A 54,638-nucleotide genomic window follows, 5' to 3' on the forward strand; every position below is an offset into this window, starting at 1 on the left:
GCCAAGATCCAGCGCTCCCGAATCGAGTGGCGAACCACCCCCAGCCATCGGGTATGGTTTACGTCGTTGCCACGGAGCACCGCCTCACAGCGGCTCTCCCGGCAGCAAACCCAGGCGGTGTGCCCGAGCGGCCAAAGGGAGCAGACTGTAAATCTGCCGGCTCAGCCTTCCCAGGTTCGAATCCTGGCGCCGCCACAGGTGAGAAGGGGCCCGTGACCAGCGTAAAAGCTGGTCACGGGCCCCTTCGTCATGTCCCGGCGCTCAGCCCTCGGCCAGCGCCCGCACCGCGTCCTCCACCGGTACTTCACCGCCGATCAGCTCCAGCGTCCGGCCGATGGTGGCCGGCTCGTCGAGCAGGGCCACCAGGGCGGCCGCCACATCGTCCCGGGTCACCTCGCTGCGGCCGGTCGTGTCGGCCAGCGCCACCAGGCCCGTGCCGGGGTCGTTGGTCAGCCGGCCCGGCCGCAGGATCGTCCAGTCCAGCCCGGCGCGGGCCCGTACGTCCGCGTCCGCGGCGCCCTTCGCCCGCAGGTACGCGGCGAAGACCGGGTCGGTGCCCTCGGGGGGCTCAAGGTCCGCGCCCATGGACGAGACGACGAGGAAGCGCCGCACCCCGGCCGCCTCGGCCGCGTCCGCGAAGACCGCCGCCGCGGCGCGGTCCACCGTGTCCTTGCGTTCGATGCCACTGCCCGGCCCCGCGCCCGCCGCGAAGACGGCCGCGTCGGCGCCCTCCATGTGCCGGGCGACATCCTCCACAGACGCCGACTCCAGGTCGCAGACCACCGGTTCGGCTCCCGCGGCCAGCACGTCACCGGCCTGTTCCGGCCGGCGGATGATGCCCGCGACCTCGTCCCCGCGCTTGGCGAGCAACCGCTCCAGCCGCAGCGCGATCTGACCATGTCCACCTGCGATGACAATGCGCATGATCCCGACCGTACGCCGAAGCGCCGCCGCGAAGTGCGGGACCGGCCGGGACGGGGTGCCTTCTCGCCGCCGCGGCTCAGCGCTGCGACTGCCGCGGCAGCTCCAGCGCCACCTCCGCCGCCGAGTCGCAGTACTCCCGCACCGCGCTGGTACGGGCGACCACCCGCCCGCGGTGGATCACGATCCGGCTGTACGCCAGCGAGAGCACCCCGGCGATCCGCTCGCCCCGCACCGCCAGCAGCTCCGCGGGAAAGCCCGCCTCGACCCGTACCTCCGGCAGCCCCAGGGTCGCCCGCGCCGCCGAACTCACACTCTCGTAGGCCGCCTCCGGCGTCGCCTCACCCAGGGAGGCCAGCAGATACGCCGCCTCCAACGGGTCACCGCGCCCCACCGGATTCGCCACGTCCCGCAGCGCCCCGCTGCCCGCCGCCACCTGGACGCCGGCCGCCCGCAGCAGCCGTACGGGCGCCGGGCGCGAGACCCGCGAGCCGTACCGCTCCAGGCCCGCGCAGTCGCCCTGCGGCAGACAGACGACGGCGACCCCGGCGGCCGCCAGCTGCTCGGCGACCCGCGCCGCCACGCTCCGCGGCATCCGCGCCATCCCGGCACACGGGCCGAGCGCGACGCCCGGCCGCAGCCCGCCGGACATCGCCGCGAACCGCGCCAGCCGCGCCGGATCGTCCCCATCGGTGTGCAGGTCCACCGGGCAGCCGTGCTCCCCGGCCAGCTCCAGGACCGTCTCGACGTACCCGGCCGGATCGGGGTCGAGGTCCGGACAGCCGCCGATGACCGAGGCGCCCATCTTCACTGCGTCCCGCAGCATCGCCAGCCCGTCCGCCCCGGCCACCCCGGTCAGCACCCGCGGCACCGCGACCGCCGCCAGATCGGCCAGCCCGCGCAGCGACCGGCGCGCCTGGAGCACCGCCTCCAGCGAGCGCAGCCCCTGGACGTCGCCGATCCTGACGTGGCTGCGGGAGGCGGTGGCGCCGTGCCCCAGCTGGAGCAGCGCGGCCTCGGTCGTCCGGCGCTGCACATCTTCGGGCGAACGGGAGGCGGGGCCGTCGGAGTCGGCCGTCAGGGCGGTGTCGCAGTGTGCGTGGGGTTCGGCGGGGGCGGGGAGCAGGAGGTAGCCGGCGAGGTCGACGCGGGCGCCCTGCGGGGCGAGGCTGCCGGCCGTCCCGACGGCCTCGATGCGTCCGCCGCCGAGCCGTACGTCCACCGTCCGCCCGTCGGCGAGCCGTGCGCCGCACAACACCAGCGCACCGCTTTCCGACCTGGCGAACCGGCCGGGCCCGACGGGCTTTCCCGGCTGCGGCTGCGGCGAACTGCTGTCGGACATCGCGCTCCTCGAAGGCACCGGCGTGCAAGATCACGCAGCGTTCTTCCGAGCCTAGGCCGCTGCCGGGAGAGCGTTGCGCAGGCGCGAAATAGTCGTACCGGTGTGGTGCGCGGGGCCCCAGTGGCACGGCCCCGATACGGATTTCACGTTTGGCGGCGGGCCGTGTAATGTCTTCATCGCTCGCCCCAATAGCTCAGTCGGCAGAGCGTCTCCATGGTAAGGAGAAGGTCTACGGTTCGATTCCGTATTGGGGCTCTGATGTGTGAGGTTCCCGCCTTCGGGCGGGGTCCCCTCGCATCACAGCGGTGTAGCTCAGTCGGTAGAGCAAGCGGCTCATAATCGCTGTGTCACCGGTTCAAGTCCGGTCACCGCTACTGACAGTAGCCGATTGTGGGGTCGGTCCTCCGATCGGCTACTCTTTTATGCGTTAATCCGACCACCCGTCCGTCCAAGGAGCACTCACGTGGCTGCCACCGACGTCCGCCCGAAGATCACGCTGGCCTGCGTGGAGTGCAAGGAGCGGAACTACATCACCAAGAAGAACCGGCGTAACGACCCGGACCGTCTTGAGATGAAGAAGCACTGCCCCCGTTGCAAGTCGCACACCGCGCACCGCGAGACGCGATAACACAGGCTCGTCCGTGAGGCCGTCCCCATTCGTGGGGGCGGCCTCACAGCGTTGTCACCATCAGTACAGGGAGGTTGCGAGCCCATGGCGCTCGACCAGTCTTTTGTCGGACGCACGTACCCGCCCACCGACCCGTACGAGGTCGGCCGGGAAAAGATCCGCGAATTCGCCGAGGCGATCGGCGACCCCAACCCCGTTTACACCGACGCGGAAGCGGCCAAGGCACTCGGGTACTCCGATGTGATCGCCCCGCCGACTTTTGTGTTCGCCATCACTTTCAAGGCCGCGGGACAGGTCATCGAGGACCCGCAACTGGGCCTGGACTACAGCCGGGTGGTGCACGGCGACCAGAAATTCGCCTACACCCGGCCGGTGCGCAGCGGGGACCGGCTGTCCGTCACCTCCACCATCGAGGCCGTCAAGACCATGGCCGGCAACGACATCATCGACATCCGCGGCGAGGTGCACGACGAGGCGGGCGAACACGTCGTGACCGCCTTCACCAAGCTGGTGTCCCGCGCCGCGAAGGAGGCCTGAGATGACCGCGAAGATTTCCTATGACGAGGTCGAGGTCGGCACGGAACTCCCGGCGCAGACCTTCCCGGTGAGCCGCGCCACGCTCGTCCGGTACGCGGGCGCCTCCGGTGACTTCAACCCGATCCACTGGAACGAGAAGTTCGCCAAGGAGGTCGGGCTGCCGGACGTCATCGCGCACGGCATGTTCACGATGGCCGAGGCGATCCGGGTGGTCACCGACTGGGCCGGGGACCCGGGCGCGGTCGCCGAATACGGGGTGCGCTTCACCAAGCCCGTCATCGTCCCCAACGACGAGACCGGCGCACTGATCGAGGTCAGCGCCAAGGTCGCCGCCAAGCTGGACGACGACGACCGTACGGTCCGGGTCGACCTCACCGCGATGAGCGCCGGCCAGAAGGTGCTGGGCATGTCCCGCGCCGTGGTCCGCCTCGCCTGAGCCGGGGCCGCCGGGGGCGTCCGGCCGAGCGCTGTCGGACCGCCCCCGTACCCTTGGGCGCGTGCAGGAACTCCACGACGCCCCCCTCGCCCCGCTGACCACCTTCCGCCTCGGCGGCCCGGCCACCCGCCTCGTCACGGCCACCACCGACGACGAGGTGATCGCGGCCGTCCGCGCGGCCGACGACAGCGGGACCCCGCTGCTGATCATCGGCGGCGGCAGCAATCTTGTGATCGGCGACAAGGGCTTCGACGGCACGGCCCTGCGCATCGCCACCCGCGGCTTCGCGCTCGACGGCACGGACCTCACGCTCGCCGCGGGCGAGAACTGGTCCGACGCGGTCGCCCGTACGGTCGAGGCCGGACTGGCCGGTGTGGAGTGCCTGGCCGGTATCCCCGGCTCCGCGGGCGCCACCCCGATCCAGAACGTGGGCGCGTACGGCCAGGAGGTCTCCGCCACGATCACCGAGGTCGTCGCCTACGACCGCCGCCTCGGCGAGACCGTCACGATCCCCAACGCGGAGTGCGGCTTCTCCTACCGCCACAGCCGCTTCAAGCAGCACCCCGACCGCTTCGTGGTGCTGCGGGTGCGCTTCGCCCTGGAGGACGCCGGGGGCCTCTCCGCGCCCCTGAAGTACCCCGAGACGGCCCGCGCCCTCGGCGTGGAGGCCGGCGACCGGGTCCCGGCCTCCGTCGCCCGGGAGACCGTGCTGGCGCTGCGCGCCGGCAAGGGCATGGTGCTGGACCCCGAGGACCACGACACCTGGTCGGCGGGCTCGTTCTTCACCAACCCGATCCTCACCGAGGCCGAGCACGCCGCCTTCCTCCGCCGCGTCCAGGACCGCCTCGGCGCCGACGTCGCCCCGCCCGCCTTCCCGGCCGGCGACGGCCTGGTGAAGACCTCCGCGGCCTGGCTCATCGACCGGGCCGGCTTCACCAAGGGCTACGGCAGCGGCCCCGCCCGCATCTCCACCAAGCACACCCTCGCGCTCACCAACCGCGGCAAAGCCACCACCGAGGACCTGCTCGCCCTGGCCCGCGAGGTCCGCGACGGCGTCCACGCGGCCTTCGGCGTCACGCTCGTCAACGAACCCGTCACGGTTGGCGTCAGCCTCTAGCGGGCTCCCGGCAGGCCCCCAGCAGGCCGCTGGCGGCCCCTGGGCGGCCGCTGGCGCCCCTACGCGGCCAGCCAGGCGTCGATCTCCGCCAGCAGCCGCTGCTGCTCGTCCTGCGGCGCGCAGGAGCCGCGGACCGACTGCCGGGCCAGTTCGGCCAGTTCGGCGTCGGTGAAGCCGTGCGCGGTGCGGGCGATCTCGTACTGCGCGGCCAGCCGCGCGCCGAACAGCAGCGGATCGTCCGCGCCCAGCGCCATCGGCACGCCCGCGTCGAAGAGCGCCCGCAGCGGCACGTCCTCCGGCTTCTCGTAGACCCCCAGCGCCACATTCGACGCGGGGCACACCTCGCAGGTCACCCCGCGCGAGGCCAGCCGGCTCAGCAGCACCGGATCCTCCGCGGCCCGTACGCCGTGCCCCACCCGGCCGGCGTGCAGATCGTCCAGACAGTCCCGGACGCTCGCCGGCCCCGACAGCTCACCGCCGTGCGGCGCCGCCAGCAGACCGCCCTCCCGGGCGATGGCGAAGGCGCGGTCGAAGTCCCGGGCGAAACCCCGGCGTTCGTCGTTGGACAGCCCGAAACCGATCACGCCGCGGTCGGCGTAGCGCACCGCGAGACGCGCCAGCGTACGGGCGTCCAAGGGGTGCTTCATCCGGTTCGCGGCCACCAGGACACGGATACCGAGCCCGGTGTCCCGGGAGGCGCTGTGCACCGCGTCCAGGATGATCTCCAGGGCCGGGATCAGCCCGCCCAGCCGCGGGGCGTACGAGGTCGGGTCGACCTGGATCTCCAGCCAGCGCGACCCGTCGTGGACATCCTCCTCGGCGGCCTCCCGCACCAGCCGCTGAATGTCCTCGGGCGTCCGCAGACACGACCGCGCGATGTCGTACAGCCGCTGGAAACGGAACCAGCCGCGCTCGTCCGTGGCCCTGAGCTGGGGAGGTTCACCGCTGCGCAGCGCCTCCGGCAGATGGACGCCGTACTTGTCGGCGAGGTCCAGCAGGGTCGCGGACCGCATCGACCCGGTGAAGTGCAGGTGCAGATGGGCCTTCGGCAGTCGGCGCAGGTCTCGGATGGCGGCTTCACCGCCGGCACGAACGCTCTCCATCCCAAGATCTTGCCGCATCCGGGCGGTGCGCCGGTAGGCCCTTCCCGAAGGGGTGTCCGGGGGAACGCGCGAACGGGCCCCGGAACATCGGGGCCCGTTCGCATCGATCGGTGGCTGGTGTCCTACTCGGCGGCCGGTGTCCTACTTGGCCTCGGCCAGCAGCTTCTGGATCCGCGACACGCCCTCGACCAGGTCCTCGTCGCCCAGCGCATACGAAAGCCGCAGGTAGCCGGGGGTGCCGAAGGCCTCACCCGGGACGACGGCGACCTCCGCCTCCTCCAGGATCAGCTCGGCCAGCTCGACGCTGGACTGCGGGCGCTTGCCGCGGATCTCCTTGCCCAGGAGCTCCTTGACCGACGGGTACGCGTAGAACGCGCCCTCCGGCTCCGGGCACAGCACCCCGTCGATCTCGTTGAGCATCCGCACGATGGTCTTGCGGCGCCGGTCGAAGGCGACCTTCATCTCCTCGACGGCCGTCAGATCGCCGGAGACCGCCGCGATCGCCGCGGCCTGCGCGACGTTGGAGACGTTGGACGTGGCGTGCGACTGGAGGTTCGTGGCGGCCTTGATGACGTCCTTGGGGCCGATCGCCCAGCCCACCCGCCAGCCGGTCATCGCGTAGGTCTTCGCCACCCCGTTGACGATGATGCACTTGTCGCGCAGCTCGGGCACGACCACCGGCAGCGACGAGAACGAAGCGTCGCCGTAGACCAGGTGCTCGTAGATCTCGTCGGTCAGCACCCACAGGCCGTGCTCGGCGGCCCAGCGGCCGACCGCCTCGACCTGCTCGCGGCTGTAGACCGCGCCGGTCGGGTTCGACGGCGAGACGAACAGCAGCACCTTGGTGCGGTCCGTGCGGGCCGCCTCCAGCTGCTCCACGGCCACGCGGTAGCCCGTGGTCTCGTCCGCGACGACATCGACCGGCACCCCGTCGGCCAGACGGATCGACTCGGGGTACGTGGTCCAGTACGGCGCCGGGACGATGACCTCGTCGCCCGGGTCGAGGATCGCTGCGAACGCCTCGTAGATCGCCTGCTTGCCGCCGTTCGTCACCAGGACGTTCGCGGGCTCGATCTCGTAGCCGGAGTCGCGCAGCGTCTTCGCGGCGATCGCGGTCTTCAGCTCGGGGAGACCGCCGGCCGGGGTGTAGCGGTGGAACTTCGGGTTGCGGCAGGCCTCGGTCGCCGCCTCGACGATGTAGCCGGGCGTCGGGAAGTCGGGCTCACCGGCGCCGAAGCCGATCACCGGGCGTCCGGCGGCCTTGAGGGCCTTCGCCTTGGCGTCCACGGCGAGGGTCGCGGACTCGGAAATCGCACCGACACGGGCCGAGACACGGCGGTCGGCAGGGGACGAAGCGGGAGGAGTGGCAGCGCTCATACCTGCATCGTCCCAGACCTCCGACAACCCCGGCACATGCATCGGCGGGCACCACCCGGGATGTTTCTGTTCGACGCCCGGCTCTGAAGCACGTACACTCGCTGACCGTTGGCTCCCGACAGGTCGCCGCGGTGCACGCACGTAGTGCAGTCGGCCGCATGCGGTAGGTTGGGGGAACCACAAAGGGTCGTAGCTCAATTGGTAGAGCACTGGTCTCCAAAACCAGCGGTTGGGGGTTCAAGTCCCTCCGGCCCTGCTACACGCACTTCGTCACCACAGTGCGTGCACGCGTACGTATGAAATGCACCGCCGTGCGGCTCAACCGGGCGCGGCACGGCCACGACCCGGATTCAGGTGAGGACGAGTGACGGACGCCCTGGGCTCCATCGACATGCCTGAGCGCGGTCGTTCCGAGGACGAAACCGCGGAATCCCAGAAGAAGCCCCGTCGCGGCGGCAAGCGCGGCAAGAAGGGCCCCTTCGCGCGGCTCGCGCTCTTTTACCGCCAGGTCGTGGCGGAACTCCGCAAGGTCGTCTGGCCCACGCGCAGCCAGTTGTCGACGTACACCACCGTAGTGATCGTCTTCGTTGTCATCATGATCGGTCTCGTAACCGTGATTGACTTGGGAATCAACCGAGTCGTCGGGTACGTCTTCGGCTGATCCCGCGGAGGGCGCCTCAGCGGGCGCCCCTTTCGCATGTTCAACCCCTTGAAGCCAGGAAGAAGCAGCCACCGTGTCTGACCCGAACCTGAACGACGCCGCCGACTCCGCCGAGACGGCAGCGGCCGACGTGGACGCGGCTGCCTCGGCCGAGGTCCAGGGCGACGACACCGAACTCGAGATCGTCCAGGCCGCCGACGAGACCGACGAGCTGGACGCCGAGGATGCCGCCGCCGGTGAGCCCGCCGAGGCCGCCGCGGTGCACGTGGAGGACGAGGACGAGGTCGTCGCTGAAGCCGCAGAGGAAGAGGAGCCGGTCGACCCGGTGGCCGCCCTCCGCGACGAGCTCCGCGGCCTCCCCGGTGAGTGGTACGTCATCCACACCTACGCGGGTTACGAGAACCGCGTGAAGACCAACCTCGAACAGCGTGCCGTTTCGCTGAACGTCGAGGACTACATCTTCCAGGCCGAGGTGCCGCAGGAAGAGGTCGCCCAGATCAAGAACGGCGAGCGCAAGACCATCCGCCAGAACAAGCTCCCGGGCTACGTTCTCGTGCGCATGGACCTGACGAACGAGTCCTGGGGCGTCGTCCGCAACACCCCGGGCGTCACGGGCTTCGTCGGCAACGCCTACGACCCCTACCCGCTGACGCTGGACGAGATCGTCAAGATGCTCGCCCCGGAGGCCGAGGAGAAGGCCGCCAAGGAGGCCGCCGCGGCCGAGGGCAAGCCGGCGCCGTCCCGCAAGGTCGAGGTCCAGGTGCTGGACTTCGAGGTGGGCGACTCCGTCACCGTCACCGACGGCCCGTTCGCGACGCTCCAGGCCACGATCAACGAGATCAACGCCGACTCGAAGAAGGTCAAGGGCCTCGTCGAGATCTTCGGCCGCGAGACCCCGGTCGAGCTGAGCTTCGACCAGATCCAGAAGAACTAGGTTCTTCCGGACCACCAGCCAAATCGACCAGGTCAGACGGGCTCACAGCCGGTCTGACCTGCTCGGTTTTTGGCCGCACGACTATACCCGTTATCGTTGTGCGGTATGCCTCCATCCGGATGACCGGGTGGATCGGCGAAACACCTCTCACTAGGACCCGGAGAGAGCATGCCTCCCAAGAAGAAGAAGGTCACGGGGCTTATCAAGCTCCAGATCAGCGCCGGCGCCGCAAACCCGGCCCCGCCGGTCGGCCCCGCGCTGGGCCAGCACGGCGTCAACATCATGGAGTTCTGCAAGGCCTACAACGCCGCGACCGAGTCGCAGCGTGGCATGGTCGTGCCGGTGGAGATCACGGTCTACGAGGACCGTTCCTTCACCTTCATCACCAAGACTCCGCCGGCCGCGAAGCTCATCCTGAAGGCCGCGGGCGTGGAGAAGGGCTCCGGCGAGCCGCACAAGACCAAGGTCGCCAAGATCACCGAGGCGCAGGTCCGCGAGATCGCCACCACCAAGATGCCCGACCTGAACGCCAACGACCTGGACGCCGCGTCGAAGATCATCGCCGGCACCGCCCGTTCCATGGGCATCACGGTCGAGGGCTGATCCCAGCCCTTCAGGCACCACACGTGGCAGGGCCAGGCGCTGGTCCGCACCACGACTCCACCCCACTGCATCAGGAGCAGAAGTGAAGCGCAGCAAGACTCTTCGCAACGCGGACGCGAAGATCGACCGGGAGCGTCTGTACGCCCCCCTCGAGGCCGTCCGTCTCGCCAAGGACACCACGTCCGTCAAGTTCGACGCGACCGTCGAGGTCGCCATGCGTCTGGGTGTCGACCCGCGCAAGGCCGACCAGATGGTCCGTGGCACCGTGAACCTCCCGCACGGCACCGGTAAGACCGCCCGGGTCCTGGTCTTCGCGACCGGTGACCGTGCTGCGGCCGCGGAAGCCGCCGGCGCCGACATCGTCGGCTCGGACGAACTGATCGACGAGGTCTCCAAGGGCCGTCTGGACTTCGACGCCGTCGTCGCCACCCCGGACCTCATGGGCAAGGTCGGCCGCCTCGGCCGCGTGCTCGGTCCGCGTGGTCTGATGCCGAACCCGAAGACCGGCACCGTCACCCCGGATGTCGCCAAGGCTGTCACCGACATCAAGGGCGGCAAGATCGAGTTCCGCGTGGACAAGCACGCGAACCTCCACTTCATCATCGGCAAGGTCTCCTTCGACGAGACCAAGCTGGTGGAGAACTACGCCGCGGCGCTCGAGGAGATCAACCGCCTCAAGCCGTCCGCCGCCAAGGGCCGCTACATCAAGAAGGCCACCATCACCACCACGATGGGCCCTGGCATCCCGCTGGACTCCAACCGCACCCGCAACCTCCTCGTCGAGGACGAGGCCGTCTGATCTTCCCGATCGGCGCCTCACAGCGTGTGAGCACTGTCGTCAGGCCCCGCTCTCCGGCAAGGAGGGCGGGGCCTGACGCATGCTGTGCCGCCCTCAGCGGGCGCGTTGGCCCCCGGGGCGAGGGCGGCCGCGGGACGCGCTCCAGCGGCCGGGAGCGCGGCCGGTGCCCTCTCTCGGTCGATTTGCCTGACGCAGGGCTCTCCCGTACCGTATGCGGAAGCCAAAGACCGCTGGTTGTCTCTGTGCGCCCGATCCCGGGTGTGCAGTGGCCGAAGGATCCGCTAGCTGCGGACGGCCTGCGCAGGTGTGTATGGATGAACTCCCGGGCGGATTTCTGCCTTGGTCGAGTACGCCCCGTGCGCCTGCGCCGGGGCGTTTGTTTTGCCCAGCCCCTTCTGCGCGGTCCTCATCACCCGGAAGGAGGCCGAGGCTCATGGCGACGTCTGACAAGATCGCAGCCGTTGAGGAGATCACTTCTAAGCTCCGTGACTCCAACGCAGCTGTTGTGACTTCTTACACCGGACTGACTGTGGCGCAGCTCAAGGAGCTGCGTCGTTCTCTCGGCGAGAACGCTCAGTACCGTGTGGTGAAGAACACGCTGACCAAGATCGCGGCCAAGGAGGCCGGGATTCAGCTGGACGAGCACCTCAAGGGCTCGACCGCTGTTGCCTTCGTGACCGGTGACCCGGTCACGGCGGCGAAGGGTCTTCGTGACTTCGCCAAGGAAAACCCCTCTCTCGTCATCAAGGGCGGTGTCCTTGAAGGCAAGGCGCTGTCCGCCGACGAGATCAAGAAGCTTGCGGACCTCGAGTCCCGTGAGGTTCTGCTCGCCAAGCTGGCGGGTGGCATGAAGGCGTCCATGGCCAAGGCCGCGGCGACCTTCCAGGCCCCCCTCACGAAGTTCGCCCGCACCGCGGACGCGCTTCGCAGCAAGGTCGAGCAGGGCGGTGCCGGTACGCCGGCTCCCGCCGAGGCTGCCGAGTAATCACTCGGACGCCCAGCGGGCCCGTAGTACGCCCGCCAGACATGTACATCCGGCACCAGCCGAATTAGTGGAAGGACCGCCACCATGGCGAAGCTCAGCCAGGAAGACCTGCTCGCGCAGTTCGAGGAGATGACCCTCATCGAGCTCTCCGAGTTCGTGAAGCTCTTCGAGGAGAAGTTCGACGTCGAGGCTGCCGCCCCGGTCGCCGTTGCCGCCGCCGGCGCCCCGGGTGCCCCGGCCGCCGCCGAGGCCGAGGAGCAGGACGAGTTCGACGTCATCCTCACCGGTGCGGGCGACAAGAAGATCCAGGTCATCAAGGTCGTGCGTGAGCTGACCTCCCTGGGCCTGAAGGAGGCCAAGGACCTCGTCGACGGCACCCCGAAGCCCGTCCTCGAGAAGGTCGCCAAGGACGCCGCCGAGAAGGCCGCCGAGTCCCTCAAGGGCGCCGGCGCCTCCGTCGAGGTCAAGTGACCCCACTGAGTCTCTGACTCACGTCCACAGCGCCTCTGGCGCGCCGGACACCAGCGAAGGGCGATCACCCATGCGGGTGGTCGCCCTTCGGCGTGCTCGTCACGGCTGCGTTGTCTCGCGCCTGCGTGCGAGTATGGTGATCATCGTTGCCCGGACGTGCCCCCATGTGACGATCTTCCAGAGGTGGGGGGCCTTGACGAACCGGACGCGGCGCGCAATTCTCGGGACGCGACGCAGAAGCGATCCAGGGTTCGAGGCATGGATCGCGGACGAAGAGGGAAGCATCGGTGTGCGCCACTGGCGCGGGGCTTTCGGCAGGCGCATGGCATTGAGAAGAACAAACGAGGGCTTCCTCCGGTGCGGAGGGCGTGACCTCCCGGAGGGAGAAGATCGGTATCACGGTGCTGAACCGGTCTCCGGAAACTCGCTCTGGACATCAGTGTGCCAAGTGGCTACACTGACCCTTTGCGCTGCCTGTTAGCTGCTCCCTGCCCGTCACCAGGGGCATACCCGAGCCCGAGCAAACCTGAATGAACCGCCCTGAACTGGGCTTTTCCTCAGTCTGCTCGATTCGGGACCGGTACGCGCGTAGTGAGTCCGAGCCCTCGGAAGGACCCCCTCTTGGCCGCCTCGCGCAACGCCTCGACTGCCAATACGAACAACGGCGACAGCACCGCCCCGCTGCGCATCTCTTTTGCGAAGATCAAGGAGCCCCTCGGGGTTCCGAACCTCCTTGCGCTGCAGACCGAAAGCTTCGACTGGCTGCTCGGCAATGCCGCATGGAAGGGTCGCGTCGAGGCTGCGCTGGAGAGTGGGCAGGAAGTCCCCACCAAGTCCGGTCTTGAGGAGATCTTCGAAGAGATCTCCCCGATCGAGGACTTCTCCGGGTCGATGTCGCTGACGTTCCGCGACCACCGCTTCGAGCCCCCGAAGAACTCCATCGACGAGTGCAAGGAGCGCGACTTCACGTACGCGGCTCCGCTCTTCGTCACCGCCGAGTTCACCAACAACGAGACCGGCGAGATCAAGTCCCAGACGGTCTTCATGGGCGACTTCCCGCTCATGACGAACAAGGGCACCTTCTGCATCAACGGCACCGAGCGTGTCGTCGTCTCGCAGCTGGTGCGCTCGCCGGGCGTGTACTTCGACAGCTCCATCGACAAGACGTCCGACAAGGACATCTTCTCCGCCAAGATCATCCCGTCCCGGGGTGCCTGGCTGGAGATGGAGATCGACAAGCGCGACATGGTCGGTGTGCGCATCGACCGTAAGCGCAAGCAGTCCGTGACCGTTCTGCTCAAGGCGCTCGGGTGGACCACCGAGCAGATCCTCGAGGAGTTCGGCGAGTACGAGTCCATGCGCGCCACCCTGGAGAAGGACCACACCCAGGGCCAGGACGACGCGCTGCTCGACATCTACCGCAAGCTGCGTCCGGGCGAGCCGCCGACCCGCGAGGCCGCGCAGACGCTGCTGGAGAACCTGTACTTCAACCCCAAGCGCTACGACCTCGCGAAGGTCGGCCGCTACAAGGTCAACAAGAAGCTCGGCGGCGACGAGCCGCTCGACGCCGGTGTGCTGACCACCGATGACGTCATCGCGACGATCAAGTACCTGGTCAAGCTGCACGCCGGCGAGACCGAGACGATGGGCGAGTCCGGCCGTTCGATCGTCGTCGAGACCGACGACATCGACCACTTCGGCAACCGTCGTCTGCGCAACGTCGGCGAGCTCATCCAGAACCAGGTCCGCACGGGTCTGGCTCGTATGGAGCGCGTCGTGCGTGAGCGCATGACGACCCAGGACGTCGAGGCGATCACGCCGCAGACCCTGATCAACATCCGGCCGGTCGTCGCCTCCATCAAGGAGTTCTTCGGCACCAGCCAGCTGTCCCAGTTCATGGACCAGACCAACCCGCTGTCGGGTCTGACCCACAAGCGCCGTCTCTCGGCGCTGGGCCCGGGTGGTCTCTCCCGTGAGCGGGCCGGCCTGGACGTCCGTGACGTGCACCCCTCGCACTACGGCCGCATGTGCCCGATTGAGACCCCTGAAGGTCCCAACATCGGTCTGATCGGCTCGCTGGCCTCCTACGGCCGGGTCAACGTCTTCGGCTTCATCGAGACGCCGTACCGCAAGGTCGTCGACGGCCAGGTCACCGAGGAGGTGGACTACCTCACCGCTGATGAGGAGGACCGCTTCCTGATCGCCCAGGCCAACGCGAAGCTGAGCGACGACATGCGCTTCGCCGAGCAGCGTGTCCTGGTCCGCCGTCGTGGCGGCGAGGTCGACCTGGTCCCCGCCGACGAGGTCGACTTCATGGACGTCTCGCCGCGCCAGATGGTGTCGGCCGCGACCGCCATGATTCCGTTCCTCGAGCACGACGACGCCAACCGCGCGCTCATGGGATCGAACATGATGCGCCAGGCCGTGCCGCTGATCAAGGCGGAGTCGCCGCTGGTCGGCACCGGCATGGAGTACCGCTGCGCGGTCGACGCCGGTGACGTCATCAAGGCCGAGAAGGACGGTGTGGTCCAGGAGGTCTCCGCGGACTACATCACCGTCGCCAACGACGACGGCACGTACACCACGTACCGCGTCGCCAAGTTCACCCGCTCCAACCAGGGCACCTCCTTCAACCAGAAGGTCGTCGTGGACGAGGGCGCGCGGGTCATCGAGGGCCAGGTCCTCGCCGACGGTCCGTCCACGGACGAAGGCGAGATGGCGCTCGGCAAGAACCTGCTCGTGGCGTTCATGCCGTGGGAGGGCCACAACTACGAGGACGCGATCATCCTGTCGCAGCGCCTCGTGCAGGACGACGTCCTCTCCTCGATCCACATCGAGGAGCACGAGGTCGACGCCCGTGACACCAAGCTGGGCCCCGAGGAGATCACCCGGGACATCCCGAACGTCTCCGAAGAGGTCCTCTCCGACCTCGACGAGCGCGGCATCATCCGTATCGGTGCCGAGGTCGTCGCCGGCGACATCCTCGTCGGCAAGGTCACGCCCAAGGGTGAGACCGAGCTGACCCCCGAGGAGCGTCTGCTCCGCGCGATCTTCGGTGAGAAGGCGCGCGAGGTGCGCGACACCTCGCTGAAGGTGCCGCACGGTGAGATCGGCAAGGTCATCGGCGTCCGCGTCTTCGACCGCGAAGAGGGCGACGAGCTGCCCCCGGGCGTGAACCAGCTGGTCCGCGTCTACGTGGCGCAGAAGCGCAAGATCACCGACGGTGACAAGCTCGCCGGCCGTCACGGCAACAAGGGCGTCATCTCGAAGATCCTGCCGGTCGAGGACATGCCGTTCCTGGAGGACGGCACCCCGGTCGACATCATCCTCAACCCGCTGGGTGTCCCGTCCCGAATGAACCCGGGACAGGTCCTGGAGATCCACCTCGGCTGGCTCGCCAGCCAGGGCTGGAAGGTCGAGGGAGCCGAGGACTGGCAGCAGCGGCTCCAGGCGATCGGCGCCGACAACGTCGCGCCGAACACCAACGTCGCCACCCCGGTCTTCGACGGTGCGCGCGAGGACGAGCTGGCGGGTCTCTTCGACTCGACGCTCCCCAACCGCGACGGCGAGCGGATGGTCAAGTCCTCCGGCAAGGCCCAGCTGTTCGACGGCCGCTCCGGTGAGCCGTTCCCGGACCCGATCTCGGTCGGGTACATGTACATCCTCAAGCTGCACCACCTGGTCGACGACAAGCTCCACGCGCGTTCGACCGGTCCGTACTCGATGATCACCCAGCAGCCGCTGGGTGGTAAGGCTCAGTTCGGTGGCCAGCGGTTCGGTGAGATGGAGGTGTGGGCGCTGGAGGCATACGGCGCCGCATACGCCCTCCAGGAGCTGCTGACGATCAAGTCCGACGACGTGACCGGCCGCGTGAAGGTCTACGAGGCCATCGTCAAGGGCGAGAACATCCCCGAGCCCGGCATTCCCGAGTCCTTCAAGGTGCTCATCAAGGAAATGCAGTCCCTGTGCCTCAACGTGGAGGTGCTGTCCTCGGACGGCATGTCCATCGAGATGCGCGACACCGACGAGGACGTCTTCCGCGCTGCGGAGGAGCTCGGCATCGACCTGTCCCGGCGCGAGCCGAGCAGCGTCGAAGAGGTCTGACGGGAGTCCGGCCGGGGAGTCAGCGATGGCTCCCCCGGCCGGCCCCAGGACCCCCGTTTCAGACCCCAAGACTTACAACCCTGAGAGGGATTGACGCATAGTGCTCGACGTCAACTTCTTCGATGAGCTCCGGATCGGTCTGGCAACCGCTGACGACATCCGTCAGTGGAGCCACGGCGAGGTCAAGAAGCCCGAGACCATCAACTACCGCACCCTCAAGCCCGAAAAGGACGGACTCTTCTGCGAGAAGATCTTCGGTCCGACCCGGGACTGGGAGTGCTACTGCGGTAAGTACAAGCGCGTCCGCTTCAAGGGCATCATCTGCGAGCGCTGCGGCGTCGAGGTCACTCGCGCCAAGGTGCGCCGTGAGCGGATGGGCCACATCGAGCTGGCCGCTCCCGTGACCCACATCTGGTACTTCAAGGGCGTGCCGAGCCGGCTGGGCTACCTGCTGGACCTCGCGCCCAAGGACCTCGAGAAGGTCATCTACTTCGCTGCCTACATGATCACGTGGGTGGACGAGGAGCGCCGCACGCGCGACCTGCCCTCGCTGGAGGCGCATGTCTCCGTCGAGCGTCAGCAGATCGAGCAGCGCCGCGACTCCGACCTGGAGGCCCGCGCCAAGAAGCTCGAGACCGACCTGGCCGAGCTGGAGGCCGAGGGCGCCAAGGCGGACGTCCGCCGCAAGGTGCGCGAGGGTGCCGAGCGTGAGATGAAGCAGCTGCGTGACCGTGCGCAGCGCGAGATCGACCGTCTCGACGAGGTCTGGAACCGCTTCAAGAACCTCAAGGTCCAGGACCTGGAGGGCGACGAGCTGCTCTACCGCGAGCTGCGGGACCGCTTCGGCACGTACTTCGACGGCTCCATGGGTGCTGCTGCCCTTCAGAAGCGCCTGGAGACCTTCGACCTCGACGAGGAGGCCGAGCGCCTCCGCGAGATCATCCGTACCGGCAAGGGCCAGAAGAAGACCCGTGCGCTCAAGCGCCTCAAGGTCGTCTCCGCCTTCCTCCAGACCCGCAACAGCCCCAAGGGCATGGTGCTGGACTGCATCCCGGTGATCCCGCCGGACCTGCGTCCGATGGTGCAGCTGGACGGTGGCCGCTTCGCGACCTCCGACCTGAACGACCTGTACCGCCGTGTGATCAACCGCAACAACCGTCTGAAGCGGCTTCTCGACCTCGGTGCGCCCGAGATCATCGTGAACAACGAGAAGCGGATGCTCCAGGAGGCCGTCGACGCGCTGTTCGACAACGGCCGCCGCGGTCGCCCGGTCACCGGTCCCGGTAACCGTCCGCTGAAGTCCCTCAGCGACATGCTGAAGGGTAAGCAGGGCCGCTTCCGTCAGAACCTGCTCGGTAAGCGAGTCGACTACTCGGCGCGTTCCGTCATCGTCGTCGGCCCGCAGCTCAAGCTGCACCAGTGCGGTCTGCCCAAGGCCATGGCGCTGGAGCTCTTCAAGCCGTTCGTGATGAAGCGCCTGGTGGACCTCAACCACGCGCAGAACATCAAGAGCGCCAAGCGCATGGTCGAGCGCGGCCGCACGGTCGTCTACGACGTGCTCGAAGAGGTCATCGCCGAGCACCCGGTGCTCCTGAACCGTGCGCCCACGCTGCACCGTCTGGGCATCCAGGCCTTCGAGCCGCAGCTGGTCGAGGGCAAGGCCATTCAGATTCACCCGCTCGTCTGCACCGCGTTCAACGCGGACTTCGACGGTGACCAGATGGCCGTCCACCTCCCGCTGTCCGCGGAGGCCCAGGCCGAGGCCCGCATCCTGATGCTGTCCTCGAACAACATCCTCAAGCCGGCCGACGGCCGTCCGGTCACCATGCCGACCCAGGACATGGTGCTCGGTCTCTTCTTCCTCACCACGGATGAAGAGGAGCGCAAGGTCATCGGTGAGGGCCGCGCGTTCGGCTCGGCCGCCGAGGCGATCATGGCGTTCGACGCCAAGGAGCTCTCGCTCCAGGCGAAGGTCGACATCCGCTTCCCGATCGGCACCGTCCCGCCCCGTGGCTGGACCCCGCCGGTTCCGGAGGAGGGCGAGCCCGAGTGGCAGCAGGGTGACAGCTTCCGGCTGCGGACGACCCTGGGCCGTGCGCTCTTCAACGAGCTGCTGCCCGAGGACTACCCGTTCGTCGACTACTCGGTGGGCAAGAAGCAGCTCTCCGCGATCGTCAACGACCTGGCCGAGCGCTACCCGAAGGTCATCGTGGCGGCGACGCTCGACAACCTGAAGGCGGCCGGTTTCCACTGGGCGACCCGTTCCGGCGTCACCGTCGCCGTCTCGGACATCGTCGTCCCGGAGGCCAAGAAGGCCATCGTCGCGGGCTACGAGGCCCAGGACGAGAAGGTCCAGAAGCAGTACGAGCGCGGTCTGATCACCAAGGACGAGCGCACTCAGGAACTGATCAACATCTGGACCAAGGCGACCAACGAGGTCGCCGAGGCGATGAACGAGAACTTCCCCAAGACGAACCCCATCTTCATGATGGTTGACTCGGGTGCCCGAGGAAACATGATGCAGATGCGGCAGATCGCCGGTATGCGTGGTCTGGTGTCGAACGCGAAGAACGAGACCATCCCGCGTCCGATTAAGGCGTCGTTCCGCGAGGGCCTGTCCGTGCTGGAGTACTTCATCTCCACGCACGGTGCCCGTAAGGGTCTGGCGGACACCGCCCTTCGTACCGCCGACTCCGGCTACCTCACCCGTCGTCTGGTCGACGTCTCCCAGGACGTCATCATTCGCGAGGAGGACTGCGGCACGGAGCGCGGCCTCAAGCTGCGGATCGCCTCGAAGGACGCCGCCGGTGTCCTGCGCAAGGCGGACGACGTCGAGTCCAGCGTCTACGCACGCATGCTGGCCGAGGACGTCGTCGTCGACGGCAAGGTCGTCGCGCCGGCCAACGTGGACCTCGGTGACGTGCTCATCGACGCGCTGGTCAACGCGGGCGTCGAGGAGGTCAAGACCCGCTCGGTCCTGACCTGTGAGTCCGCGGTCGGCACCTGTGCCTTCTGCTACGGCCGTTCGCTGGCCACCGGCAAGCTGGTCGACATCGGTGAGGCGGTCGGCATCATCGCCGCCCAGTCCATCGGTGAGCCCGGCACCCAGCTGACGATGCGTACCTTCCACACCGGTGGTGTGGCCGGTGACGACATCACCCTGGGTCTGCCGCGTGTCGTCGAGCTCTTCGAGGCCCGTACGCCCAAGGGCGTCGCCCCGATCTCGGAGGCGGCCGGCCGCGTCCGGATCGAGGAGACCGAGAAGACCAAGAAGCTCGTCGTGACCCCGGACGACGGCAGCGACGAGACGGCGTACGGCGTCTCCAAGCGTGCCCGTCTCCTGGTCGGCGAGGGCGACCACGTCACGGTCGGCCAGCCGCTGACCGTGGGTGCCGTCAACCCGCACGACGTGCTGCGGATCCTCGGCCAGCGTGCCGTCCAGGTCCACCTGGTCGGTGAGGTCCAGAAGGTCTACAACAGCCAGGGCGTGGCGATCCACGACAAGCACATCGAGATCATCATCCGGCAGATGCTGCGCCGTGTGACGATCATCGAGTCCGGCGACGCGGAGCTGCTGCCGGGCGAGCTCGTGGAGCGCACGAAGTTCGAGGGCGAGAACCGTCGCGTCGTGGCGGAAGGCGGCCACCCGGCCTCCGGCCGTCCGCAGCTGATGGGTATCACCAAGGCTTCGCTGGCGACGGAATCCTGGCTGTCGGCCGCCTCCTTCCAGGAGACGACCCGAGTGCTGACGGACGCGGCGATCAACGCCAAGTCCGACTCGCTCATCGGCCTCAAGGAGAACGTCATCATCGGTAAGCTCATCCCGGCCGGTACGGGCCTGTCCCGCTACCGCAACATCCGGGTCGAGCCCACCGAAGAGGCCAAGGCCGCGATGTACTCGGCCGTCGGTTACGACGACATCGACTACTCGCCCTTCGGCACCGGCTCCGGCCAGGCGGTCCCGCTGGAGGACTACGACTACGGTCCGTACAACCAGTAATCCTGGTCCGTACGACAGCCACAGGGCGGCCATCCCTCACGGGGTGGCCGCTCTGCGGCGTTTGGGCGGGGTGTGTTCCGGGTCATCCTGACGGTCCGGGGGCCGTGCGGGGGAACTCGTCCTCCCATTGCTGCGTCTGTGATGACAAGATGGGGAGAACTGTCGAGCGGGGGGAGGTTCGCGAAGTGGCATTCCAGCCGTGGCAGGGCGGTCAGCCGGCTCAGCCGTCGAATCAGGTGCCTGCCATGCGTGCCTCGCACGCCGACCGTGAGCGTACGGTCGATGTGCTCAAGGCGGGATTCGCCGAGGGGCGGCTTCAGCAGCCGGAGTACGAGCAGCGGATCGCGCGTGCCTACAAGGCGCAGACGCACGCCGAGCTACAGATGCTGGTCGCGGATCTGCCGCAGGGGCCGGTGCCGCAGGCGCAGTTCGTGCCGCAGCGGCCGATGGTGCCGGCGACGTTCATGCCGATGCAGATGCCGATGCCGGTGTCGACGAACAGCTCGGCCACGGGCGCGCTGGTCTGCGGGATCATGACGCCGGTGACCTGGGGGCTGACGGCGATTCCGGCGGTGATCCTGGGGCACAAGGCGCGGGCCGAGATCCGCCGGTCCGGGGAGCGCGGTGACGGCCAGGCCCTCACCGGTCTGATTCTGGGCTGGCTGGCGATCGGTGGCTGGGCGCTGTTCCTTCTGGTGTTCATCCTGACCGCCGCGGTCGGCCTTTAGGGACCACCCGGGGTCGTCCGGGGGTTCCCGGTGTCGCCGGGGGAGGGCCGGCGCGGGTGCGTGGTGCCTTCTTCCGTACGGCCGTGGATCCCACTACGGTGACCGCAACGCCGTGAGGAGTCCGGCGTGTCCTTCGCGTGTGCATTTGTTTTGACCGCAGCCCATGCGGTAGGTACGCTCTGACCTTGTGCCTGGGGTGTCCCTGGGCTGCCGTGCGCGCATTCTCCCACTGGAGTGCCTGCCGGGCCGTAAGGCCGCGGGAGGGCTTCGTCCGGAGGGCCACCCGCACGGAAGCCGGGTTTTGACACCGCAATCTGCCGCCTCACTCGTTCCAGCGAGGGACCGGACTGCAGTATTCGACACACCCGACCGCGTGGGTCGGGGAAGTTCCAGGTTAGCTTTACCGAGACTGGCACACAGAAACCGGAGAAACGGTGCCTACGATCCAGCAGCTGGTCCGAAAGGGCCGGCAGGACAAGGTCGAGAAGAACAAGACGCCCGCGCTCGAGGGTTCCCCCCAGCGCCGTGGCGTCTGCACGCGTGTTTTCACGACCACCCCGAAGAAGCCGAACTCGGCCCTGCGTAAGGTCGCGCGTGTGCGTCTGACCAGCGGGATCGAGGTCACCGCTTACATTCCGGGTGAGGGCCACAACCTCCAGGAGCACTCGATCGTGCTCGTGCGTGGCGGCCGTGTGAAGGACCTGCCGGGTGTTCGGTACAAGATCATCCGCGGCTCCCTCGACACGCAGGGCGTCAAGAACCGCAAGCAGGCTCGCAGCCGCTACGGCGCCAAGAAGGAGAAGTAAGAATGCCTCGTAAGGGCCCCGCCCCGAAGCGCCCGGTCATCATCGACCCGGTCTACGGCTCTCCTCTGGTGACCTCCCTCATCAACAAGGTTCTGCTGAACGGAAAGCGCTCCACCGCCGAGCGCATCGTTTACGGCGCCATGGAGGGTCTGCGCGAGAAGACCGGTAACGACCCGGTCATCACGCTCAAGCGCGCGCTCGAGAACATCAAGCCGACCCTTGAGGTCAAGTCCCGCCGTGTCGGTGGCGCGACCTACCAGGTTCCGGTCGAGGTCAAGCCCGGCCGCGCCGGCACCCTCTCGCTCCGCTGGCTCGTGGGCTACTCCCGCGCCCGCCGCGAGAAGACCATGACCGAGCGCCTCATGAACGAACTGCTCGACGCCTCCAACGGCCTCGGCGCTTCGGTCAAGAAGCGTGAGGACACGCACAAGATGGCCGAGTCCAACAAGGCCTTCGCGCACTACCGCTGGTAGTCGCAACCCACATCGAGACCGAGAGAAGATTGAGCCACTATGGCCACCACTTCGCTTGACCTGGCCAAGGTCCGCAATATCGGGATCATGGCCCACATCGACGCGGGCAAGACGACCACCACCGAGCGGATCCTGTTCTACACCGGTGTTTCGTACAAGATCGGTGAGGTCCACGACGGCGCTGCCACGATGGACTGGATGGAGCAGGAGCAGGAGCGCGGCATCACCATCACGTCTGCCGCGACGACCTGCCACTGGCCGCTGGAAGACGTCGACAACACCATCAACATCATCGACACTCCGGGCCACGTCGACTTCACGGTCGAGGTGGAGCGCTCGCTGCGCGTCCTGGACGGTGCGGTGACGGTGTTCGACGGCGTTGCCGGTGTCGAGCCCCAGTCCGAGACCGTCTGGCGTCAGGCGGACCGCTACGGCGTTCCGCGTATCTGCTTCGTCAACAAGCTCGACCGTACGGGCGCCGAGTTCCACCGCTGCGTCGACATGATCGTGGACCGCCTGGGTGCGACCCCGATCGTGATGCAGCTGCCGATCGGCACCGAGGCGGACTTCAAGGGTGTCGTCGACCTCGTCACCATGAAGGCCCTGGTCTGGTCGGCCGAGGCCGCCAAGGGCGAGATGTACGACACCGTCGACATCCCGGACACGCACATCGAGGCGGCCGACGAGTGGCGCGGCAAGCTGCTCGAGGCCGTTGCCGAGAACGATGAAGAGATCATGGAGCTGTACCTGGAGGGCCAGGAGCCCACCGTGGAGCAGCTCTACGCGGCGATCCGCCGGATCACCATCGCTTCCGGCAAGGCCGAGAACACCACCGTCACCCCGGTGTTCTGCGGTACCGCGTTCAAGAACAAGGGCGTGCAGCCCCTGCTCGACGCGGTGGTGCGCTACCTCCCCTCCCCCCTGGACGTCGAGGCCATCGAAGGCCACTCCGTCAAGGACCCGGAAGAGGTCGTCAAGCGCCAGCCGTCCGAGAGCGAGCCGCTGGCCGCTCTGGCGTTCAAGATTGCGAGCGACCCCCACCTGGGCAAGCTCACCTTCATCCGCATCTACTCGGGCCGCCTTGAGGCCGGCTCGCAGGTGCAGAACTCGGTGAAGGGCAAGAAGGAGCGCATCGGCAAGATCTACCGGATGCACGCGAACAAGCGTGAGGAGATCGAGTCGGTGGGTGCCGGTGACATCGTCGCCGTCATGGGTCTGAAGCAGACCACCACCGGTGAGACCCTCTGCGACGCGTCGAACCCGGTCATCCTGGAGTCGATGGAGTTCCCGGCCCCGGTCATCCAGGTCGCCATTGAGCCCAAGTCCAAGGGCGACCAGGAGAAGCTGGGTGTCGCCATCCAGCGTCTCGCCGAAGAGGACCCCTCGTTCCAGGTGCACACCGACGAGGAGACCGGCCAGACCATCATCGCGGGTATGGGCGAGCTGCACCTCGACGTGCTGGTCGACCGTATGAAGCGTGAGTTCCGGGTCGAGGCCAACGTCGGCAAGCCGCAGGTCGCCTACCGCGAGACCCTGCGCAAGGCCGTCGAGCGTCTCGACTACACGCACAAGAAGCAGACCGGTGGTTCCGGTCAGTTCGCCAAGGTGCAGATCGCGATCGCGCCGCTCGAGGGCGACGGGTACGAGTTCGAGAACAAGGTCACCGGTGGCCGTATCCCGCGGGAGTACATCCCGTCCGTGGACGCGGGCTGCCAGGAGGCCATGGAGTTCGGTGTTCTCGCCGGCTACCCGCTGACGGGCGTCAAGGTCACCCTGCTCGACGGTGCGTTCCACGAGGTCGACTCGTCGGAAATGGCCTTCAAGATCGCCGGTTCGATGGCCTTCAAGGAGGCCGCGCGCAAGGCCTCCCCGGCCCTGCTCGAGCCGATGATGAAGGTCGAGGTCACCACGCCCGAGGACTACATGGGCGACGTGATCGGCGACATCAACTCCCGCCGTGGTCAGATCCAGTCCATGGAAGAGCGCAGCGGCGCCAAGCTCGTCACGGGCCTGGTCCCCCTGTCGGAGATGTTCGGCTACGTCGGAGACCTCCGCAGCAAGACGTCGGGTCGCGCAAGCTACTCGATGCAGTTCGACTCCTACGCCGAGGTTCCCCGGAACGTCGCCGAGGAGATCATCGCGAAGGCCAAGGGCGAGTAGGTCCGTCTCCCGAGAGCCGGAACACGCTTTAGGCTTGACACCGTCTGATGGGGTAATCCCCGCAATCCGTGAGGATTGCCCCGTCAGCCGGCATCCCAGCAAAGATCACCTGGCGCCGATGAGTAAGGCGTACAGAACCACTTCAGGAGGAACCAGTGGCGAAGGCGAAGTTCGAGCGGACTAAGCCGCACGTCAACATCGGCACCATCGGTCACATTGACCACGGTAAGACGACCCTCACGGCCGCCATTACCAAGGTGCTGCACGACGCGTACCCGGACCTGAACGAGGCCTCGGCCTTCGACCAGATCGACAAGGCTCCTGAGGAGCGCCAGCGCGGTATCACGATCTCCATCGCGCACGTCGAGTACCAGACGGAGAACCGTCACTACGCCCACGTCGACTGCCCCGGTCACGCGGACTACATCAAGAACATGATCACGGGTGCGGCGCAGATGGACGGCGCCATCCTCGTGGTCGCCGCCACCGACGGCCCGATGCCGCAGACCAAGGAGCACGTGCTCCTGGCCCGCCAGGTCGGCGTTCCGTACATCGTTGTCGCCCTGAACAAGGCCGACATGGTGGACGACGAGGAGATCCTGGAGCTCGTCGAGCTCGAGGTCCGTGAGCTCCTCTCCGAGTACGAGTTCCCCGGCGACGACGTTCCGGTCGTCAAGGTCTCGGCGCTCAAGGCGCTCGAGGGCGACAAGGAGTGGGGCGACTCCGTCCTCAAGCTCATGAACGCCGTCGACGAGGCGATCCCGCAGCCCGAGCGTGACGTCGACAAGCCGTTCCTGATGCCGATCGAGGACGTCTTCACGATCACCGGCCGTGGCACCGTTGTCACCGGTCGTATCGAGCGTGGTGTCCTCAAGGTCAACGAGACCGTCGACATCATCGGCATCAAGACCGAGAAGACCACCACCACGGTCACCGGCATCGAGATGTTCCGGAAGCTCCTCGACGAGGGCCAGGCCGGTGAGAACGTCGGTCTGCTCCTCCGTGGCATCAAGCGCGAGGACGTCGAGCGCGGCCAGGTCATCATCAAGCCGGGCTCGGTCACGCCGCACACCTCCTTCGAGGCTCAGGCGTACATCCTGTCGAAGGACGAGGGTGGCCGTCACACCCCGTTCTTCAACAACTACCGCCCGCAGTTCTACTTCCGCACCACGGACGTGACCGGCGTCGTGACCCTCCCCGAGGGCACCGAGATGGTCATGCCGGGCGACAACACTGAGATGACCGTTGAGCTCATCCAGCCCGTCGCGATGGAAGAGGGCCTGAAGTTCGCCATCCGTGAGGGTGGCCGGACCGTCGGCGCCGGCCAGGTCACCAAGATCACGAAGTAATTTCGCTGATCCGGATGATCCGGTCGTAGCTCCCCGGAGCTCGCAAGGAGCCCCGCTCACCATCAGGTGGGCGGGGCTCCTTGACAGTTGGGGTCCGATTGGCCTTAGGCGTCCCGGGTGTGGCACACTGTCCAGGTTGCTCGGTTGAGTGCCGATGCTGCGCGCCTCCCGCCGGGAGGACTGGAAGCGAGTCCCAGGTATTCGTCGTCCCTTTTCAGGGCCGGAAATACGGGAATCTTCCGGGAAGCGTCAGCGGGGTGCCTCGGCCAGGCGCCCGGTGGGTGTTCTTCCCCTGCCTTCTCCTTCTTGAAGGATCTCCTTTACGGGGATTTACGAGAAGGGGTGCGACACGCCCGACCGCGTGGGTCGGAGAAGAACGGTGCTTCCCAGGAAGCGCAGCGCACCGGGTCCCAGAGCGTTACGAGAGACAGGACTACGAAGTAGCCATGGCGGGACAGAAGATCCGCATCCGGCTCAAGGCCTACGACCACGAGGTCATCGACACGTCGGCGAAGAAGATCGTCGAGACGGTGACCCGTACTGGTGCGTCGGTCGCGGGCCCGGTGCCGCTGCCCACTGAAAAGAACGTGTACTGCGTCATCAAGTCGCCGCACAAGTACAAGGACGCGCGCGAGCACTTCGAGATGCGCACGCACAAGCGCCTGATCGACATCCTCGACCCGACGCCCAAGACCGTTGACTCGCTGATGCGCCTGGACCTTCCGGCCGGCGTTGACATCGAGATCAAGCTCTGAGAGGCGCGGAAGAGATGGCAAAGCAGATCAAGGGCATCCTGGGCGAGAAGCTCGGCATGACCCAGGTCTGGGACGAGAACAACCGTGTCGTCCCGGTGACCGTGGTGAAGGCCGGCCCCTGTGTCGTTACCCAGGTGCGCACCAATGACCAGGACGGTTACGACTCCGTCCAGATCGCCTTCGGCGAGATCGACCCGCGCAAGGTGAACAAGCCCCTCAAGGGCCACTTCGCGAAGGCCGACGTCACCCCCCGTCGTCACCTCGTCGAGGTCCGTACCACCGACGCCGGTGAGTACACCCTCGGCCAGGAAGTGACCGCTGAGACCTTCGAGTCCGGCGTCAAGGTGGACGTGACCGGCAAGAGCAAGGGCAAGGGCTTCGCCGGTGTCATGAAGCGTCACGGCTTCCATGGCGGCAAGGCGTCCCACGGTGCCCACCGTGTGCACCGTAAGCCGGGCTCCATCGGTGGCTGCGCCACCCCGGGCCGCGTGTTCAAGGGCATGCGGATGGCCGGCCGTATGGGCAATGAGCGGGTCACCACCCAGAACCTGACCGTCCACGCCGTTGACGCGGAGAAGGGTCTGCTGCTCATCAAGGGCGCAGTTCCTGGTCCGAACGGCGGCCTCGTCCTGGTCCGTACCGCGGCCAAGGGGGCCTGAGGTAACCGATGAGCACCATTGACATCCTTTCGCCGGCAGGCGACAAGGCCGGTACCGTCGAGCTCCCCACGGAGATCTTCGACGCCAAGGTCAGCGTTCCGCTGATCCACCAGGTCGTTGTCGCACAGCTGGCCGCGGCCCGTCAGGGCACGCACAAGACCAAGACTCGCGGCGAGGTCCGCGGCGGTGGCAAGAAGCCGTACCGCCAGAAGGGCACCGGCCGGGCGCGTCAGGGTTCGACCCGTGCGCCGCAGTTCGCCGGCGGTGGCATCGTCCACGGCCCCGTGCCGCGTGACTACAGCCAGCGGACCCCGAAGAAGATGAAGGTCGCCGCCCTGCGCGGTGCCCTCACCGACCGGGCCCGTAACAGCCGTATCCACGTCGTTGCCGGCGTGGTCGAGGGCGACATCTCCACCAAGGCCGCCAAGACTCTCCTCGGCAAGGTCAGCGAGCGCAAGAACGTGCTCCTGGTCGCCGAGCGCAGCGACGAGGCCGCGTGGCTGTCCGCCCGCAACCTGCCCCAGGTTCACATCCTGGAGCCGGGCCAGCTGAACACGTACGACGTGCTCGTCTCCGACGACGTGGTCTTCACCAAGGCCGCCTTCGAGTCCTTCGTGTCTGGCCCCAAGGCCGATGAGACCGAAGGGAGCGACGCCTGATGAGTGAGGCCGTCGTCACCAGCAAGACCTTCTCGGACCCGCGCGACGTTCTCGTCAAGCCGGTTGTCTCGGAGAAGAGCTACGCGCTGCTGGACGAGAACAAGTACACGTTCATCGTCGCGCCCGGCAGCAACAAGACCCAGATCAAGCAGGCCGTCGAGGCGGTCTTCTCGGTCAAGGTCACCGGGGTCAACACGATCAACCGGCAGGGCAAGCGCAAGCGCACCCGCACCGGTTACGGCAAGCGCGCAGACACCAAGCGCGCCATCGTGACCCTCGCCGAGGGCGACCGTATCGACATCTTCGGCGGCCCGGTCTCCTAACGGAGTCCGAGTCGTCCGGAATCGGACGAGGACTGAGAAATGGGTATCCGCAAGTACAAGCCGACGACCCCGGGCCGTCGTGGCTCCAGCGTCGCCGACTTTGTCGAGATCACGCGGTCCACGCCGGAGAAGTCGCTGGTCCGCCCGCTGCACAGCAAGGGCGGCCGTAACAACGCCGGTCGTGTGACCGTTCGCCACCAGGGCGGTGGCCACAAGCGCGCCTACCGAGTGATCGACTTCCGTCGTCACGACAAGGACGGCGTGCCGGCCAAGGTCGCGCACATCGAGTACGACCCGAACCGCACCGCGCGCATCGCGCTGCTGCACTACGCAGACGGCGAGAAGCGCTACATCATCGCGCCCCGTGGCCTGGTCCAGGGTGCTCGGATTGAGAACGGCCCTGGCGCCGACATCAAGCCGGGCAACAACCTGCCGCTGCGCCACATCCCCGTGGGTACGACGATCCACGCGATCGAGCTGCGTCCGGGCGGCGGTGCGAAGTTCGCCCGCTCGGCCGGTGCCTCCGTGCAGCTGCTGGCGAAGGAGGGCCGCATGGCTCACCTTCGTATGCCCTCCGGTGAGATCCGCCTGGTCGACGTCCGCTGCCGCGCCACTGTGGGCGAGGTCGGCAACGCCGAGCAGTCGAACATCAACTGGGGCAAGGCCGGCCGCATGCGCTGGAAGGGCGTCCGCCCGACCGTGCGTGGTGTCGTGATGAACCCCGTCGACCACCCGCACGGTGGTGGTGAGGGCAAGACCTCCGGTGGTCGCCACCCGGTCTCGCCGTGGGGTCAGAAGGAGGGTCGTACTCGCTCGCCGAAGAAGGCCAGCAACAAGTACATCGTCCGCCGCCGCAAGACGAACAAGAAGCGCTAGGAGCGGGTTTAGATGCCGCGCAGTCTCAAGAAGGGGCCCTTCGTCGACGACCACCTTTCCAAGAAGGTGGATGTTCAGAACGATGCCGGCACCAAGAACGTCATCAAGACCTGGTCCCGCCGCTCCATGATCGTCCCGGCCATGCTCGGCCACACGATCGCGGTGCACGACGGCCGCAAGCACGTCCCGGTGTTCGTCACCGAGTCGATGGTCGGCCACAAGCTCGGCGAGTTTGCGCCGACCCGCACCTTCCGCGGCCACGAGAAGGACGACCGCAAGTCGCGGCGTCGTTGATCGGCGGAGTGCGAAGACTATGACTGACACCGAAGGGACAACCATGGAAGCCAGGGCCCAGGCGCGGTACATCCGCGTCACGCCCATGAAGGCCCGCCGCGTGGTGGACCTTATCCGTGGCATGGATGCCACGGAGGCTCAGGCGGTCCTGCGTTTCGCCCCGCAGGCCGCGAGCGTGCCGGTTGGCAAGGTGCTGGACAGCGCCATTGCCAACGCTGCACACAACTACGACCACACGGACGCCTCTTCGCTGGTCATCAGCGAGGCGTACGTCGACGAGGGCCCGACCCTGAAGCGGTTCCGTCCGCGTGCTCAGGGCCGTGCCTACCGGATCCGCAAGCGGACCAGCCACATCACCGTGGTCGTCAGCAGCAAGGAAGGAACCCGGTAATGGGCCAGAAGGTAAACCCGCACGGGTTCCGGCTCGGCGTCACGACGGACTTCAAGTCCCGGTGGTACGCCGACAAGCTGTACAAGGACTACGTCAAGGAAGACGTCGCCATTCGTCGCATGATGACGAAGGGCATGGAGCGCGCCGGTATCTCCAAGGTGGAGATCGAGCGCACCCGTGAGCGCGTCCGCGTTGACATCCACACCGCTCGTCCGGGCATCGTCATCGGCCGCCGCGGCGCCGAGGCCGACCGCATCCGCGGCGAGCTGGAGAAGCTGACCGGCAAGCAGGTCCAGCTGAACATCCTCGAGGTCAAGAACCCCGAGACCGATGCTCAGCTGGTGGCCCAGGCCGTCGCCGAGCAGCTCTCGTCCCGCGTCTCCTTCCGTCGTGCCATGCGTAAGAGCATGCAGTCGACGATGAAGGCCGGCGCCAAGGGCATCAAGATCCAGTGTGGTGGCCGTCTCGGCGGCGCCGAGATGTCCCGCTCGGAGTTCTACCGCGAGGGCCGTGTGCCCCTGCACACGCTCCGTGCGAACGTCGACTACGGCTTCTTCGAGGCCAAGACCACCTTCGGCCGCATCGGCGTGAAGGTCTGGATCTACAAGGGCGACGTCAAGAACATCGCCGAGGTGCGTGCCGAGAACGCTGCCGCCCGTGCGGGTAACCGCCCGGCCCGCGGTGGCGGCAACGACCGCCCGCGCCGCGGTGGCGAGCGTGGCGGCCGCGGTGGCCGCAAGCCGCAGCAGCAGACCGCCGCTGCCGAGGCCCCCAAGGCCGAGGCCGCTGCCGCTGCTCCGGCGGAGACCCCCGGAACGGAGGCCTGACCGACATGCTGATCCCTCGCAGGGTCAAGCACCGCAAGCAGCACCACCCGAAGCGCAGTGGTATGGCCAAGGGTGGCACCGAGCTGGCCTTCGGTGAGTACGGCATTCAGGCCGTCACCCCGGCTTACGTGACGAACCGTCAGATCGAGTCCGCTCGTATCGCGATGACCCGTCACATCAAGCGTGGCGGCAAGGTCTGGATCAACATTTACCCGGACCGCCCGCTCACGAAGAAGCCGGCCGAAACCCGCATGGGTTCCGGTAAGGGTTCTCCGGAGTGGTGGGTCGCGAACGTCAAGCCCGGTCGGGTGATGTTCGAGCTGTCCTTCCCGAACGAAAAGGTTGCCAAGGAGGCGCTGACCCGCGCCGCCCACAAGCTTCCGATGAAGTGCCGCATTGTGCGGCGCGAGGCAGGTGAGTCGTGATGGCGGCCGGTATCAAGGCGACCGAGCTGCGCGAGCTGAATGACGAGGACCTCGTCGGCAAGCTTCGTGAGGCCAAGGAGGAGCTGTTCAACCTCCGCTTCCAGGCGGCGACCGGACAGCTTGAGAACCACGGTCGGCTCAAGTCCGTCCGTAAGGACATCGCCCGGATCTACACCCTGATGCGTGAGCGCGAGCTGGGCATCGAGACGGTGGAGAGCGCCTGATGAGCGAGAAGAATGTGACTGAGACGAACGAGCGCGGTTTCCGCAAGACCCGTGAGGGTCTCGTCGTCAGCGACAAGATGGACAAGACCGTCGTCGTCGCTGTCGAGGACCGCGTCAAGCACGCGCTGTACGGCAAGGTCATCCGCCGTACCAACAAGCTCAAGGCGCACGACGAGCAGAACGCTGCCGGCGTCGGCGACCGCGTCCTCCTGATGGAGACCCGGCCGCTGTCCGCCACCAAGCGCTGGCGCATCGTCGAGATCCTCGAGAAGGCCAAGTAATCCCTCCTAGGGGGACCCCCTAGGAACAGTTCCGCCAGGCTCGGCAGGGGCCCACTCGTCAGAGGAAAGCCCCTGCCGGGAACCGGCAGACACACAGGAGATAGACGTGATCCAGCAGGAGTCGCGACTGCGGGTCGCCGACAACACTGGTGCGAAGGAAATCCTTTGCATCCGTGTTCTCGGTGGTTCCGGTCGCCGCTACGCGGGCATCGGTGACGTCATCGTCGCCACCGTGAAGGATGCGATCCCCGGTGGCAACGTGAAGAAGGGTGACGTCATCAAGGCGGTCATCGTTCGCACCGTCAAGGAGCGCCGCCGTCCGGACGGCTCGTACATCCGCTTCGACGAGAACGCGGCCGTCATCCTCAAGAACGATGGCGACCCCCGCGGCACCCGCATCTTCGGCCCCGTGGGCCGGGAGCTGCGCGAGAAGAAGTTCATGAAGATCATCTCGCTCGCGCCGGAGGTGCTGTAACCGATGAAGATCAAGAAGGGCGACCTGGTCCAGGTCATCACCGGTAAGGACAAGGGCAAGCAGGGCAAGGTCATCCAGGCCTTCCCCCGCGAGGACCGTGTCCTGGTCGAGGGTGTCAACCGGGTCAAGAAGCACACCAAGGCCGGCCAGACCGCTCGTGGTTCGAAGACCGGCGGCATCGTGACGACCGAGGCCCCTGTCCACGTCAGCAATGTTCAGCTGGTCGTGGAGAAGGACGGCAACAAGGTCGTTACCCGCGTCGGATACCGCTTCGACGACGAGGGCAACAAGATCCGCGTTGCCAAGCGGACCGGTGAGGACATCTGATGACTGCCACCACCAACGCGCCGCGTCTGAAGACGCGCTACCGCGAAGAGATCGCCGGGAAGCTGAAGGACGAGTTCTCCTACGAGAACGTCATGCAGATCCCCGGTCTGACCAAGATCGTGGTCAACATGGGTGTGGGCGACGCCGCCCGCGACTCCAAGCTGATCGAGGGCGCCATCCGCGACCTCACCACGATCACCGGCCAGAAGCCGGCCGTCACCAAGGCCCGTAAGTCCATCGCGCAGTTCAAGCTGCGTGAGGGCCAGCCGATCGGTGCCCACGTCACCCTCCGTGGTGACCGCATGTGGGAGTTCCTGGACCGCCTGCTGTCGCTCGCGCTTCCGCGCATCCGCGACTTCCGTGGTCTGTCCCCGAAGCAGTTCGACGGTCGGGGCAACTACACCTTCGGTCTCACCGAGCAGGTCATGTTCCACGAGATCGACCAGGACAAGATCGACCGTACCCGGGGTATGGACATCACCGTGGTCACCACGGCGACCAACGACGATGAGGGCCGCGCCCTCCTTCGTCACCTCGGCTTCCCGTTCAAGGAGGCGTGAGCGAGATGGCGAAGAAGGCTCTGATTGCCAAGGCTGCTCGCAAGCCGAAGTTCGGTGTGCGCGCGTACACCCGCTGCCAGCGCTGCGGCCGTCCGCACTCCGTTTACCGCAAGTTCGGCCTGTGCCGCGTGTGCCTTCGTGAGATGGCTCACCGTGGCGAGCTGCCGGGCGTGACCAAGAGCTCCTGGTAATCCCTTCATTGGGATGACCAGGGCTCTCGGTAAGCATTCGGTCGGCGGGCGCCCACTCCTTCTTTCCCGTAAGGTAAAGGGGTTTGGGCGCACCGCCGCCCGAGACCGACCGCGGGCCGTGCCCGCATAACGTCGCTTACTACGCCGTAGGTCCCCGCGCCGCACCCGTCCCGACTCTGATCGGGGAGAGGGATGGCGCACATAGGAAACCCCGGCGAGAGAGGCCGAAGGCCAATTCATGACCATGACTGATCCCATCGCAGACATGCTGACCCGTCTGCGTAACGCGAACTCGGCGTACCACGACACCGTCGTGATGCCGCACAGCAAGATCAAGTCGCACATCGCGGAGATCCTCCAGCAGGAGGGTTACATCACCGGCTGGCGCGTCGAGGACGCCGAGGTTGGCAAGAACCTCGTCCTCGAGCTGAAGTTCGGCCCGAACCGCGAGCGCTCGATCGCCGGCATCAAGCGGATTTCGAAGCCGGGCCTGCGGGTCTACGCAAAGTCCACCAACCTGCCGCGGGTCCTCGGTGGCCTGGGCGTGGCGATCATCTCCACGTCCCACGGTCTCCTGACCGGTCAGCAGGCCAGCAAGAAGGGCGTGGGTGGGGAAGTCCTCGCCTACGTCTGGTAACCAGGGAACGGAGGAATAGCTAATGTCGCGTATTGGCAAGCTGCCCATCCAGGTTCCCGCTGGTGTGGACGTCACCATCGAGGGCCGTACGGTCGCGGTGAAGGGCCCCAAGGGTTCCCTCTCGCACACCGTCGCGGCGCCCATCGAGGTCGCCAAGGGTGAGGACGGCGTGATCAACGTTGTCCGCCCGAACGACGAGCGTCAGAACAAGGCCCTGCACGGCCTGTCCCGCACGCTGGTGGCGAACATGATCACCGGCGTGACCCAGGGCTACAGCAAGGCGCTCGAGATCAGCGGTGTCGGTTACCGCGTCCAGGCGAAGGGCTCCAACCTGGAGTTCTCGCTGGGCTACAGCCACCCGATCCTGATCGAGGCCCCCGAGGGCATCTCCTTCAAGGTCGAGTCCCCGACCAAGCTCAGCGTCGAGGGCATCGACAAGCAGAAGGTCGGCGAGGTTGCGGCGAACATCCGCAAGCTGCGCAAGCCTGACCCGTACAAGGCCAAGGGCGTCAAGTACGCCGGCGAGGTCATCCGCCGCAAGGTCGGAAAGGCTGGTAAGTAAGCCATGGCATACGGTGTGAAGATCGCCAAGGGCGACGCTTACAAGCGGGCCGCCGCGAAGCGGCGCCACATCCGCATCCGTAAGCGGATTTCGGGTACCCCGGAGCGTCCGCGTCTGGTGGTGACGCGGTCCAACCGTGGCATCACCGCACAGGTCATCGACGACATCGCGGGCCACACGCTGGCCTCCGCGTCGACCCTGGACGCGTCGATCCGTGGTGGCGAGGGCGACAAGAGCGCTCAGGCCAAGCAGGTCGGCTCCCTGGTCGCTGAGCGTGCCAAGGCCGCCGGTGTCGAGGCCGTCGTGTTCGACCGTGGTGGCAAGCAGTACGCCGGGCGGATTGCCGCTCTGGCCGACGCCGCCCGCGAAGCCGGGCTGAAGTTCTAAGCCCCGGTTCCGGAGCTAGCGGACGTAACAGAGAGAGGTAAATCCAATGGCTGGACCCCAGCGCCGCGGGAGCGGTGCCGGTGGCGGCGAGCGGCGGGACCGGAAGGGTCGCGACGGTGGCGCTGCCGCCGAGAAGACCGCATACGTTGAGCGCGTTGTCGCGATCAACCGTGTCGCCAAGGTTGTCAAGGGTGGCCGTCGCTTCAGCTTCACCGCGCTGGTCGTGGTGGGCGACGGTGACGGCACCGTAGGTGTCGGTTACGGCAAGGCCAAGGAAGTTCCGGCTGCCATCGCCAAGGGCGTGGAAGAGGCCAAGAAGAACTTCTTCAAGGTTCCCCGTATCCAGGGCACCATCCCTCACCCCATCCAGGGCGAGAAGGCTGCGGGCGTCGTCCTGCTCAAGCCGGCTTCCCCCGGTACCGGTGTGATCGCCGGTGGCCCCGTGCGTGCCGTTCTGGAGTGCGCGGGCATCCACGACGTGCTGAGCAAGTCGCTCGGTTCGTCGAACCCGATCAACATCGTGCACGCCACGGTGACCGCGCTTCAGGGCCTTCAGCGCCCCGAGGAGATCGCGGCCCGTCGTGGCCTGCCGCTGGAGGACGTTGCTCCCGCCGCTCTGCTGCGGGCGCGTGCCGGGGTGACCGCGTAATGGCGCACCTCAAGATCACGCAGACGAAGTCCTTCATCGGTAGCAAGCAGAATCACCGCGACACCCTTCGTTCGCTGGGCCTCAAGCGGCTCAACGACGTGGTTGTCAAGGAGGACCGTCCCGAGTTCCGCGGCATGGTGCACACCGTCCGCCACCTCGTGACGGTTGAGGAGGTCGACTGACATGGCGGAGAACAACCCGCTGAAGGTCCACAACCTCCGGCCCGCCCCGGGCGCCAAGACCGCCAAGACCCGTGTGGGTCGTGGTGAGGCGTCCAAGGGTAAGACCGCTGGTCGTGGTACCAAGGGCACGAAGGCCCGTTACCAGGTTCCGGAGCGCTTCGAGGGTGGGCAGATGCCCCTCCACATGCGCCTCCCGAAGCTGAAGGGCTTCAAGAACCCCGCCCACAAGCAGTTCCAGGTCGTGAACCTGGCCAAGCTGGCCGAGCTCTACCCGCAGGGTGGCGAGGTCACGGTGGCCGATCTGGTCGCCAAGGGCGCGGTGCGCAAGAACGAGCTCGTCAAGGTCCTGGGCCAGGGCGAGATCTCCGTGGCGCTGCAGGTTTCGGTTGACGCCGTTTCCGGCTCCGCCAAGGAGAAGATCGCCGCTGCCGGCGGCACCGTCACCGAGCTCATCTGAGTTCGTTGGTTCAACTGACCGGGGATGCCCAGCGATTGGGGCATCCCCGGTTGGTCGTTCCAAGGGGGTACGGTCGCCGGTAAGGTGGCGTGCAGTGTTGTTTTGTCCGGGACCCGTCCCCGGACGTTCGCCGCACAGGCCGTGCCTGTGCGGTTTTGGCCGCTAACTATTCGTCGATCCTCAAGACCGTCACCTCTCGCACAGGCGGGAGGCGCAGGAGGCACCGTGCTCACCGCGTTCGCCCGAGCGTTCAAGACGCCCGACCTGCGCAAAAAGCTGCTGTTCACATTGGGCATCATCGTGCTCTACCGGATCGGCGCGCATGTCCCGGTCCCCGGGGTGAATTACGCGAACGTCGAGACCTGCATGAAGCAGGCCGGCGGTAACAGCGGGTTGTTCGCCCTGGTGAACATGTTCAGCGGTGGTGCGCTGCTGCAGATCACGATCTTCGCGCTGGGGATCATGCCGTACATCACGGCGAGCATCATCCTCCAGCTGCTGACCGTCGTGATCCCCCGGCTGGAGGCCCTCAAGAAAGAGGGGCAGTCCGGCCAGGCCAAGATCACCCAGTACACGCGCTATCTGACCGTGGCGCTCGCGATCCTCCAGGGCACCGGCCTGGTGGCCACCGCCCGCAGCGGTGCGCTCTTCCAGAACTGCCAGGTCGCCAGCGAGATCGTCCCCAGCGACTCGATCTTCACCACCATCACGATGGTCATCACGATGACCGCCGGCACCGGCCTGATCATGTGGCTCGGCGAGCTGGTCACCGACCGCGGTATCGGCAACGGCATGTCGATCCTGATGTTCATCTCGATCGCCGCCGGCTTCCCGGGCGCGCTGTGGCAGATCAAGCTCACCGGCAAGCTGGCCGACGGCTGGATCGAGTTCTTCGCGGTGATCGCGGTGGGCCTGGCGATGGTCGCCCTGGTGGTCTTCGTCGAGCAGGCGCAGCGGCGGATCCCGGTGCAGTACGCGAAGCGGATGATCGGCCGCCGGTCCTACGGCGGTACGTCCACTTACATCCCGCTCAAGGTGAATCAGGCAGGTGTGATTCCTGTCATCTTCGCGTCATCGCTGCTCTACATTCCAGCCCTCATCGCACAGTTCAGCGGGTCGAAGGCGGCATGGGCGACGTGGATCGCCACCAACTTCACCAAGGGAAATCACCCCGTTTACATCGTTACGTACTTCCTGCTGATCGTGTTCTTCGCCTTCTTCTACGTGGCCATCAGCTTCAACCCCGAAGAAGTTGCCGACAACATGAAGAAGTATGGTGGCTTCATCCCGGGTATCCGGGCTGGTCGCCCGACGGCCGAGTACCTCAGCTACGTGCTCAACCGGATCACGTGGCCGGGCTCGCTGTACCTGGGGCTGATCGCGCTCGTACCAACAGTGGCGTTGGTGCTTTTCAACGCGAACCAGAACTTCCCGTTCGGCGGGACAAGCATCCTGATCATCGTGGGTGTGGGTCTGGAGACCGTGAAGCAGATCGAGAGCCAGCTTCAGCAGCGCAACTACGAAGGGTTCCTCCGCTGATGCGAATCGTCCTCGTCGGACCCCCGGGGGCCGGCAAGGGTACGCAGGCTGCGTACCTTGCCAAGAACCTCGCGATCCCGCACATCTCCACGGGGGACCTGTTCCGCGCCAACATCAGCCAGGGCACGCCCCTCGGCCGCGAGGCGAAGTCATACATGGACGCCGGCAATCTGGTGCCCGACTCGGTCACCATCGCGATGGCCGAGGACCGTATGGAGCAGCCCGACGCAGCCGGCGGCTTCCTCCTGGACGGCTTCCCCCGCAACCTGGGCCAGGCCAAGGCGCTGGACGAGTACCTCAAGGACAAGAACCTCACGCTGGACGCCGTCCTGGACCTGGAGGTCCCCGAGGACGAGGTCGTCAAGCGGATCGCCGGCCGGCGCATCTGCCGCAACGACAGCAGCCACGTCTTCCACGCCGAGTACAACAAGCCGGAGGCCGAGGGCGTCTGTGACGTCTGCGGCGGCGAGTTGTACCAGCGGGACGACGACCGTGAGGAGACCGTCCGCAAGCGCCTGGAGGTCTACCACACGGAGACCGAGCCGATCATCGACTACTACAAGGAGCAGGACCTGGTGGTCACGCTCCTGGCGATGGGCAAGGTCGACGAGGTCACCAAGCGCGCGATGGCGGCCCTGCCGTCCCGGGACGCGTAGCAGCAAGAACGGCGTGCCTACGGCCGCGGTGCCCGCAACGGGTACCGCGGCCGTATCGTGTACGGGGCGGTCGTGACGGCCGCCGGAGAAGCGTTGTAGTCGGTTCAGGAAAGGCGCCAGCCGTCATGGTGGAGATCAAGACCCCCGAGCAGATCGCGAAGATGCGCGAGGCGGGGCTGGTGGTCGCCGCCATTCACGCGGCGACCCGGAAGGTTGCGGTGCCCGGCGCCACGACCAAGGACCTGGACGACGCGGCACGCAAGGTGCTCGCCGAGCACGGTGCGAAGTCGAACTTCCTCGGATACGGCGGCTTCCCCGCGACGATCTGCACCTCGGTCAACGATGTCGTGGTCCACGGCATCCCCGACACCGAGACGGTGCTCCAGGACGGCGACCTGATCTCGATCGACTGCGGCGCGATCATCGACGGCTGGCACGGCGACGCGGCGTACACCGCCTTCGTCGGTTCCGGTCACGCGCCGGAGCTGGTCGAGCTGAGCCGGGTCACCGAGGAGTCGATGTGGGCCGGCATCGCGGCGGTCGCCAAGGGCAACCGCCTGGTCGACATCTCCAAGGCGATCGAGGGCTACATCCGCCGCCAGCCCCGGCCGGCCGGCGGTAAGTACGGCATCGTCGAGGACTACGGCGGCCACGGCATCGGCTCGCAGATGCACATGGACCCGCATCTGCTGAACTACGTCGACCGCAAGCGCGGCCGCGGCCCGAAGCTGGTGCCCGGCTTCTGCATCGCGATCGAGCCGATGGTGAACCTCGGCACCGCCAAGACCCATGTGCTCGACGACGACTGGACGGTCAAGTCGAACGACGGCAGCTGGTCCTCGCACTGGGAGCACTCGGTCGCGCTGACCGAGGAGGGCCCGCTGGTGCTGACCGCGCCGGACGGCGGCAAGGCCAAGCTGGCCGAGCTGGGCATCACGGCGGCGCCCGACCCCCTGGCCTGAGCCGGGCTTCTCCGGCGTCGGCCGCCCCCCTGTGGCGTAAGGATCACGCCCGATGGGCAATAATCCTGGATTCGTCTTTTCCTGGACCCTGGCGTAGACTGACGCGTCGGCTCTCGTGCATCCGTATGCCCTCTTGGTTGAGGGCGTGATGCGGGATAGTCGATCAAGGTAGCCGATTCGAAGGGCGAAGCGTGGCCAAGAAGCAAGGTGCCATCGAAATCGAGGGCACCGTGATCGAGTCCCTCCCGAACGCCATGTTCAAGGTGGAGCTCCAGAACGGTCACAAGGTCCTCGCGCACATCAGCGGCAAGATGCGGATGCACTACATCCGTATCCTCCCGGATGACCGGGTCGTCGTGGAGCTTTCTCCCTACGACCTGACGCGTGGCCGGATCGTCTACCGCTACAAGTAGATCTTGTCGGCGCCCCGCTCCCGTGGGGTGACGGCACTGACCCGGAGAACCTCACATCCCATGAAGGTCAAGCCGAGCGTCAAGAAGATCTGCGACAAGTGCAAGGTGATCCGCCGCCACGGCCGGGTCATGGTCATCTGCGACAACCTGCGCCACAAGCAGCGCCAGGGCTGACGCACGCCGACCACCTGCATTTCGCAGTTTTCGCGCGACGCAAGCACATACGTACATACGCAGTCACCCGACCCCCGCATCACTCGCGTGGGGACGACACCCTCGGCTCGGAGGCCGGGGACCCGGCTCGTAATTCTTCAGAGTCTTACGGGAACGGTGCTGCGGAAGACCTCCGAATAGCCATCAGGAGCCACATCAATGGCACGCCTCGCAGGCGTTGATCTCCCGCGCGAAAAGCGTGTGGAGGTCGCCCTCACCTACGTCTTCGGTATCGGGCGGACGCTGTCGCAGCAGACTCTCGCTGCCACCGGCGTGAACCCGAACACCCGTGTTCGCGACCTGGCCGAGGAAGACCTCGTCAAGATCCGCGAGTACGTGGACAACAACCTCAAGACCGAGGGTGACCTCCGTCGCGAGATCCAGGCCGACATCCGCCGCAAGGTCGAGATCGGCTGCTACCAGGGTCTGCGTCACCGCCGCGGTCTGCCGGTGCACGGTCAGCGCACCAGCACGAACGCCCGTACCCGCAAGGGCCCGCGTCGCGCGATCGCCGGCAAGAAGAAGCCGGGCAAGAAGTAGTCCTCAGCAGGACGCACTGTGTGCTCCGGGGGACGCCCCCCCGGACCCCTGCAAGCGGTCTTCGCTGTAGGACCGACCACCTCCACGGGAGTAATGAATGCCTCCGAAGGGCCGTACGGCCGGCGCCAAGAAGGTGCGCCGCAAGGAGAAGAAGAACGTTGCCCACGGGCACGCTCACATCAAGAGCACGTTCAACAACACGATCGTCTCGATCACGGACCCCACGGGCAACGTGATCTCTTGGGCCTCTGCCGGCCACGTCGGCTTCAAGGGCTCGCGCAAGTCCACCCCCTTCGCCGCGCAGATGGCCGCCGAGTCGGCCGCCCGCCGCGCGCAGGAGCACGGCATGCGCAAGGTCGACGTCTTCGTCAAGGGTCCCGGCTCCGGCCGTGAGACCGCGATCCGCTCCCTCCAGGCCACCGGCCTCGAGGTGGGTTCGATCCAGGACGTCACCCCCACCCCGCACAACGGATGCCGCCCGCCCAAGCGCCGGCGCGTCTGACGCACTGAGGTAACGGAGACAACTGGAAAATGGCGCGTTACACCGGGGCCGACTGCAAGCGTTGCCGTCGGGAGAAGCAGAAGCTCTTCCTCAAGGGGAGCAAGTGCGAGAGCGCAAAGTGCCCGATCGAGATCCGTCCTTACCCCCCGGGTGAGCACGGTCGCGGGCGCACCAAGGACAGCGAGTACCTGCTCCAGCTTCGTGAGAAGCAGAAGTGCAGCCGTATCTACGGTGTCCTTGAGAAGCAGTTCGTGAACTACTACAAGGAAGCGAACCAGAAGACCGGCAAGACCGGTGAGAACCTTCTGCGCATCCTTGAGACCCGCCTCGACAACGTGGTTTACCGGGCCGGCTTTGCCAAGTCCCGCGACCACGCCCGTCAGCTGGTGCGTCACGGACACATCACTGTGAACGGCCGCAAGACCGACATCCCGTCGGCGCGGGTGGCCGTGAACGACATCGTCGAGGTCCGCGAGGGCTCTCGGAACCTGACCCCCTTCGAGGTGGCCAAGGCCGAGGCCGGCGAGAAGACGGTTCCGGCCTGGCTGGAAGCGATTCCGTCGAACCTGCGGATTCTCGTGCACAGCATGCCCGAGCGCCAGGTGATCGACACCCAGGTGCAGGAGCAGCTGATCGTTGAGCTCTACTCCAAGTAAGAGCTGACCGGTGGGGGCGGTACGGAGCCGATGGCGCCGTGCCGCCCGTACCCTTGTCAGTACAGCGGGCGTCAAATAGCGGGCGTCCACGACTGAAGGATCGAAGAACATGCTGATTGCTCAGCGTCCCTCGTTGACCGAAGAGGTCGTCGACGAATACCGCTCCCGGTTCGTGATCGAGCCGCTGGAGCCGGGCTTCGGTTACACCCTCGGTAACTCTCTGCGTCGTACCCTCCTGTCCTCGATCCCGGGTGCGGCGGTCACGTCCATCCGTATCGACGGTGTCCTGCACGAGTTCACCACCGTGCCGGGCGTCAAGGAGGACGTCACCGACCTCATCCTCAACATCAAGCAGCTGGTCGTCTCCTCGGAGCACGACGAGCCGGTCGTGATGTACCTGCGCAAGCAGGGCCCCGGCCTGGTCACCGCGGCGGACATCGCCCCGCCGGCCGGTGTCGAGGTGCACAACCCGGACCTGGTCCTCGCCACCCTCAACGGCAAGGGCAAGCTGGAGATGGAGCTGACCGTCGAGCGCGGTCGCGGCTATGTCTCCGCCGTCCAGAACAAGCAGGTGGGCCAGGAGATCGGCCGTATCCCGGTCGACTCCATCTACTCGCCGGTGCTCAAGGTCACGTACAAGGTCGAGGCGACCCGTGTCGAGCAGCGCACCGACTTCGACAAGCTGATCGTCGACGTCGAGACCAAGCAGGCCATGCGCCCGCGTGACGCCATGGCGTCCGCCGGTAAGACCCTGGTCGAGCTGTTCGGTCTGGCGCGCGAGCTCAACATCGACGCCGAGGGCATCGACATGGGCCCGTCCCCGACGGACGCCGCCCTGGCCGCCGACCTGGCGCTGCCGATCGAGGAGCTGGAGCTCACGGTCCGCTCGTACAACTGCCTCAAGCGTGAGGGCATCCACTCCGTGGGTGAGCTCGTGGCGCGCTCCGAGGCCGACCTGCTCGACATCCGCAACTTCGGTGCGAAGTCGATCGACGAGGTCAAGGCGAAGCTGGCCGGCATGGGCCTGGCCCTCAAGGACAGCCCGCCCGGATTCGACCCGACCGCCGCCGCCGACGCCTTTGGCGCCGATGACGACGCGGATGCCGGGTTCGTCGAGACCGAGCAGTACTAAGAGCTCGGGCCCAACGGCCTGATTTCGGCTGCGGGCCGACTGTGGCCGGTCGCGCAGTTCCCCGCGCCTCTTACGGGCGCGGGGGCCCCGCCCCTCTCCTCGCGGGAGGGGCTGGTTGTTGCCGGTGAGCAACCGCTCACCGGGTCCTGACCTCGGTACCTGATACGGCCGGGGCAGATACCAAGGAGAAAGAACATGCCGAAGCCCGCCAAGGGTGCCCGTCTGGGCGGCAGCGCTGCGCACGAGCGCCTCATGCTGCGCAACCTGGCCACCGCGCTCTTCGAGCACGGCCGCATCACGACGACCGAGGCCAAGGCCCGTCGTCTGCGTCCGTACGCGGAGCGCCTGGTGACCAAGGCGAAGAAGGGCGACCTTCACAACCGCCGTCAGGTCATGCAGCTGATCTCGGACAAGAGCGTCGTGCACACGCTCTTCACGGAGATCGCCCCGCGGTTCGAGAACCGCCCGGGTGGCTACACCCGTATCACCAAGATCGGTAACCGTCGTGGCGACAACGCTCCCATGGCCGTCATCGAGCTGGTGGAGGCGCTGACCGTGGCCCAGCAGGCCACCGGTGAGGCCGAGGCCGCGACCAAGCGTGCGGCCAAGGACGCGGAGGCGGCCACGGCTGCCGAGGCGACCGAGGAGTCGAAGGACGCCTGAGTCCCGGCTTGAGCGTCAGCGGGTCCGCCCTTCGGGGCGGGCCCGCTTTCGTCTTCCGGTGCGGGCGTCCGGCGCGGGGTTGAGAGGATTGCTGGTGTGAGTGACGAAGTGAAGCCGGGCGCGGTCCGGGTGCGGATGGACCTTTCCTACGACGGAAAGGACTTCTCCGGATGGGCGAAGCAGGCCGGCGGGCGGCGGACCGTCCAGGGGGAGATCGAGGACGCGCTGCGGACGGTGACCCGGTCCGCGGAGACGTATGAGCTCACCGTGGCCGGGCGGACGGACGCGGGCGTGCATGCGCGGGGGCAGGTGGCGCATGTGGATCTGCCGGCGGAGCTGTGGGCCGAGCACCAGGACAAGCTGCTGCGGCGGCTGGCCGGGCGGCTGCCGAAGGATGTCCGGGTGTGGCGGCTGGCCGAGGCGCCGTACGGATTCAATGCGCGGTTCTCGGCGATCTGGCGGCGCTATGCGTACCGGGTGACCGATCACCACGGCGGGGTGGACCCGCTGCTGCGCGGCCATGTGCTGTGGCACGACTGGGCGCTGGACGTCGAGGCGATGAACGAGGCCTCCCGGCCGCTGCTGGGGGAGCACGACTTCGCGGCGTACTGCAAGCGGCGGGAAGGCGCGACGACGATCCGTACGCTCCAGGAGCTGAGCTGGGTGCGCGGGGCCGACGGGATCATCACGGCGACCGTGCGGGCGGATGCCTTCTGCCACAACATGGTGCGGTCGCTGGTGGGGGCGATGCTCTTCGTCGGGGACGGGCACCGGCCGGTGGAGTGGCCGGGCAAGGTGCTGGCCGCCGGGGTGCGGGACTCCGCCGTGCATGTCGTACGGCCCCATGGGCTGACGCTGGAGGAGGTCGGCTATCCGGCCGACGCGCTGCTGATGGCGCGCAACCAGGAGGCGCGGAACAAGCGGACGCTGCCGGGGGGCGGCTGCTGCTGAGCGGCGGCCCGGGAGGCCCGGTGGTGGCGCCGCCGGACGAGCGGCGCCACCGGAGGCGGGTCAGGAGTGGCCGGCCTTCTTCCGGGCGTCCTTCAGCTGCTGCTCGGCGGCCTTGGCGGCCTGGTCCTTGCCACGCTGGGTGATCTGGCTGAACGCGTAGGCACCGCCGTCCCGGGCGATCTGCCGGGCCTTGGTCTCGGCGCCGGTGACGTCCTTGCCGTTGAGGTAGCCGGCGATCGTGAAGTAGGCGTAGCGGCCGGTGGCGTTGGTCGCCATCCGGCACTTCGTGCCCTGGCAGAAGTCCGCGGGGACACCGGCGCCGGGCAGCGGCATGAGGTTGGCCTTGTTCTCGTTCATGACCTTGGTGGCCTGGGCCGGGGAGTCGAAGACCGCGATGCCGATGGTGACCGCGACACCGCCCCGGGCGTACGTGGCCCGCAGCAGCTTCCGGCAGCCGTTGTGGGTCAGCGAGGAGACCAGCGGGCCCTGGGCGGCGGCGGTGCAGTCCTTGGCGGCGGCGGTCCTGGTGCGGGGGTAGGTGTGCTCGCCGACGACCATGCTCTTCTGCGGGAAGAGGGTGGCGGGCGTCAGCGGCGCCCTGTCCTTCTTGGGGTCGGAGATGTAGTCCCGCGGGTTGGGCGGGGGCGGGACGGAGACGTCCGCGAACGACGGCTTGTCGTCCGGCACCGCGGTGTCGGACGCGCTGGGTGACGCCGTCGGACTGCCGCCCTTCGCACCGCCGGTCAGGACGGCGGCGGTGACGATGCCGGCCACCGCGAGGGCCGCCAGCGCGCCGCCGCCGATCCACATCCAGCGTTTGCGGCGGGCCTGTGCCGCACTCTCCTCGGCGAGTGCGCCCCAGTCCGGCGTCGACGACGAAGAACCCCCGGGGCCGTCGAACGGCCCGCCTTGCCCAAAGCTCATGCCGCGCATCCTAAACCGGTTGGTGGAAGGCTTGGAGGCCGGTCACAATCCCGTTCATGGGACATCTTGAGGCCGGACATCTGGAGTACTACCTGCCGGACGGGAGGGTCCTGCTGGGGGATGTGTCCTTCCGGGTGGGGGAGGGCGCGTCGGTCGCGCTGGTGGGGGCCAACGGGGCCGGCAAGACGACGCTGCTGCGGCTGATCGCGGGGGAGCTCCAGCCGCACGGCGGGGCGGTGACGGTCAGCGGCGGGCTGGGGGTGATGCCGCAGTTCGTGGGCTCCGTACGCGACGAGCGCACCGTGCGTGACCTGCTGGTTTCGGTGGCGCAGCCGCGGATCAGGCAGGCGGCCGCCGCGGTGGACGCCGCCGAGCTGGCGATCATGACCGCCGAGGACGACGACGAGGCCGCGCAGATGGCCTATGCCCAGGCGCTCAGCGACTGGGCCGAGGCCCGCGGCTACGAGGCCGAGACCGTCTGGGACATCTGCACGACGGCGGCGCTGGGGATGCCGTACGAGAAGGCGCAGTGGCGCCAGGTGCGCACGCTGTCCGGCGGTGAGCAGAAGCGGCTGGTGCTGGAGTCGCTGCTGCGCGGCACGGACGAGGTGCTGCTGCTGGACGAGCCGGACAACTATCTGGACGTGCCGGGCAAGCGGTGGCTGGAGGAGCAGCTGCGGGAGACCCGTAAGACGGTGCTGTTCGTCTCGCACGACCGGGAGCTGCTGGCCCGCGCCGCGGAGAAGATCGTCAGCGTGGAGCCGGGCCCGGCGGGCTCCGACGTCTGGGTGCACGGTGGCGGTTTCGCCACCTATCACGAGGCCCGCAAGGAGCGCTTCGCCCGCTTCGAGGAGCTGCGGCGGCGCTGGGACGAGAAGCATGTGCAGCTCAAGCAGCTGGTGAACACGCTCAAGAACAAGGCGGCGTTCAACGACGGTCTCGCCTCCCGCTACCAGGCCGCCCAGACCCGGCTGCGGAAGTTCGAGGAGGCCGGGCCGCCGCCGGAGCCGCCGCGCGAGCAGGAGATCACCATGCGGCTGCGCGGCGGGCGCACCGGCGTGCGCGCGATCACCTGCGAGGGGCTGGAGCTGACCGGCCTCATGAAGCCCTTCTCCCTGGAGATCTTCTACGGCGAGCGGGTCGCGGTTCTCGGCTCCAACGGTTCCGGCAAGTCGCACTTCCTGCGGCTGCTGGCCAAAGACGCCGACGGGTCCGCGCAGCCCGTCCCGCACACGGGCGCCTGGAAGCTGGGCGCCCGGGTCGTCCCCGGTCACTTCGCGCAGACGCATGCCCACCCCGAGCTGCTGGGCCGCACCCTGCTCGACGTCCTGTGGACCGAACACGCCAAGGACAAGGGCCAGGCCATGTCGGCGCTGCGCCGCTATGAGCTGGAGAAACAGGCCGAGCAGCGCTTCGACCGGCTCTCCGGCGGCCAGCAGGCGCGCTTCCAGATCCTGCTGCTGGAGCTGGCCGGGACGACCGCCCTGCTGCTCGACGAGCCGACCGACAACCTGGACCTGGAGTCGGCGGAGGCGCTTCAGGAGGGGCTGGAGGCGTACGACGGCACGGTGGTGGCGGTCACCCATGACCGGTGGTTCGCGAAGTCCTTCGACCGGTTCCTGGTCTTCGGCTCGGACGGGCTGGTGCGGGAGACGGCGGAGCCGGTGTGGGACGAGCGGCGGGTGGAGCGGAAGCGGTAGGGCGGGCCGCCCCGGGCCGCCCCGGACCGCACGCCGGTTCGGGAGGCGTTTTGACCCCGCTGGGCACGGCCCGGTATTCTGCTGGTTCGTTATGCGTATTGGCTTGCTCTATCTCACGTGAGGGGCCCTTACGCCGGTCCCTGGGCCGATAACCAGCGGCGGACGATCGGGTTGCGTCACCCGTAGTGCCGCCCTGCTGCGGGATCGGTCATGGCGACCAGTACAGGACCCATTCACTTAAGAAGCGAAGGCTAAGACGTGCGTACGTTCAGCCCCAAGCCCGGCGATGTCCAGCGCCAGTGGCACATCATTGACGCGCAGGACGTTGTCCTGGGCCGTCTGGCCAGCCAGGCCGCGTCCCTCCTCCGGGGCAAGCACAAGCCGGTCTACGCGCCGCACGTTGACATGGGTGACTTCGTCATCATCGTCAACGCCGACAAGGTGCACCTGTCCGGCAACAAGCGGACCCAGAAGATGGCCTACCGCCACTCGGGCTTCCCGGGCGGTCTGCGCTCGGTCCGCTACGACGAGCTGCTCGACAAGAACCCCGAGAAGGCCGTCGAGAAGGCCATCAAGGGCATGCTCCCCAAGAACACCCTCGGCCGTCAGATGCTCTCGAAGCTGAAGGTCTACGCAGGTGCCGAGCACCCGCACGCTGCGCAGCAGCCGGTCCCGTTCGAGATCACCCAGGTCGCGCAGTAAGTCCGGCCACCCCCTAAGACGACAGAGAATCTGAGGAGCATCGTGGCCGAGACCACTCCCGAGACCGTCATCGAGAACGACGACGCCGTCGAGGAATACACCACCGAGACCGAGGTCGTGGAGTCGGAGTACACCTCCGAGTCCCTCGCCTCCCGCTTCGGCGACCCGCAGCCGGCGGCCGGCCTGGGCCGTCGCAAGAACGCCATCGCCCGCGTCCGGATCGTTCCGGGCACCGGTCAGTGGAAGATCAACGGTCGCACCCTTGAGGGCTACTTCCCCAACAAGGTGCACCAGCAGGAAGTCAACGAGCCCTTCAAGGTGCTCGAGCTCGACAACCGCTACGACGTCGTCGCCCGCATCTCCGGCGGCGGCATCTCCGGCCAGGCCGGTGCGCTGCGCCTGGGTGTGGCCCGTGCGCTGAACGAGGCGGACGTGGACAACAACCGCCCGGCGCTGAAGAAGGCCGGATTCCTCAAGCGTGACGACCGTGCGGTCGAGCGCAAGAAGGCCGGTCTGAAGAAGGCCCGTAAGGCGCCGCAGTACAGCAAGCGCTAATCGCGCCTGCTGCACCGTGCAGCACCTTGGCGAACGCCCCGGTGGCACCTCCGTGCTGCCGGGGCGTTCGGCTATCCGGGACCAGGGGCGTATACCTGGACTTAATGCTCTGGTCCAAGCTCATCTACTCGGAGGACACCAGTGGGACGACTCTTCGGCACGGACGGTGTGCGCGGTGTCGCCAATGCGGATCTGACGGCGGAGCTTGCGCTCGGTCTGTCGGTCGCTGCGGCGCATGTGCTCGCGGAAGCCGGCACTTTCGAGGGTCACCGGCCGGTGGCGGTGGTCGGACGCGATCCACGCGCGTCCGGTGAGTTCCTGGAGGCCGCGGTCGTCGCGGGCCTGGCCAGCGCCGGCGTGGACGTGCTGCGGGTGGGCGTGCTCCCGACCCCGGCGGTCGCGTATCTGACCGGCTCGCTCGGCGCGGACCTCGGCGTGATGCTCTCCGCCAGCCACAACCCGATGCCCGACAACGGCATCAAGTTCTTCGCCCGCGGCGGCCACAAGCTCGCCGACGAGCTGGAGGACCGGATCGAGCAGACCTACCGCGCGCACAGCTCCGGTGAGCCCTGGGAGCGGCCGACCGGGGCCGGCGTGGGCCGGGTCACCGTCTATGACGAGGGCTTCGACAACTATGTCGCGCACCTCGTCGGCGTGCTGCCCAACCGTCTGGACGGGCTGAAGATCGTCATCGATGGCGCGCACGGCGCGGCCGCGCGGGTCTCGCCCGAGGCGTTCGCCCGGGCCGGCGCCGAGGTCATCACGATCGGCACCGAACCCGACGGCCTGAACATCAACGACGGCTGCGGCTCCACGCACCTGGAGCTGCTGCGGGCCGCCGTGGTCGAGCACGGCGCGGACCTGGGTGTCGCCCACGACGGCGACGCGGACCGCTGCCTGGCGGTGGACCGTGCGGGCAACGAGATCGACGGCGACCAGATCCTGGCCGTCCTGGCGCTCGGCATGCGCGAGGCGGGCACGCTGCGCAAGAACATCGTGGTCGCCACCGTGATGTCGAACCTCGGCTTCAAACTGGCCATGGAGGGCGCGGGCATCGACCTCGTCCAGACCGCGGTCGGCGACCGCTACGTCCTGGAGGAGATGAAGGCGCACGGCCTCGCGCTGGGTGGCGAGCAGTCCGGGCACGTCATCGTGCTGGACCACGCCACCACCGGTGACGGCACGCTGACCGGTCTGATGCTGGCCGCCCGGGTCGCCGCGACCGGCAAGCCGCTGGCCGAGCTGGCGGGCGTCATGGAGCGGCTGCCGCAGATCCTGATCAACGTCCCCGACGTCGACAAGTCCCGGGTGGCCACCTCTCCCGAGGTGACCGCGGCGGTCGCCGAGGCGGAGCGCGAGCTGGGCGCCACCGGGCGGGTGCTGCTGCGGCCGTCCGGTACGGAGCCGCTGGTGCGGGTGATGGTGGAGGCGGCGGACATCGAGCAGGCCCGTGCGGTGGCCGAGCGGCTCGCGGACGCGGTCAAGTCGGCGCTGGGATGAGTGCCGTGGGCGGTGGCTGCGGCCGCCGCTCACGGCAACGGCCTCGCCCCGGGGTGGCACCTTGCCGCCCCGGGGCGAGGCCGTTTCCGGTCCGGGGCGGCTGTCTCCGGTCCGGGACGAGCCCGACTCCGGTCGCTAGCCGGCGACCGGGAGGGTGCCGTGCCGGGCCCACAGCAGCTTCTGTGTGGCCAGGGTGAGGGTGCCGGCGATCACAATGCCCACCATGTTCAGCCCGAGCTGGCCGACGGAGCCCCAGGTCTGCGCGTAGTCGCCGTAGGTGAAGGCGACGGCGGCGTTGGCGGCGGCGGGCACGGTCGTCACGGAGATGGCCACGCCCACCAGGGCGCCGGACTTCGCCGAGGTCAGTGAGAGGGTGCCGGCGATGCCGGCGAGGAAGGCCACCACGAACGACATCCAGTCCGGCTGCCAGATGAACGACGTATTGGGCCGCGGGCCCTCGACCCGGTGCTCGGTGAACAGCCCCACCGCATCCATGAAGTAGCTGAAGCCGCAGGTCAGCACCATGGCCACGACGAAGCCGACGACCAGCGCCACCAGCGAGCGCCAGGCCGGCCGCGGGGCGCGCCGGACCAGGGCCGTGGAGATGCCCGCCAGCGGGCCGAACTCGGGGCCGACCGCCATCGCGCCGACGATCAGGATGGCGTTGTCGAGGACCACTCCGCAGGCCGCGATCATCGTCGCGAGGGTCAGGAACGCGAGGTAGGTGGCCGACAGCGTCGACTCCTCGTGGGTGGCGTCGGTCAGCGACTCCCACAGCACGGCGTCCGCGCCCTCGCCGGGGGCCTCGTCCTCCGCCCGGTCGGCCCGCCGGGACAGCGACAGATCGATGTGCTCCAGCGCGATGGAACCGCTGCGGTCGAGGCCCATCTCCCGCAGCCGGGCCAGCAGTCCGTCACCGGCCTCCCGGGCGACATCGCACAGCACCACATCGCCCCGCGGCTCCCGGGCGGCCCCGCTCAGCACGACGAGATGGGTGGTCCCGACGGTCTGCTCCAGCAGCTGGAGCACCTCGTCCGTACGGTCCCCCGGGACGATCAGGCGCAGATGCAGCACGGCGTTCGCACTCCCTAGAGCTTGCGCAACGACAGCCGTTGCACCTTGTGATCCGGCCCCTTGCGGAGCACCAGGCTGGCGCGGCCGCGGGTCGGGGCGACGTTCTGTTGCAGGTTGGGCTTGTTGACGGTGCGCCACATCATGCGGGCGTAGTCGAGGGCCTCGTCCTCGGAGACCTGGGTGTACTTGCGGAAGTACGAGAACGGGTTCTGGAAGGCGGTCTCGCGCAGCTTGCGGAAGCGGCCGAGGTACCACTTCTCGATGTCCTCGGTGCGGGCGTCGACGTAGACGGAGAAGTCGAAGAAGTCGGCGAGCCCCAGGCGGGTGCGGCCGTCCTTGCCGGGCAGCGCCGGCTGGAGGACGTTCAGGCCCTCGACGATGAGGATGTCGGGGCGCTGCACGGTCAGCTGCTCGCCCGGCACGATGTCGTAGATCAGGTGGGAGTAGACCGGCGCGGTGACCTGCGCCTTGCCGGACTTCACCGCCGCGACGAAGCGGGTCAGCGCGCGCCGGTCGTAGGACTCCGGGAAACCCTTACGGGACATCAGGCCGCGCCGGTGCAGTTCGGCATTGGGGAAGAGGAAGCCGTCGGTGGTGACCAGCTCGACGCGCGGATGCTCGGGCCAGCGGGCCAGCAGCGCCTGAAGCAGCCGGGCGGTGGTGGACTTCCCGACCGCCACGCTGCCCGCGACCCCGATGACGAACGGGGTGCCGGGCTGCGGGCCGCCGCCCGCGTCGCCGAGGAAGGTGTTCAGCGCACCGCGCAGATTGCTGGTGGCGCCGACATAGAGGTTGAGGAGCCGGGACAGCGGCAGATAGACATCGCGTACCTCGTCGAGGTCGATGACATCGCCCAGGCCACGCAGCTGCTCGACCTCGTCGGCCGTCAGGGGCAGCGGGGTCTTCTCCCGCAGGGCGCTCCACTGTGCGCGCGTCAGATCGACGTACGGAGAGCTGTCGGCGCGGCGTCGTTGCTGCGGATCGGTCGTCTGGGGCACGCGCCCATTGTGCGCAGCCGCCACCCGCCGTTCATCTCGGGGTGGCCGGCACGGCGCCGGAAGGTGGTCTTGTGGATGTCGGGGTGGGCTTGGGTGTTTCTCGGCCACCCTGTCTGTACCCGGTCGATATTGCCCGGTACGGTCAGCGGCGGGGAAGGGCCCGGAGACGGGCCGCGGACGAATCAGGGGGGTTCGGGTGCGCACGCGTAAGGCCGGTCTGCTGGGACATCGGCCATGGGGGAGAAACGCCGGCGCGGACCACACCGGTCCGGACTTCACCACGGACGGCTTCGCCGCCCAGGTGTACGCCGAGCTGGCCGAGGAACTGCCGGACGAGGACCTGGGCGAGGATCTCGCCGATTTCCTGGAGCGCTACGAGCCGGGCGGCGGGCCCGGCGCGGACGTGGAGGCGGACGAGGAGTCCCTGGAGGCGGTGCGGGAGGCGCATGTGCGGATATCTCGGGGGTACTGAGGGGCGTCGGGGCCACTGCCCTCAACGGGCTGCGGCTCAGCCATGTTGACGAGGCGTCATTGTCAGGACTTTGCTGGGTTCGGTGTGGGGCAGATCCCGACATTGTCGCTGAAATGGCGTACTCGCAGACTGGCTGATTCCGCAGATCGGCCACCTGGCGCTACCTAGCCTGGCCGGGTCAGCTGCTCGGGCGCTGTGCCCTGCTTTTTTGTGTGCGGGTGCGGGTCTGAGCAACACACGGCACACGGGGGCTTCGGTGGCAAAAGAATTCCATATTGAACCTGCTGAGCTCGGCAAGTTAGGGAAACATTTCGCTAGCTATGCCTATGACATCGAGAGCGCTCTGAAAGGGTTCAAGGGGAAGACGGACTCCGAGGCGATCCACGATGGATTCGGCCTCCTGACCGAGTCTGAAGAGGTCACCTCCGCATACATCGAACTGTCCGAGAACACGTCGGAATCCCTGGGCAAGCTGCATAAGCACCTCGAGGCGATCGCTCAGCTCTTGCAGCAGAACGTGAAAAACAGCGAGGAGTCGGACGAGCATATCGCTGCCGCATTCAAGCGGGGGGACAAGTGAGCAACGAAGGGGTCGGCGAGGAGATCGTCGAAGCGGGGCTGGAGCTCATTAACCCCGGCGGTCGGCCGGACGTTCTGAGGGCGGCAGCAACTTCCTGGCGCAATATGGGCTCGGAGCTGGAGGAGGCTTTCGATGCCCTCGACAAAAAGGTACAGGCAACGCTCGGTGAGCATTGGAAGGGCGATTCGGCCGATGCCTTCGAACACCACTGGAACGCGCTGAAGGCGGGCATTCAGAAGACAGAGCCCACCTTCACCCATGCCGCGAAGGGGCTCGATGACGCCGCCGACTCCATCGAAGAGGTCAACGACGAGATCCACGGGATCTACGTCGAGATCGGTGTATCGATCGGTGTCGGGGTCGCACTGTCCTTTGTGACGCTGGGGTTCGGAGGGGCAGCCGCGGCCGCCAACGCGACCCGGCTTGCGGCGCAGGCCACCCGGGTTTCCGCCCGTCTGGCCTCGATGCTCACGCGTATCGCTACGACGTTTCGGCGTGTCACCCAGCTCGCGAAGGCAAACAAGTTTCTCACCAATGTGGCCATCAACTGGGCGGGAAACTCCGCGGGTTCCGTAGCGGGTGCGGCATGGTCCGGCGACGGGGTGAGCGGTAAGGACCTGTGGGACGCGACATGGCAGGGCGGGGTGGGTGCGGTTGTGGGGACCGGACCAGGGCTCTATGCGGCAAGCAAAGTGACAAGCAAATTGGCGGGCCGTGCGGCAAGCGGAGCGGACGAAGTAGCGGAGGTAGCGGAGGCAGGGACGAAGTTCTCCCATCAGGTTGCGAGCGGTGCTGTAGGGGGTGCTACCGGCAACGTCACCGGAGGCTTGGCCACTGAGGGCGTCAAGCTGGGATTTGGTGAGAAGTTCGATGGGGAGAACATCGCCTGGGGCGCCGCCGCCAATGCCGTCGGTGGTGCTGCGGGCGGTGCGGCGGTCGCAGGCATCGGACGTCTCAACCAGCCGACCGAAGGATTTCAGGCGCCCGAAGGCTTCGTTCCGGCGCCTCCGCGGGACGCCCCCTCCATGTCGATCGACGGCCCGATGGGCGGGATCAGCGCCGGCCTGGCGGGGGCAGGTCAGGCGGCGGCTCAGGGAGATGATGAGGGGGAGGAAAAGAAGCCTGAGGCCCGCTCTGCGCCCCAGAATCGAAGCGTTAGGGATACTTTCGGATGACTCGGACCCGTCTCGTAAATGCTTGCCTCACGGCGGCTGGCGTGGGAGTGCTGGCCGCCGTGGTGCGCGCATTGGTGCGGCCCTCCATGCCGCTTCCGCGGTGGGATCTGCTGGCTTGCCTTGCGCTGACGGTGGTCGGCCTGGTTGGTGCCTTGACGTGTCTGCGGAGGGGCTCCGTCCCTCAAGCGGGCAAGGTCGGGACATGTAGGCACTGGTGGCCCGATCGGAATCACGGGTGGATTGTCGCCGGTGCGTGGGCCACCATCATCCCTGTGGGGCTGTTCTTTTACGCGGCCGTTTCCTTCTCCCCAGAAGCTGCTCGGATCGTTGAGGCCAAGGGCGGCATCCAATCGGTATCCGTCCAGAAAGTACTCTCCTCCGAGTACGTACGGGAAAAGCACTCCGGGCATTATGAGATGGTCGCCCTGGTCTCTGTGCCATTCGATGCCGAGACCAGGTCCGAGAGGGTCGAATTCACCTCGAATCGACAGGTGGAACGTGGCGAAAAGGTCTGGGCGCTCTATGCGCCGTCCTCGGCGAAGTTCGGAGTCCTCGCCGACGGTGACCGCGCGGCCTTGGAAGAGAAGACGGGTGGCTCCGCTCAATGGGGCGTCGTATTCATTGTCCTGTTCGTAGCTGTCTGCTCGCTGCTCTGGGGCATGTCCTTCGGCGGTTTCCCCAAGGCGTCCCGGGGATTGCGGCGTCCACTCAAGCAGGGCGTTTGTCGCTCGCTTCCTGTCATAGTGAAGGGCGTGGGTGTGGTGATGGACAGCGCCACGAACGCCAAGGGCGTCACGACTTCCCGGCCGAAAACGCGAGTGGAACTCGAAGGGTACGAGTGGGATCTCATCGTTGATCCGGTGATCGACCCGTCACGCCTTTCCCAGGAAATCAAGGGACTTGAAGCGAAGCTGTACTGGGTGAAATTCGCCGTCGTCAATCGCCCCGGGACGAAGAGGGTGCGGGCGATGCTGGTGCTGGACGGGCAACGGTGCTTGCAGGGCGTCCTCCGGGTTGCTGGGGAATCGGAGTGCCCCGAGGGCGCCCCGGTACCGA

Annotated in this window: 64 protein-coding genes and 4 tRNA genes (1 of these 68 only partly in view); 61 read left to right on the top strand and 7 right to left on the bottom strand. The window is 67.4% G+C overall.

From position 1 onward, the window contains the following. Positions 1 to 113 precede the first annotated feature (113 nt). Positions 114 to 195 (top strand) — tRNA-Tyr (locus AC3EUV_RS25960). Positions 196 to 261: 66 nt separating this feature from the next. Here the strand turns inward: AC3EUV_RS25960 and AC3EUV_RS25965 are convergent. Continuing rightward, positions 262 to 924 carry an NAD(P)H-binding protein gene (locus AC3EUV_RS25965; RefSeq protein ID WP_432143864.1) on the bottom strand — a complete coding sequence of 221 codons (663 nt, stop codon included), beginning with the start codon at positions 922 to 924 and terminating at the stop codon, positions 262 to 264. A gap of 76 nt (positions 925 to 1,000) precedes the next feature. Beyond that, positions 1,001 to 2,263 (bottom strand): amidohydrolase family protein, encoded by a 1,263-nt coding sequence (locus AC3EUV_RS25970; protein ID WP_435604012.1) that lies wholly within the window; start codon positions 2,261 to 2,263, stop codon positions 1,001 to 1,003. A 182-nt stretch (positions 2,264 to 2,445) separates the two neighbouring features. On the opposite strand from AC3EUV_RS25970, the gene AC3EUV_RS25975 reads away from it, so the two are divergent. The 6 genes from AC3EUV_RS25975 (at position 2,446) to AC3EUV_RS26000 (ending at position 4,981) form a co-directional block, all read left to right on the top strand. Continuing rightward, positions 2,446 to 2,518 (top strand) — tRNA-Thr (locus AC3EUV_RS25975). A gap of 46 nt (positions 2,519 to 2,564) precedes the next feature. Further along, positions 2,565 to 2,637, top strand: a tRNA-Met gene (locus tag AC3EUV_RS25980). An 89-nt stretch (positions 2,638 to 2,726) separates the two neighbouring features. Continuing rightward, complete coding sequence (gene rpmG, locus AC3EUV_RS25985) at positions 2,727 to 2,891, top strand: 50S ribosomal protein L33 (RefSeq protein WP_030986111.1); 165 nt, start codon at positions 2,727 to 2,729, stop codon at positions 2,889 to 2,891. Between the two features lie 84 nt (positions 2,892 to 2,975). Then, positions 2,976 to 3,428 carry an FAS1-like dehydratase domain-containing protein gene (locus tag AC3EUV_RS25990; protein ID WP_435604013.1) on the top strand — a complete coding sequence of 151 codons (453 nt, stop codon included), beginning with the start codon at positions 2,976 to 2,978 and terminating at the stop codon, positions 3,426 to 3,428. A 1-nt stretch (position 3,429) separates the two neighbouring features. Further along, on the top strand, positions 3,430 to 3,864 hold the full coding sequence (locus AC3EUV_RS25995) for a MaoC family dehydratase (protein ID WP_042155818.1): 435 nt from the start codon (positions 3,430 to 3,432) through the stop codon (positions 3,862 to 3,864). Between the two features lie 61 nt (positions 3,865 to 3,925). Beyond that, positions 3,926 to 4,981, top strand: coding sequence for a UDP-N-acetylmuramate dehydrogenase (locus tag AC3EUV_RS26000; protein WP_435604014.1), 1,056 nt, complete (start codon positions 3,926 to 3,928; stop codon positions 4,979 to 4,981). Between the two features lie 59 nt (positions 4,982 to 5,040). Here AC3EUV_RS26000 and AC3EUV_RS26005 read toward each other — a convergent pair whose 3' ends face one another. Both AC3EUV_RS26005 and AC3EUV_RS26010 read right to left on the bottom strand, forming a co-directional pair. After that, on the bottom strand, positions 5,041 to 6,084 hold the full coding sequence (locus AC3EUV_RS26005) for an adenosine deaminase (RefSeq protein ID WP_432143869.1): 1,044 nt from the start codon (positions 6,082 to 6,084) through the stop codon (positions 5,041 to 5,043). A 141-nt stretch (positions 6,085 to 6,225) separates the two neighbouring features. Then, a complete protein-coding gene (locus AC3EUV_RS26010; protein ID WP_435604015.1) occupies positions 6,226 to 7,461 on the bottom strand; it encodes a pyridoxal phosphate-dependent aminotransferase in 1,236 nt (411 codons plus the stop codon). A 183-nt stretch (positions 7,462 to 7,644) separates the two neighbouring features. Here AC3EUV_RS26010 and AC3EUV_RS26015 point away from each other — a divergent pair. The 46 genes from AC3EUV_RS26015 to truA all read left to right on the top strand — a co-directional run bounded on the left by AC3EUV_RS26015 (position 7,645) and on the right by truA (position 43,902). Then, positions 7,645 to 7,717: transfer RNA gene (locus AC3EUV_RS26015), tRNA-Trp, on the top strand. A gap of 108 nt (positions 7,718 to 7,825) precedes the next feature. After that, positions 7,826 to 8,122 carry a preprotein translocase subunit SecE gene (gene secE / locus AC3EUV_RS26020; protein WP_327156244.1) on the top strand — a complete coding sequence of 99 codons (297 nt, stop codon included), beginning with the start codon at positions 7,826 to 7,828 and terminating at the stop codon, positions 8,120 to 8,122. 73 nt (positions 8,123 to 8,195) lie between these two features. Beyond that, positions 8,196 to 9,056, top strand: a complete 861-nt coding sequence (gene nusG, locus AC3EUV_RS26025) for a transcription termination/antitermination protein NusG (protein ID WP_432143871.1) — start codon at positions 8,196 to 8,198, stop codon at positions 9,054 to 9,056. A gap of 168 nt (positions 9,057 to 9,224) precedes the next feature. Then, the gene (gene rplK / locus AC3EUV_RS26030) at positions 9,225 to 9,659 is read left to right on the top strand and encodes a 50S ribosomal protein L11 (RefSeq protein ID WP_127151674.1); all 435 of its coding nucleotides are present in this window, start codon (positions 9,225 to 9,227) and stop codon (positions 9,657 to 9,659) included. An 82-nt stretch (positions 9,660 to 9,741) separates the two neighbouring features. Continuing rightward, entirely contained in the window at positions 9,742 to 10,458 is a 717-nt protein-coding gene (gene rplA, locus AC3EUV_RS26035) for a 50S ribosomal protein L1 (protein ID WP_432143872.1), read from the top strand. A gap of 433 nt (positions 10,459 to 10,891) precedes the next feature. Then, positions 10,892 to 11,443, top strand: a complete 552-nt coding sequence (rplJ, locus tag AC3EUV_RS26040) for a 50S ribosomal protein L10 (RefSeq protein WP_432143873.1) — start codon at positions 10,892 to 10,894, stop codon at positions 11,441 to 11,443. Between the two features lie 84 nt (positions 11,444 to 11,527). Then, positions 11,528 to 11,914 carry a 50S ribosomal protein L7/L12 gene (gene rplL / locus AC3EUV_RS26045; protein WP_018090915.1) on the top strand — a complete coding sequence of 129 codons (387 nt, stop codon included), beginning with the start codon at positions 11,528 to 11,530 and terminating at the stop codon, positions 11,912 to 11,914. Between the two features lie 621 nt (positions 11,915 to 12,535). Further along, positions 12,536 to 16,018, top strand: coding sequence for a DNA-directed RNA polymerase subunit beta (rpoB, locus tag AC3EUV_RS26050; RefSeq protein ID WP_432143874.1), 3,483 nt, complete (start codon positions 12,536 to 12,538; stop codon positions 16,016 to 16,018). A 100-nt stretch (positions 16,019 to 16,118) separates the two neighbouring features. Beyond that, a complete protein-coding gene (locus tag AC3EUV_RS26055; RefSeq protein ID WP_432143875.1) occupies positions 16,119 to 20,018 on the top strand; it encodes a DNA-directed RNA polymerase subunit beta' in 3,900 nt (1,299 codons plus the stop codon). 245 nt (positions 20,019 to 20,263) lie between these two features. Further along, a complete protein-coding gene (locus AC3EUV_RS26060; protein ID WP_388198272.1) occupies positions 20,264 to 20,746 on the top strand; it encodes a DUF1707 and DUF4190 domain-containing protein in 483 nt (160 codons plus the stop codon). A 434-nt stretch (positions 20,747 to 21,180) separates the two neighbouring features. Continuing rightward, positions 21,181 to 21,552 (top strand): 30S ribosomal protein S12, encoded by a 372-nt coding sequence (rpsL, locus tag AC3EUV_RS26065; protein WP_003948652.1) that lies wholly within the window; start codon positions 21,181 to 21,183, stop codon positions 21,550 to 21,552. Between the two features lie 2 nt (positions 21,553 to 21,554). Further along, a complete protein-coding gene (gene rpsG, locus AC3EUV_RS26070; RefSeq protein WP_085925683.1) occupies positions 21,555 to 22,025 on the top strand; it encodes a 30S ribosomal protein S7 in 471 nt (156 codons plus the stop codon). A gap of 39 nt (positions 22,026 to 22,064) precedes the next feature. Further along, positions 22,065 to 24,185 carry an elongation factor G gene (gene fusA / locus AC3EUV_RS26075; RefSeq protein WP_432143876.1) on the top strand — a complete coding sequence of 707 codons (2,121 nt, stop codon included), beginning with the start codon at positions 22,065 to 22,067 and terminating at the stop codon, positions 24,183 to 24,185. Between the two features lie 155 nt (positions 24,186 to 24,340). Next, positions 24,341 to 25,534 carry an elongation factor Tu gene (gene tuf, locus AC3EUV_RS26080; protein WP_386685563.1) on the top strand — a complete coding sequence of 398 codons (1,194 nt, stop codon included), beginning with the start codon at positions 24,341 to 24,343 and terminating at the stop codon, positions 25,532 to 25,534. A 446-nt stretch (positions 25,535 to 25,980) separates the two neighbouring features. Beyond that, positions 25,981 to 26,289, top strand: coding sequence for a 30S ribosomal protein S10 (rpsJ, locus tag AC3EUV_RS26085; RefSeq protein ID WP_159481494.1), 309 nt, complete (start codon positions 25,981 to 25,983; stop codon positions 26,287 to 26,289). Positions 26,290 to 26,303: 14 nt separating this feature from the next. Beyond that, positions 26,304 to 26,948, top strand: a complete 645-nt coding sequence (gene rplC, locus AC3EUV_RS26090) for a 50S ribosomal protein L3 (protein ID WP_030986140.1) — start codon at positions 26,304 to 26,306, stop codon at positions 26,946 to 26,948. Positions 26,949 to 26,956: 8 nt separating this feature from the next. Further along, positions 26,957 to 27,607: a 50S ribosomal protein L4 gene (gene rplD, locus AC3EUV_RS26095; RefSeq protein WP_432143877.1), complete on the top strand. Its 651-nt coding sequence runs from the start codon at positions 26,957 to 26,959 to the stop codon at positions 27,605 to 27,607. Beyond that, the gene (gene rplW, locus AC3EUV_RS26100) at positions 27,607 to 27,930 is read left to right on the top strand and encodes a 50S ribosomal protein L23 (RefSeq protein ID WP_085925686.1); all 324 of its coding nucleotides are present in this window, start codon (positions 27,607 to 27,609) and stop codon (positions 27,928 to 27,930) included. Before rplD ends, rplW begins: the two co-directional genes overlap by 1 nt. Positions 27,931 to 27,969: 39 nt before the next feature. After that, positions 27,970 to 28,806, top strand: coding sequence for a 50S ribosomal protein L2 (rplB, locus tag AC3EUV_RS26105; protein WP_042155863.1), 837 nt, complete (start codon positions 27,970 to 27,972; stop codon positions 28,804 to 28,806). 12 nt (positions 28,807 to 28,818) lie between these two features. Beyond that, positions 28,819 to 29,100, top strand: coding sequence for a 30S ribosomal protein S19 (gene rpsS / locus AC3EUV_RS26110; RefSeq protein ID WP_018090899.1), 282 nt, complete (start codon positions 28,819 to 28,821; stop codon positions 29,098 to 29,100). A gap of 43 nt (positions 29,101 to 29,143) precedes the next feature. Next, on the top strand, positions 29,144 to 29,491 hold the full coding sequence (rplV, locus tag AC3EUV_RS26115) for a 50S ribosomal protein L22 (RefSeq protein WP_004571827.1): 348 nt from the start codon (positions 29,144 to 29,146) through the stop codon (positions 29,489 to 29,491). Continuing rightward, complete coding sequence (rpsC, locus tag AC3EUV_RS26120; protein ID WP_018090897.1) at positions 29,491 to 30,318, top strand: 30S ribosomal protein S3; 828 nt, start codon at positions 29,491 to 29,493, stop codon at positions 30,316 to 30,318. Before rplV ends, rpsC begins: the two co-directional genes overlap by 1 nt. A 5-nt stretch (positions 30,319 to 30,323) precedes the next feature. Next, the gene (gene rplP, locus AC3EUV_RS26125; RefSeq protein WP_006604880.1) at positions 30,324 to 30,743 is read left to right on the top strand and encodes a 50S ribosomal protein L16; all 420 of its coding nucleotides are present in this window, start codon (positions 30,324 to 30,326) and stop codon (positions 30,741 to 30,743) included. Beyond that, positions 30,743 to 30,967 carry a 50S ribosomal protein L29 gene (rpmC, locus tag AC3EUV_RS26130; RefSeq protein ID WP_030074787.1) on the top strand — a complete coding sequence of 75 codons (225 nt, stop codon included), beginning with the start codon at positions 30,743 to 30,745 and terminating at the stop codon, positions 30,965 to 30,967. Before rplP ends, rpmC begins: the two co-directional genes overlap by 1 nt. Further along, positions 30,967 to 31,248, top strand: a complete 282-nt coding sequence (rpsQ, locus tag AC3EUV_RS26135; RefSeq protein WP_006604882.1) for a 30S ribosomal protein S17 — start codon at positions 30,967 to 30,969, stop codon at positions 31,246 to 31,248. Before rpmC ends, rpsQ begins: the two co-directional genes overlap by 1 nt. 106 nt (positions 31,249 to 31,354) lie before the next feature. Further along, positions 31,355 to 31,723 carry a 50S ribosomal protein L14 gene (gene rplN, locus AC3EUV_RS26140; protein WP_003992364.1) on the top strand — a complete coding sequence of 123 codons (369 nt, stop codon included), beginning with the start codon at positions 31,355 to 31,357 and terminating at the stop codon, positions 31,721 to 31,723. A 3-nt stretch (positions 31,724 to 31,726) separates the two neighbouring features. Further along, positions 31,727 to 32,050, top strand: coding sequence for a 50S ribosomal protein L24 (rplX, locus tag AC3EUV_RS26145; protein WP_006604883.1), 324 nt, complete (start codon positions 31,727 to 31,729; stop codon positions 32,048 to 32,050). Next, positions 32,050 to 32,610: a 50S ribosomal protein L5 gene (gene rplE, locus AC3EUV_RS26150; RefSeq protein WP_016571061.1), complete on the top strand. Its 561-nt coding sequence runs from the start codon at positions 32,050 to 32,052 to the stop codon at positions 32,608 to 32,610. Before rplX ends, rplE begins: the two co-directional genes overlap by 1 nt. A 5-nt stretch (positions 32,611 to 32,615) precedes the next feature. After that, complete coding sequence (locus tag AC3EUV_RS26155) at positions 32,616 to 32,801, top strand: type Z 30S ribosomal protein S14 (protein ID WP_003956452.1); 186 nt, start codon at positions 32,616 to 32,618, stop codon at positions 32,799 to 32,801. Positions 32,802 to 33,039: 238 nt separating this feature from the next. After that, a complete protein-coding gene (gene rpsH / locus AC3EUV_RS26160) occupies positions 33,040 to 33,438 on the top strand; it encodes a 30S ribosomal protein S8 (protein ID WP_432143878.1) in 399 nt (132 codons plus the stop codon). 22 nt (positions 33,439 to 33,460) lie between these two features. Further along, positions 33,461 to 34,000: a 50S ribosomal protein L6 gene (gene rplF / locus AC3EUV_RS26165; protein WP_030986151.1), complete on the top strand. Its 540-nt coding sequence runs from the start codon at positions 33,461 to 33,463 to the stop codon at positions 33,998 to 34,000. Positions 34,001 to 34,003: 3 nt separating this feature from the next. Next, complete coding sequence (rplR, locus tag AC3EUV_RS26170) at positions 34,004 to 34,387, top strand: 50S ribosomal protein L18 (RefSeq protein WP_129295748.1); 384 nt, start codon at positions 34,004 to 34,006, stop codon at positions 34,385 to 34,387. A gap of 46 nt (positions 34,388 to 34,433) precedes the next feature. Continuing rightward, positions 34,434 to 35,036, top strand: coding sequence for a 30S ribosomal protein S5 (gene rpsE / locus AC3EUV_RS26175; RefSeq protein ID WP_006604888.1), 603 nt, complete (start codon positions 34,434 to 34,436; stop codon positions 35,034 to 35,036). After that, on the top strand, positions 35,036 to 35,218 hold the full coding sequence (gene rpmD / locus AC3EUV_RS26180) for a 50S ribosomal protein L30 (RefSeq protein ID WP_030074796.1): 183 nt from the start codon (positions 35,036 to 35,038) through the stop codon (positions 35,216 to 35,218). The genes rpsE and rpmD overlap by 1 nt, the downstream gene beginning before the upstream one ends. 1 nt (position 35,219) lies before the next feature. Further along, on the top strand, positions 35,220 to 35,675 hold the full coding sequence (rplO, locus tag AC3EUV_RS26185; RefSeq protein ID WP_327156252.1) for a 50S ribosomal protein L15: 456 nt from the start codon (positions 35,220 to 35,222) through the stop codon (positions 35,673 to 35,675). A gap of 225 nt (positions 35,676 to 35,900) precedes the next feature. Further along, on the top strand, positions 35,901 to 37,214 hold the full coding sequence (secY, locus tag AC3EUV_RS26190) for a preprotein translocase subunit SecY (protein WP_168479936.1): 1,314 nt from the start codon (positions 35,901 to 35,903) through the stop codon (positions 37,212 to 37,214). Beyond that, the gene (locus AC3EUV_RS26195; RefSeq protein ID WP_432143879.1) at positions 37,214 to 37,870 is read left to right on the top strand and encodes an adenylate kinase; all 657 of its coding nucleotides are present in this window, start codon (positions 37,214 to 37,216) and stop codon (positions 37,868 to 37,870) included. The genes secY and AC3EUV_RS26195 overlap by 1 nt, the downstream gene beginning before the upstream one ends. 125 nt (positions 37,871 to 37,995) lie before the next feature. After that, on the top strand, positions 37,996 to 38,832 hold the full coding sequence (gene map, locus AC3EUV_RS26200; RefSeq protein ID WP_432143880.1) for a type I methionyl aminopeptidase: 837 nt from the start codon (positions 37,996 to 37,998) through the stop codon (positions 38,830 to 38,832). Between the two features lie 191 nt (positions 38,833 to 39,023). Next, positions 39,024 to 39,245: a translation initiation factor IF-1 gene (gene infA, locus AC3EUV_RS26205; protein ID WP_003956442.1), complete on the top strand. Its 222-nt coding sequence runs from the start codon at positions 39,024 to 39,026 to the stop codon at positions 39,243 to 39,245. 60 nt (positions 39,246 to 39,305) lie between these two features. Further along, positions 39,306 to 39,419, top strand: coding sequence for a 50S ribosomal protein L36 (gene rpmJ, locus AC3EUV_RS26210; protein WP_003956441.1), 114 nt, complete (start codon positions 39,306 to 39,308; stop codon positions 39,417 to 39,419). A gap of 198 nt (positions 39,420 to 39,617) precedes the next feature. Continuing rightward, on the top strand, positions 39,618 to 39,998 hold the full coding sequence (rpsM, locus tag AC3EUV_RS26215; protein WP_018090888.1) for a 30S ribosomal protein S13: 381 nt from the start codon (positions 39,618 to 39,620) through the stop codon (positions 39,996 to 39,998). A 97-nt stretch (positions 39,999 to 40,095) separates the two neighbouring features. Beyond that, positions 40,096 to 40,500 (top strand): 30S ribosomal protein S11, encoded by a 405-nt coding sequence (gene rpsK / locus AC3EUV_RS26220; protein WP_004571845.1) that lies wholly within the window; start codon positions 40,096 to 40,098, stop codon positions 40,498 to 40,500. Between the two features lie 29 nt (positions 40,501 to 40,529). Then, the gene (gene rpsD, locus AC3EUV_RS26225) at positions 40,530 to 41,156 is read left to right on the top strand and encodes a 30S ribosomal protein S4 (protein ID WP_042155896.1); all 627 of its coding nucleotides are present in this window, start codon (positions 40,530 to 40,532) and stop codon (positions 41,154 to 41,156) included. A 109-nt stretch (positions 41,157 to 41,265) separates the two neighbouring features. Beyond that, positions 41,266 to 42,288 carry a DNA-directed RNA polymerase subunit alpha gene (locus AC3EUV_RS26230; RefSeq protein ID WP_003956430.1) on the top strand — a complete coding sequence of 341 codons (1,023 nt, stop codon included), beginning with the start codon at positions 41,266 to 41,268 and terminating at the stop codon, positions 42,286 to 42,288. A gap of 195 nt (positions 42,289 to 42,483) precedes the next feature. Further along, the gene (rplQ, locus tag AC3EUV_RS26235) at positions 42,484 to 42,951 is read left to right on the top strand and encodes a 50S ribosomal protein L17 (protein WP_018090886.1); all 468 of its coding nucleotides are present in this window, start codon (positions 42,484 to 42,486) and stop codon (positions 42,949 to 42,951) included. Between the two features lie 96 nt (positions 42,952 to 43,047). Further along, entirely contained in the window at positions 43,048 to 43,902 is an 855-nt protein-coding gene (gene truA / locus AC3EUV_RS26240; protein WP_432143881.1) for a tRNA pseudouridine(38-40) synthase TruA, read from the top strand. Between the two features lie 60 nt (positions 43,903 to 43,962). On the opposite strand, the gene AC3EUV_RS26245 is transcribed toward truA, so the two are convergent. Further along, entirely contained in the window at positions 43,963 to 44,826 is an 864-nt protein-coding gene (locus AC3EUV_RS26245; RefSeq protein ID WP_435604016.1) for a hypothetical protein, read from the bottom strand. Positions 44,827 to 44,882: 56 nt separating this feature from the next. Between AC3EUV_RS26245 and AC3EUV_RS26250 the strand changes: the two genes are divergently transcribed. From AC3EUV_RS26250 to glmM, 4 genes are all read left to right on the top strand, one after another. Next, a complete protein-coding gene (locus AC3EUV_RS26250; RefSeq protein ID WP_432143883.1) occupies positions 44,883 to 46,526 on the top strand; it encodes an ABC-F family ATP-binding cassette domain-containing protein in 1,644 nt (547 codons plus the stop codon). A 258-nt stretch (positions 46,527 to 46,784) separates the two neighbouring features. Then, positions 46,785 to 47,228: a 50S ribosomal protein L13 gene (gene rplM, locus AC3EUV_RS26255; RefSeq protein WP_042155907.1), complete on the top strand. Its 444-nt coding sequence runs from the start codon at positions 46,785 to 46,787 to the stop codon at positions 47,226 to 47,228. 42 nt (positions 47,229 to 47,270) lie between these two features. Next, positions 47,271 to 47,783, top strand: a complete 513-nt coding sequence (gene rpsI / locus AC3EUV_RS26260; protein ID WP_042155909.1) for a 30S ribosomal protein S9 — start codon at positions 47,271 to 47,273, stop codon at positions 47,781 to 47,783. A gap of 141 nt (positions 47,784 to 47,924) precedes the next feature. After that, positions 47,925 to 49,283 carry a phosphoglucosamine mutase gene (gene glmM / locus AC3EUV_RS26265; RefSeq protein WP_432143884.1) on the top strand — a complete coding sequence of 453 codons (1,359 nt, stop codon included), beginning with the start codon at positions 47,925 to 47,927 and terminating at the stop codon, positions 49,281 to 49,283. Positions 49,284 to 49,418: 135 nt separating this feature from the next. Here glmM and AC3EUV_RS26270 read toward each other — a convergent pair whose 3' ends face one another. Next, positions 49,419 to 50,357: a DUF389 domain-containing protein gene (locus tag AC3EUV_RS26270; protein ID WP_432143885.1), complete on the bottom strand. Its 939-nt coding sequence runs from the start codon at positions 50,355 to 50,357 to the stop codon at positions 49,419 to 49,421. Positions 50,358 to 50,371: 14 nt separating this feature from the next. Further along, positions 50,372 to 51,355: a type I pantothenate kinase gene (gene coaA / locus AC3EUV_RS26275; RefSeq protein WP_435604017.1), complete on the bottom strand. Its 984-nt coding sequence runs from the start codon at positions 51,353 to 51,355 to the stop codon at positions 50,372 to 50,374. Between the two features lie 196 nt (positions 51,356 to 51,551). Here coaA and AC3EUV_RS26280 point away from each other — a divergent pair, with 196 nt between their 5' ends. The 4 genes from AC3EUV_RS26280 to AC3EUV_RS26295 all read left to right on the top strand — a co-directional run. Continuing rightward, the gene (locus AC3EUV_RS26280; RefSeq protein ID WP_432143887.1) at positions 51,552 to 51,827 is read left to right on the top strand and encodes a hypothetical protein; all 276 of its coding nucleotides are present in this window, start codon (positions 51,552 to 51,554) and stop codon (positions 51,825 to 51,827) included. 256 nt (positions 51,828 to 52,083) lie between these two features. Beyond that, positions 52,084 to 52,407, top strand: coding sequence for a type VII secretion target (locus AC3EUV_RS26285; RefSeq protein WP_330477974.1), 324 nt, complete (start codon positions 52,084 to 52,086; stop codon positions 52,405 to 52,407). Beyond that, a complete protein-coding gene (locus tag AC3EUV_RS26290) occupies positions 52,404 to 53,582 on the top strand; it encodes a WXG100 family type VII secretion target (RefSeq protein WP_432143888.1) in 1,179 nt (392 codons plus the stop codon). The genes AC3EUV_RS26285 and AC3EUV_RS26290 overlap by 4 nt, the downstream gene beginning before the upstream one ends. A 272-nt stretch (positions 53,583 to 53,854) precedes the next feature. Then, on the top strand, positions 53,855 to 54,638 hold the 5' portion of the coding sequence (locus tag AC3EUV_RS26295) for a hypothetical protein (protein ID WP_432143889.1). The gene runs 278 nt beyond the window's last position; only the first 784 of its 1,062 coding nucleotides appear in the window; it begins with the start codon at positions 53,855 to 53,857; its stop codon lies off the right edge, out of view.

This window comes from Streptomyces sp. bgisy130 (genome assembly GCF_057708345.1).

Excerpts from the sequence above, each read along its gene's own strand:
- AC3EUV_RS25965 (WP_432143864.1), bottom strand. The coding sequence starts at position 924 with ATGCGCATTGTCATCGCAGGTGGACATGGTCAGATCGCGCTGCGGCTG.
- AC3EUV_RS25970 (WP_435604012.1), bottom strand. The coding sequence starts at position 2,263 with ATGTCCGACAGCAGTTCGCCGCAGCCGCAGCCGGGAAAGCCCGTCGGG.
- AC3EUV_RS25990 (WP_435604013.1), top strand. The coding sequence starts at position 2,976 with ATGGCGCTCGACCAGTCTTTTGTCGGACGCACGTACCCGCCCACCGAC.
- AC3EUV_RS25995 (WP_042155818.1), top strand. The coding sequence starts at position 3,430 with ATGACCGCGAAGATTTCCTATGACGAGGTCGAGGTCGGCACGGAACTC.
- AC3EUV_RS26005 (WP_432143869.1), bottom strand. The coding sequence starts at position 6,084 with ATGGAGAGCGTTCGTGCCGGCGGTGAAGCCGCCATCCGAGACCTGCGC.
- AC3EUV_RS26010 (WP_435604015.1), bottom strand. The coding sequence starts at position 7,461 with ATGAGCGCTGCCACTCCTCCCGCTTCGTCCCCTGCCGACCGCCGTGTC.
- rplK (WP_127151674.1), top strand. The coding sequence starts at position 9,225 with ATGCCTCCCAAGAAGAAGAAGGTCACGGGGCTTATCAAGCTCCAGATC.
- rplJ (WP_432143873.1), top strand. The coding sequence starts at position 10,892 with ATGGCGACGTCTGACAAGATCGCAGCCGTTGAGGAGATCACTTCTAAG.
- rplL (WP_018090915.1), top strand. The coding sequence starts at position 11,528 with ATGGCGAAGCTCAGCCAGGAAGACCTGCTCGCGCAGTTCGAGGAGATG.
- AC3EUV_RS26060 (WP_388198272.1), top strand. The coding sequence starts at position 20,264 with ATGCGTGCCTCGCACGCCGACCGTGAGCGTACGGTCGATGTGCTCAAG.
- rpsG (WP_085925683.1), top strand. The coding sequence starts at position 21,555 with ATGCCTCGTAAGGGCCCCGCCCCGAAGCGCCCGGTCATCATCGACCCG.
- fusA (WP_432143876.1), top strand. The coding sequence starts at position 22,065 with ATGGCCACCACTTCGCTTGACCTGGCCAAGGTCCGCAATATCGGGATC.
- rpsJ (WP_159481494.1), top strand. The coding sequence starts at position 25,981 with ATGGCGGGACAGAAGATCCGCATCCGGCTCAAGGCCTACGACCACGAG.
- rplC (WP_030986140.1), top strand. The coding sequence starts at position 26,304 with ATGGCAAAGCAGATCAAGGGCATCCTGGGCGAGAAGCTCGGCATGACC.
- rplD (WP_432143877.1), top strand. The coding sequence starts at position 26,957 with ATGAGCACCATTGACATCCTTTCGCCGGCAGGCGACAAGGCCGGTACC.
- rplW (WP_085925686.1), top strand. The coding sequence starts at position 27,607 with ATGAGTGAGGCCGTCGTCACCAGCAAGACCTTCTCGGACCCGCGCGAC.
- rplB (WP_042155863.1), top strand. The coding sequence starts at position 27,970 with ATGGGTATCCGCAAGTACAAGCCGACGACCCCGGGCCGTCGTGGCTCC.
- rpsS (WP_018090899.1), top strand. The coding sequence starts at position 28,819 with ATGCCGCGCAGTCTCAAGAAGGGGCCCTTCGTCGACGACCACCTTTCC.
- rplV (WP_004571827.1), top strand. The coding sequence starts at position 29,144 with ATGGAAGCCAGGGCCCAGGCGCGGTACATCCGCGTCACGCCCATGAAG.
- rpsC (WP_018090897.1), top strand. The coding sequence starts at position 29,491 with ATGGGCCAGAAGGTAAACCCGCACGGGTTCCGGCTCGGCGTCACGACG.
- rplP (WP_006604880.1), top strand. The coding sequence starts at position 30,324 with ATGCTGATCCCTCGCAGGGTCAAGCACCGCAAGCAGCACCACCCGAAG.
- rpmC (WP_030074787.1), top strand. The coding sequence starts at position 30,743 with ATGGCGGCCGGTATCAAGGCGACCGAGCTGCGCGAGCTGAATGACGAG.
- rpsQ (WP_006604882.1), top strand. The coding sequence starts at position 30,967 with ATGAGCGAGAAGAATGTGACTGAGACGAACGAGCGCGGTTTCCGCAAG.
- rplX (WP_006604883.1), top strand. The coding sequence starts at position 31,727 with ATGAAGATCAAGAAGGGCGACCTGGTCCAGGTCATCACCGGTAAGGAC.
- rplE (WP_016571061.1), top strand. The coding sequence starts at position 32,050 with ATGACTGCCACCACCAACGCGCCGCGTCTGAAGACGCGCTACCGCGAA.
- AC3EUV_RS26155 (WP_003956452.1), top strand. The coding sequence starts at position 32,616 with ATGGCGAAGAAGGCTCTGATTGCCAAGGCTGCTCGCAAGCCGAAGTTC.
- rpsH (WP_432143878.1), top strand. The coding sequence starts at position 33,040 with ATGACCATGACTGATCCCATCGCAGACATGCTGACCCGTCTGCGTAAC.
- rplF (WP_030986151.1), top strand. The coding sequence starts at position 33,461 with ATGTCGCGTATTGGCAAGCTGCCCATCCAGGTTCCCGCTGGTGTGGAC.
- rplR (WP_129295748.1), top strand. The coding sequence starts at position 34,004 with ATGGCATACGGTGTGAAGATCGCCAAGGGCGACGCTTACAAGCGGGCC.
- rpsE (WP_006604888.1), top strand. The coding sequence starts at position 34,434 with ATGGCTGGACCCCAGCGCCGCGGGAGCGGTGCCGGTGGCGGCGAGCGG.
- rpmD (WP_030074796.1), top strand. The coding sequence starts at position 35,036 with ATGGCGCACCTCAAGATCACGCAGACGAAGTCCTTCATCGGTAGCAAG.
- rplO (WP_327156252.1), top strand. The coding sequence starts at position 35,220 with ATGGCGGAGAACAACCCGCTGAAGGTCCACAACCTCCGGCCCGCCCCG.
- AC3EUV_RS26195 (WP_432143879.1), top strand. The coding sequence starts at position 37,214 with ATGCGAATCGTCCTCGTCGGACCCCCGGGGGCCGGCAAGGGTACGCAG.
- map (WP_432143880.1), top strand. The coding sequence starts at position 37,996 with ATGGTGGAGATCAAGACCCCCGAGCAGATCGCGAAGATGCGCGAGGCG.
- rpmJ (WP_003956441.1), top strand. The coding sequence starts at position 39,306 with ATGAAGGTCAAGCCGAGCGTCAAGAAGATCTGCGACAAGTGCAAGGTG.
- rpsM (WP_018090888.1), top strand. The coding sequence starts at position 39,618 with ATGGCACGCCTCGCAGGCGTTGATCTCCCGCGCGAAAAGCGTGTGGAG.
- rpsK (WP_004571845.1), top strand. The coding sequence starts at position 40,096 with ATGCCTCCGAAGGGCCGTACGGCCGGCGCCAAGAAGGTGCGCCGCAAG.
- rpsD (WP_042155896.1), top strand. The coding sequence starts at position 40,530 with ATGGCGCGTTACACCGGGGCCGACTGCAAGCGTTGCCGTCGGGAGAAG.
- AC3EUV_RS26230 (WP_003956430.1), top strand. The coding sequence starts at position 41,266 with ATGCTGATTGCTCAGCGTCCCTCGTTGACCGAAGAGGTCGTCGACGAA.
- rplQ (WP_018090886.1), top strand. The coding sequence starts at position 42,484 with ATGCCGAAGCCCGCCAAGGGTGCCCGTCTGGGCGGCAGCGCTGCGCAC.
- AC3EUV_RS26245 (WP_435604016.1), bottom strand. The coding sequence starts at position 44,826 with ATGAGCTTTGGGCAAGGCGGGCCGTTCGACGGCCCCGGGGGTTCTTCG.
- AC3EUV_RS26250 (WP_432143883.1), top strand. The coding sequence starts at position 44,883 with ATGGGACATCTTGAGGCCGGACATCTGGAGTACTACCTGCCGGACGGG.